The following is a 57,671-nucleotide window of genomic DNA, read 5'->3' on the forward strand; positions in this document are numbered from 1 at the left end:
CGATTCTCCACTTGTCCATTCTTAAAGGCCTTCAGTAACCGTTCTATATTCTTAAAAGATGCTCCAAATATTTCTCTCGAAAATTCCATGATTTTTTCCTGTGAAAGTAAATATGGCAGCTTTACATGTGATGCAGATAATAAATACGGCATGATCCCACCCCTAATTATTCATGATATGGTTAATATACCCACCAGGATATCAATTATGCTTTATAGCTAAATGGTTATATTTATCTGGATTTTATAATATTTTTTCCTTTTTTCTTATAGAAAAAAAGACTATAAATTCGATAAAAGAACATAACCATACAAGTGGGAATGAAATTGGAAATCAACACTATAATCACAAAATTGTTATATGGAACCATCCAGGGCGGTAGTCCCTTATTCCTTTCTCTTTGGACATTCAAAAGCCTTACATTATAAGACTGCCTTTCGAACAGGAACCCAATAGCGTCCTTATTGGCATGACAGGGGATATCCGTGGGAGAATAATGATTGAGGGGACTAACGGATGCATGAGTAAAATAGGTGAAAGTATGTTCGGCATCCCGTTAGAAGGTGAAATGCTTGATCTTATGCAGTAGAATTCGGCAACATAATTGCCGGTAATATTACCGCCTCTTTAGCAGAAGAGAATCCATTGATTTATATTACACCGCCCACCGTCATTGTGGGCAATGGCGAAATGCATGTTACCCATATCATAAAAAGGCGTAGGTACCCTTCTTATCATCTTAATGATCGAAATGTAATTCACGAAACAATAAAACCCCCTTACCGATTTTAGGTAAGGGGGCACTTTCATTCTTCCTTCTTTACTGAAGATTGATTTTGCACTTGTATGATGATATTTTGAAACTCCTCTTTTCCACACACACTGCACCTATACTCCTGGCTTAGAATGGTCCGACAATGAATACAATATTTTTTCTCCATCCCTATCACTACTTTCCTGAACATATACTATCAATATATTCAAAAAGTGAAGAGAGTTTCCTTTTATCTGACAAAAGGCCAATTTGATTATCAATGATATTATTCGGCCTAAATGTAAAAATGCCCAAAATCCTCATCATCTGAGAAATTTGGGCATTTAATGGGTGAATCTATCAAGTTTAGCGAAACTATTTTCAGGCTACATTTTGACCTTCAATACGCGTTTCCTTCACTTTGCCTTTTGTAGGGACGATGTTAAAGACAATATTCAAGAAAATGGCTGTCAAACTTCCGGCTACAATACCGTTTTCAGTTAAGATTTGAAAGCTTTCCGGAATTTGTGCAAATAACTCAGGAACGACCGTCACTCCAAGTCCCATACCTACTGAACAAGCGATGATCAATAAATTTTCTTGAGAAGCAAAGTCCACTTTGCTCAACATCTTAATTCCAGCGGCAATTACCATCCCGAACATTGCAACCATTGCACCGCCAAGCACGGATGAAGGGATAATAGTCGTGAATGCACCGATTTTCGGAACAAAACCTATGAAAATGAGAATGCCGGCTGTTGTGTATATGACATTTCTTGTTTTAATGCCTGACAATTGAATCAAGCCGACATTTTGTGAAAAAGCTGTATAAGGAAACGAATTGAACAAACCGCCAATCATGATGGCAAGTCCTTCAGAACGATATCCGCGAGCTAGATCGTCTTCTGAAATCTCTTTGTCCGTGATTTCACCAAGGGCATAATAAACACCAGTCGATTCCACCAAGCTGACGATCGCCACCAATGTCATTGTAATGATTGCCGTGACGTTAAATGTCGGAGTTCCAAAGTAGAAAAAATGTGGCATATGCAGCCAATTGGCACTGACCACTGAGCTAAAATCCACTTTTCCAAGGAAGAAGGCCGCAAAGGTTCCCACTAACAGCCCCAATAAAATAGAAATGGAGCGTACGAATCCCGTCGAGAATTTATACATGAATATAATGAATAACAAAGTTCCAAAACCAAGAGCTACATTATTCAAGTCTCCGAAATCAGCAGCTCCCTGGCCTCCACCAAGGTTGTTGATGGCAACAGGAATGAGCGTAATGCCAATAATCAAAACGACCGATCCAGTGACAATGGGCGGGAAGAACCTTGCCAGTTTTCCGAAGAACTTACTAATGATAATGACGATCAATCCCGACGCCAAAATAGATCCATAAATGGAGTTGATTCCATATTGCGTACCAATTGCAATCATCGGGCTAACTGCTGTAAATGTGCAGCCTAAGACGACCGGAAGCCCAATTCCAAAGAATTTATTTTTCCACACTTGCAATAAAGTTGCTATCCCACACATCAAAATGTCTATCGAAACTAAATAAGTTAACTGCGCTGCAGTCAATTCCAGCGCCCCACCGACAATCAATGGAATGACGACGGCACCGGCATACATGGCGAGAACATGTTGTAATCCTAAGGATGCAACTTTTAATGGTGATTGATTAGACATTGACGGCTGCTCCTTCCTTTTCATCAGTGAACGTTATCTCACCGAATTTCAACTCAGCAATTCTCGCAAGTGATTCCACTTGGAAGCCTTGTTCCCTAAGATCCTTACCACCACTTTGAAATGCTTTTTCAATCACGATGCCGATTCCGGCCACTTCTGCTCCAACCTGCTTACAGATTTCCACCAAGCCCCTGGCTGCCTGTCCGACCGCAAGGAAGTCATCGATGATCAAGACCTTATCTCCAGCTTCAATATATTTATTGGAAACCGTAATGGTATTGGTTTCTTTTTTTGTAAAGGAATGAACGGAAGCCGTCACTAAATCATTTGTTAAAGTAAGTGATTTACGTTTACGGGCAAAAATGAGCGGAACTCCCAATTCCAAAGCAGCCATCAAGCCAGGACCAATGCCTGATGATTCAATTGTCAGCACTTTCGTGATTTCCTTGTGTTCGAAACGTTTAACGAATTCTTTACCAATTTCTTTCATTAGCATAGGATCCATTTGATGATTTAAGAATGAATCTACCTTTAAAATATCTTCTGATAAAGCTTGACCCTCGGACAAGATTTTTTCCTTTAAAAGTTGCATGAAGGTTCCTCCCAATCTTGGATGTTTATTGACCCATAAACCACACAATTATTTCCCGGCATATAAAAAAGCCCAAGAAATATTGCGGCACTTTTTTGGAGTGAAGCAATACTTCTTGGGCATGAATGAAAAATGAATCAACAAAAGCCTTCATTACGCAACAAGATCTATTACTCACCCATAGTCGAATTATTTACGGTAATTCGGTAGAAACTTGCAGGCCATATCCCTGCTATTATACGAGTGAAACATTATATTATATTAATATCTGAATTATACCAACGCTGGCTCTATTTGAAAAGTAATTTATGATAAAAAGCCGAACTTTAAATTAAAAAAATAAATCATTATTCGTATTATTAGAAAATTGTGAAATCACCAAACCTAAATAACTTGGATTTCCTATCAAAAAAAACACCATTTTCCATTTTACTGGTATATACCATGCGTTTTTGTAGCGACCCTAAAAAAAGAAGAAGGGTTTGAGATTTAACCCAAGTCCTTCTCAGACTGTAGGCAAACTTCGATTAAAATCGAGTTTGTCTACAGTTTTTTATGGTTTGTACAATTCGACCGTTGATTTCCTCTACAGGCACTCGCTTTCCGCGGGCGGTCCGGGAGCCTCCGGGGTCTCCCCTGTACTCGCTTTTCCCGCAGGAGTCTCGCACACCCGCACCAATCAACTTTTTTTAAACTTTTAGATAGAATCCTTTTGCTTAAAGTCTTGATTGTTTTTAAATTTATAAAACTTGAGGGAATGAGGATGCTTTCTATCATGATTCTATTCAGCGAAATCAAATGAAAATGATCACTTTAAATCAACTAGTGCAGCGAACCATTTGGTTCGTGAAATGGAGGCTGCCATTGACTTTTTTTCATTTATGATTTGGTGAAAGATATGTATTCAACATATAAAGAGGGCTATCGTGAGTACAAATCACCAAAACACCTCTGTGCAACATGCTCATCATCTTTATCACGGTGTACAAAAGAATATCAAAAAGTGGTGACACGGCCTATCTGGCAAACATATGCGGAAGAAGCAGATCATCTGCGTCATCATTAAGATGTAAAACCTATATATACGAAACGTAAAGAAAGCGTGTATTCGCAAATGCAAAAGAATGGTATTTAAAAATTGTCAATGCAGGCGATGCTTACTTTCGCTGCTGTTATTTTAAAGAAGATGGCCAATTGGACATGGTAAGGTCCAAAAATGGCCTAACCTGGTGGGCTTGCAGAGCCCCCAATCTCTTAATTTCAGGCGGAAATTTAAAGGGAATTTCAAAAGGGGTTTCGGAATTTTTAATTCCGAACCCCTTTTGTCTACAAACTGAGAAGGGCTTGAGATTTAATCCAAGTCCTTCTTCTTTGCTTCATTTGATTTTATAAACTTCTTTATATTTATCTTCAAGATACTTTATTAAATACTGAACATTCAGGCCTTCCCCTGTCGTTTCTTTCAAAACCTCCAGAGGCTTTTTTGTTTTTCCGTATTTATGTATTTTTTCATTAAGCCATTTCCTGATTGGTTCAATATCACCCGCTTCCAACAGTTCATCAAAATCAGGCAAATCTTTAAGCATCGATTGCTTGATTTGAGCTGCATACATATATCCCAATGCATAAGAAGGGAAATAACCAAAGCTGCCATCTGCCCAGTGTACATCTTGCAACACGCCCATTGCATCATTTTCAGGCACAATTCCCAGATAATCCTTGTATTTTTCATTCCAGACTTCCGGTAAATCCTTCACTTCAAGTTCCCCATTAAAGAGGGCCTTTTCCAGTTCATACCGAATCATAATATGTAGAGGATACGTCAGTTCATCTGCGTCAATACGGATGAACGATGGTTTTGATTCGTTAATGCCCCGGTAAAATTCATCCAGCGTCACATCTTGGAATTGTTCGGGAGCATATTCCTTTAATAAGGAAAATTTATTTTTCCAAAAGCTATGGTTCCGTCCAATGAAGTTTTCAAAAAACAAAGATTGTGATTCATGGATCCCCATTGATGTCCCGCTATCGAGAAGTGTTCCGGTTAACTCTTCAGCGATATTCTGCTCATAAATGGCATGTCCACATTCATGAATGGTACCAAAGATTGCCCCCCTAAAATCATTTTCATCGTATCGGGTCGTCACCCGGACATCGCCCCTATTTATTCTAATTTCAAAAGGGTGAACTGTTTCATCAAGCCTGCCAGCCTTGAAATCGTATCCTAGCTGTTTTAAAATTTCCAAGTTGAATTGATGCTGTTTTTCTTTTGGAAATTCTTTATATAGGAACGAAGTTTCCGGTCTATGTTCGCTTTTTGCAATCTGTTTTACCAAGGGAACGATCCTCGACCGAAGCTCACTGAATACGCCATCAAGTATATCTACAGTCATTCCTGGTTCATATATGTCTAAAAGGGTATTATATTTCGTCCCTTCATATCCCCAGTACTCTACGAACCTGCGGGTATATGCTACAATTTGCTCCAGATAAGGTTGAAATAAAGAAAAATCAGCTTTTTCCCTTGCCTCTTCCCATGCACTTTCGGAACGCGATTGTAAAATGACGAATTCCTTATATTCGTTCACAGGAATTTTCTTATTCCTTTCAAACTCTTTTTTACACTCTTGTACCATCTTATTCGTCGATTCACCAAGAATGGCTTTATCCATCGAAAGTTCTGCAATGAAGGATTCCATTTCCTTACTTGTGCTCATATTAAACACTTCGGAGGAAAGCATACCGATAACTTCGGAACGCTGCTCAACTCCCTTTTTAGGTGCACCTGTACGCAAATCCCAAAAAATTAACGCGAGAGCTTCATTATAAGCAGAGATTTTCTTTACATATTCTTTAAACTCTTTTTCTATCAGATCTATACCCTTTTTTTTCATATTCACTGCTCCTTCCAACTACACTTTACCATATTATACAAAAGTCTTTCATATCAGAACCACTCCGATTAATAAATTAAAATAAAAAAGAGCCAAGGGGTTCCCTTGGCTCTTTTTTTTGGGGGTATATTTAAATCGTTACAGGAAGAATGGTTACAATCTTCTCTTTCACATGTTCCGAAAGATTCTTTTCAATCAAAATCTGGACGGTTCCCGAATCATTGCTCGTCCTGATCAAACGCCCTATTCCCTGGCGCAATCGAAGGAGCATGTATGGAAGATCCACCTCTTCGAATGCATCGGTAACCGAGTTACGTTTGGCTTCGAAAACCGGATCGCGAGGCGGGAAAGGAAGCGAGTGTATCACTACATTTTGTAATGAAGGTCCTGGAACATCAAGTCCCTCCCATAAATGATAGGAGAAAAGGACAGATTGCTCATCCTCTTGGAACTTCTTAACAAGCTCGCTGATTTCCGCTTCCCCTTCAAAATAAAATGGATAGGATGATACTGGGCAGTTTTCCTTGAACCATTGCAATTCTTCTTTTGAGTGGAATAACACTAGTGTTCGACCTTCATTTTCCTCAATTGTATTCATTGTATATTGAAGTTTTGCCAATTGGTCTCCATTTTCGAAGACCGGCATGTTCATTTTCATGACTTCATCGTAATCAAATGGTGATTCAACGGAAAAGCTGTCATACTTTTCTATCCCTAAACTATCTGCAATATATTGGAAGGATTTATTATCCGATAATGTTGCCGATGAAAAAATGTAAGGGATTTTTTTCGAGAATACCTGTTCAGACAAGATATCCTGCACTAGCCTTGGCATGATCACCAATGTTTTGGTCATTTCATTTTCTTCAAACCAGGAAACGGCCTGTTCATCCTTCACAAATAGAGAAAGGGAGTAGCCCAGCTGCTCTAAATACTCTTCCGTCACTTTTAAATCATAATCATTGATCGTGTACATTTCCGCTTCAAAAACTAGGTTCTCCTCTAACTCTTCAACCTTTTTATGAAGCTTTTGGGCAAAGCTTGTTATTTCTTTTGACATTGGGATTTCATAACGATTAGACCCGCTGACATGTATCGCTTTTTCATCCAACAAATCAAAAAACTCTTCATTGATATCAATTAAGTCCTCGATGATGTATAAGGTTTCTTCACGAACCTGATTGGCTGTTAGCAATTCCAGAACCGAAGCGAGGGTTTGTTCCCCAACTTTATAAGTTAAAGCCTTTTGAGCAGCAAATTCCAAAAGATGGCCTTCATCAAAGACAACACAGCTATGTTCAGGCAGTAATGGTAACTGTCCTTCACGCTTACGCTTTTCCTTAGTCCATACATGCTCCATGAAGAAGTCATGTGAACAAATGATCAAATCACTTGATTTTCGATAGTGGTCCCGTGATAGGGTTTGCCCACAACGATGGCGTTTATCACAAGTAAAACAGTTTTGAAGCTGATCCCAGCCAACTTTAGACCAGTCTTCATCATTTAAATATGGATACTGTTTACGGTCCCCATATGGTGTATAGGCGTTCATGGATGAGTTATCATGAACAAACTTGGGAAGTTCATCATAGAGCTGATCTATCCCCTCTGAATCCTCATGATTCACAGCATAATCCAATTTCTTAAGACATACATATTGATCGTGATATTTGGCAAGCCGGACATCCACTTCAATACCTAAAGCATTCTTGATTTTTTGGATGTCGCCTTCCTCTTTGACAAGCTGTTCAATCAACGTTTCATCTGCACATGAAATAATTGCCGGTTTATTCGTATATCTCGCATAACAAATCGCATACAGTAAATAGACCAAAGTCTTACCAGTCCCTACCCCTGCTTCAGCAAAACTTATATTTTTTTCTTTAAAGGCTTTTTCTAACTGAAAAGCCATGAAGATTTGTTCGTCACGCAGCTCAAATCCTTTTTCGGGAAGAATATCGTAAAAAACATCACCGATCCATTCTGAAAGCTTATCGTAAAAAGAATCTTCCTTTGTTACCGAAAAAGGCAGTGTTTTAAGCATCATGGTCTCCCCTTTTATCTATCATCATTATATAAAATCCGAATCATTATTATCTTAGGCAAAAGTATATTATCCTTTATTTCACATTAGTAGTCAAGATATTTACCTATTATCAGAATGAAAGGCAATATGTATGTATGCTGTCTGGTTGCCCGATTCGTAAAATAAAAGACAGGCTCCAAGAGAGCCTGTCTGTAAATAATATAGGGTTGAATTAAGCTTTGTTTACGTTTGATGCTTGTGGTCCACGTTGACCTTGTTCTACATCAAATGTAACGTCTTGGCCTTCTTCAAGTGTTTTGAAACCTTCGCCTTGGATAGCTGAGAAATGTACGAATACATCGTCTCCACCTTCACGTTCGATGAATCCAAAACCTTTTTCTGCGTTAAACCATTTTACTTTACCTTGTTCCATTTTTGTTGCCTCCTAGTGTGTTCTCCACACATTATATTACTATCCTTGCTCAAAAGAATATTAAGGTATTCCTTAAATCTGAACAAAAATAATTCATTATTAGAATAACAGAAAAGGAAATGATAAGCAAGACTGGAACCTATTATGAATAAATCGTCCTGACTAGCAAAATCCTCCATTATATTCTACCTACTCATTCACCTTGAGGCTGCCTTGGCGGCCTTTTCCCCCAATATTGATAAAGGTCAGCACGGATGAAACCATTGAACAATTTCCTTTTTTTCGTTGCAGGCTTACCATAATGCTGTTCGAAGTCAGGATTGGAGGTAATCATGTATACCGACCATGTATCAAGCTTCTTAAAGGCTTGGCCCATTTCCCTATACATCTGCTCTACCGCTTTTTTCTCACCAAGACGTTCTCCATAAGGCGGGTTCCCGACAATGACACCATACTCTTTCTTGGTTGAGATATCCCTTACCTGCATTTGTTTGAATTCAATCAAATCACCAAGACCGGCTTCAAAACTATTCGCTTTAGCTATATCGACCATTCGATGGTCAATATCACAACCGGTTATGTCCAAGTATTGATCATAGTCGGCTAAATCTTCAGCCTCAATCCGCGCTTCATCCCATACCTTGCTGTCCATCCATGACCAGGTTTCAGAAACGAATTCCCTGTTAAACCCCGGTGCTATATTTTGTCCAATTAAGGCCGCCTCGATGGGAATCGTTCCAGATCCACAAAATGGATCTATGAAAGGTTTATCAGGCTTCCAATTGGTCAGCATGATTAACGCAGCCGCCAATGTTTCTTTAAGGGGCGCCTCTCCCTGCCCTGTCCGATAACCACGCTTATGCAAACCCGCACCTGAAGTGTCTATGGTAAGTGTCACTGCATCTTTTAAAATAGACACTTCAATTTTAAACAAAGGACCTGTCTCTGCAAACCAAGATACTTGCTTATATTTACTTTTCAATCTATCAACAATCGCCTTTTTTACAATAGCCTGACAATCAGGGACACTGTATAGCTTTGACTTAACGGATTTTCCACTAACGGGGAACTCGACATCGGCTGATAAGAAATCCTCCCAATTCAAGGCCTTTGTTTTTTCAAACAACTCATCAAATGAATATGCTTTGAATTCAGCGACTTTAATTTTCACCCTATCGGCACTGCGCAGCCATAAATTAGAGCGGGCAATGGCGGATTGATCCCCTTTATAGGTGATCTTCCCATTTTCGACTTGACAATCGTAACCAAGATCCCGCACCTCCTTGGCAACAATTGATTCCAATCCCATTGCTGATGTTGCAATTATATCGAATTGTTTCATTAATCCTGCACCTTCTTTCCATTAATCCAATCAATGGCACTTTTTCCCGAATTTCTTTCATTTATGTATTTAGAATCAGGCATTGATTTTTTACATGTAAACCTTATGGCCCACCGCGTTTTTATATTTCAGTTAGCCGATCATATAGCGTATTAATCACCGTGATGTAAAGCTATACTCAATTATCCATGTACCTTAGGATACATGCTGCAATTAAATCATCCGACCAATTATGTATGCTTCCCATCCATTATCCTGAAGTTTGAAGTTCTGTTTTGATACCTTCATTTTAGGGCTAAAAAGGAACCTTTATAAATAGGATACCCAGAATCAAAGAAATGCTTAACATTCCAACACTATTTTTAAAAACGTTACCGACAGACTTCATTTAAGCCATTTTCCTAATCATTCGAACGCAATGAAAAACTTGCCAAGTTTTAAGTTTAACACAGCCATGTTTCAGAAAACGAAAAATAAATGGAAATGCCCAATCTTTTTATAATAATGCATTCTCCATAAACAAAAACTCTCCTTTTAAAAGGAGAGTTGTGCTTTTGGTGTTATATGATAACGTTTTGTAAGCCATGTTTTGTTCCTCAGTACTGCAAGCGACTCGCGTCTCGTACTTCGGCGGTAATCATCTATCTACAGAAGCAAGTGCTTCTGTCCTTCTCCTCGTTCAATTCCAAGGAAGAAAGCGCCCCTACCATTAATTTGGGTTTCTCGCTCGTGGGGTTTACCTCGTTCCACCCTTTACATTTCTGTAAAGGCTCCGTCACTGTGGCACTTTTATAGGTATTCATGCCATATCCAAAAGGACTTAGGCATTTTCCCAGCCGTCAGCAATCAAAGATTGCTGCCCAAGCTTATTTTTTCGCCAGGCACGAACACTACGGACATCGCAGTCCGTGCGAGCATGGACTTTCCTCTACTGCATAAATGCAGCAGCAATTACCCAAACGTTAACATAACATAATTGATTATACTCCATTATTCACGAAAACACAATACCAAAATCATTTTCACTTTTACAATGCAAAACCTCAGTCAAAAAGCTTGTTACCAAACACGTGCTTTTCCAAGTTGGATAACCGTTTAAGGATGTCAAAGTTAGTGGTTCCCGGAGTGGCACTTGGAGCAGGTTGATTTGGACGTTTTGTACTCTCTTCGGCTTGTTTTTTCAATTTAAGATTTTCTTGTTTTAGATCTTCAATTTCCTGATGGAACACTTCATAATCTTTAATGATCAGATCCAGGAATTGATCCACATCTTCAGGTTTATAACCGCGCATGGCTGTTTTAAAATCTTTTTCAAGAATATCTTTAGCCGTTAATTTTATCTTATCGGATAGCATAAGACTTCACCTCAATACTTTCGCCAATACAATCGACTTTTTATTATTTTTTCAAATCTGCTTGGGTTTGTCAACGAAACACCATTTTGTAAGCTTACTGTTTCAGAGAACGATATGTATTCCCATTATATCTGTATCTAAATTTCATCATAATATGATTATGCTTTAGAAACAACTTTTAATCCATAATTATTTTCACTCCATCATTCTTCGGACCAGCTGGCTTCTTCCGCAGCCAGTTGCAGATCATCAAAGTTTATCTGAAAGATGGGGTATCGCTGTGTTTCTGCCTTTTTCATCGCCTCGAAATAAGGATATCGGGCTGATCCTTCTTTTTCAGCCTCGAAAATGATGAGCATGGCATCGCTTTTATGGACCATATACCTATTTTTGATTTTCAGCTGTTGTGGCCCTTCATATGGTTTGTTGAAAATGGACTCAACAAAATCGGCACGGGCCAATATGGATCGGTAATATTCTTGATTCGTCTCGTTCCATGACTCTTCCTGTTTCAGGAAAGGAGTAAGCACCCCTAATTTAAGCTGATTATATTCTTCCTGTAATTCGAAAACCACTTCTGCACCCCATAGTTCCGTACCCAACTGACCTGAGATGATCACCCATTCCAGCCCGTCTTCCACCAATGGCAGGAGACGCTGCTTCATCGCTTTCTTTATATATTTTACGGCATCATGGTCATTTTTGAATATCCCGAATTCAAAAGCTTTGTAGCCCGTCATATACAAAACCTTCATCTCTTGGCTAATCTCCTTTAACATGATTATATAAGAAAACAAGGGCTTAATAAGCCCTTATTTTTTAGTATCCGAAATGCCTAGGCGGACAGCATTGGTTTTGCGGCGGCCTTCCACAAATCAAGTGTTGATTATAGCACTCGTTCACCACGGATTGAGTATGCGGGAAATAATGCTTATACGTGTTCACATGTTTATTGACATTTGTAGTATGTGATGGATGAACGACAGGAATCACTGTGTTCGATACATTCGTATTGACAAATTGCTGTGTTGGAGAGACTTGCGCTGGGGCAACTTGAGATGGAGATGTTTGTGTTGGACCATATTGCGCTGGAGACACAGCCGATGGACCATATTGCGCTGGAGACACAGCCGATGGACTATAGGCTCCCATTACGTTAGAGTTTTTACCGGTTGACGCTCCCATTACGTTGTTGGGGTGTTTACCGGTTGATGCTCCCATTACTCCAGGTGCGTTCCCGTATGCTCCCATTACATTGTTGGATGCTCCCATTACATGGGGTTTATTTCCTCCACAATTACGAAAATACATTTATAATACGTCCCCTTTCATCATGATAAGTTTAGTCTTACCATTACAGACTATGAAAAAAAGGGGATACGTGTACTGATGAAATGACCTATTTATACAGAATAAGTATAAAACGATGGATGGCTGTCAATAAGTACACTATCATTATTATATCTGGCTAACCGTCAAATGAAATGAGGAATTTTCTATAAAAAGGAATAGAGACTGTCTTTTAATGAAGTAAACAAAACTATCGTTAAACAAAGAACTACAAAAAATAGAAATAAAGTCGTTTTATACATTTCTCCGCTCCGCTTTCACCTTAATTTTATATGATGTAAAGGCATGAAATGAACGCTTCGGAATTTCACCCTCAACTCTTTCCATTTTACACACAATAGTTGAAGGCTACAATAAATGTATACATATTTTTTATTTTCGGCCTTTTGCACTAAAAGAAGTTTCTCGCTCCCTAATCTTATACAGAAATATCCTTTGATTCCTCTTTCTTTTCGAGCCGCCGGATCCTCTTTTCCAATTCCAACTGTTTTTTCCCCAGGGCGGTCCCTTCCCTAACCATCTCTTGATGCGCGATTATTGAACATTTTAGAGCAAGACCGACGTCCTTAAATTGATGTTCGTATAATTTCGCACATTCAATCTGTGCCTGTACCCTAATTTGCACATTCCCTTTTAAGGCGACTTCCTTCCAAATTTCCAAAGCTTCATCGAATTGTTTTTGCTTCTTTTTCTGGAAGGCTAATGCATGGCCAGCTATAATCCGATCTTCCTCATTACCCGCTTCCAATATTTTTTGATATGTCTCAACTGACTCCTCTTTTTTCCCCAAATAAGCAAGCCATCGTGCAATTTCCATGGACTCTTCCGTATATCCGTCGATTTGGAGGATTTTTCGGGACAAATGAATATACAAAGTGATCAATGATAAGATATCCAATTCATTATGCTTCATGATTCCAAACAGTATTTCCGGATTCTTCCTCTCAACAAAATCAAAATAAATCATCGGTGCCAAATATCCAGGAATATCATCCTCCCTATGTACACCTAGAATATCTGTTTCGACAGCTGATAATTTCACTCGTTCCAATTTGTTTCTCCATAGGCGTCTTGAAGCATGATACAAATCGAAATGTCCGAATTCCGGTAGTTTTGGCACATGTTCCTTTATCAAGGTATGTCTCGTTTTTAACTGTGGCCAATCAAAGGACTTACCATTATAAGTGACAAGTGTTTCGTAATTGATGTTTTCCAAAAAGCTTTGATAAAGCGGTATTTCACTTCCAGGCTGCGGAAGGATATGTTGCTTCACGACTACTTCTTCACCTTCTAAATAGGCATACCCTAGTAAAAAAATGGTATTACCGGCTCCGCCTCCTAGTCCTGTCGTTTCCGTATCGAAGAAAAACAGATCTTCACTTTTAACGCCCCTGGCGGAAAGTGGATGCTCCAATGAAGTTTGATTCCACTCTTTTACGACCTTTTTCAGCTCGGAAAATTCATATAACCCGTGTTTGTGATTTATAGGGTAGCGGACTTCCCTAATGAAACAATAGTCACCGTCGAAATGAAAGGAAACGGTATCGTTCTCAAGCCACTTTTCAAAGTAAGGAATTTCTTCATTCACTTTCTGGTCATTTTCTTCTACAGGAGAAGGTTGTTTCCCTAGGTTCATATGCGTTTTCATACGGTTCAATTTATTTTTTAAAGACATGAAATTACACCTCTTTTCACCTATCAATGCAATCTATTAATGTTTTTGCTTACAAAATTGACCTAATAATTGTTTGGCATCACTCTTGGCTGTTTTCGTTGCGGATTCCGTACCGATACAGGAAGGGCAGCCGCTCTCACAAGTGCAATTTTCAATCATTGATATTGTTTCCAGCAAAATGACTTCAGAGTTTTCATATACTTTATCACTTAACCCTATGCCACCCGGATAACTATCATAGATAAAAATGGTCGGTTTTTCATTATGCGCTGCTTTAACCTGCGGATAAACATGAATATCATGCGGATCGCACATAACATATAGCGGAATCATGTAATTAAGAGCATGCGACGCACCTATCATTCCTTGTTCTATTCGATTTTCGTCCCACTTAAATATATCAGGATCCATGGAAAGCATGGCCGAACTCGTATGCAGTTCCATCTCAGGGAGGCTGATTGGACCTGAACCAATATTTTCATGAGTTTCGAATTTGATTTTTTTGAAGATCGTAGCCATCGCCCGGATTGCGACATCACCAAAAGCAGCTGCTGTGGAAGCGAAAGTTCGCTGTTTATCGACTTCCAATACAGACAATTGAACAGCAAGGTTAGCATCCGTATAATAGTCCACATTGACTTCACGTACATAAGCCTTTTTTTCATCCCAATCAAGTTCTTCCACCTGAAATTGAATACCCTGGTGCAAATAAATGGCTTCATCGTGAAGAAGGGTCATTGCACTGAAAGTATCCATTTCCCCTATGACCCGATTAACCGGTGCATTCGTTTGGTCGATGATGACGACATTTTCCTGTGCCGCTGAGCGCAGGCTGATATTGCTTGCGGGAAAAGCATCATTCATCCAATGCCATTTGTCCCCATTTAGGTGTAAGACCCTTTCTTCCGTAAGGAATTCAAGAACGTCGATAATCTCTGTTTTCCCAAAAGTATCGCCTTTTTTAAATGGCAGCTCATATGCTGCGCATTTTACATGATCAACCAAGATCAAAAGATTATCCGGATTGATTCTTGCAGTTTCTGGATTTCTGGTAAAGAAATAATCGGGATGTTGTACGATATATTGATCAAGGGCACTGGAACTGCCGACCATGATGATCAATGCTTCACCATGCCTTCTTCCTGCTCGCCCAGCCTGTTGCCAGGCACTCGATATGGATCCAGGGTAACCTGTCATTATGCAAACCTGAAGCTGACCGATATCGACACCCAACTCAAGTGCATTTGTGGAAACCACCCCATAAATGGAACCATCCCTGAGGCCTTGTTCAATTTCCCTACGCTGTGTTGGCAGATATCCGCCTCGATAGCCCCTGATCGATTTTGGCCCCAATTGCTTTGACACAAGTTCCTGTAAATATGTCAATAGAATTTCCACTCGAACCCTGCTTCGCGCAAAAACGATGGTTTGTATTTTATTTTTCAAAAATTCATTTGCCAGCTTCCTGACTTCCAATACCGCACTCCTTCGTATGTTGAGCGGTTTATTGACTATTGGGGGATTATAAAATACAAAATGCTTTTTCCCACTTGGGGCTCCGTTATTATCGATCAGGACCATTTGTTTTTCCGTAAGCTCTTCTGCTAACTCTTTTGGGTTATTGATCGTAGCGGAAGTACAGATGAAAACAGGGTCGCTTCCATAAAACTTGCAGATCCTTTTTAACCTTCTAATGACGTTGGCTGTATGACTTCCGAAAACGCCGCGGTAAATATGAAGTTCATCAATGACCACATACTTCAAGTTTTCAAACAAAGAGACCCATTTCGTGTGATGGGGCAGGATTCCCGAATGGAGCATATCAGGATTGGTGATCACGATATGCCCGGCCTGGCGAATTTTTTGCCTGATGTTTGAAGGTGTGTCCCCGTCGTATGTATAACTATTTATATTAGCATCCATTTCATCAATCATTTCATTCAATTCGCTTTTTTGATCATAGCTTAGCGCTTTTGTCGGAAATATATAAAGCGCCCTGGTTTTTTCATTTTCCAGTATTTTTTGTAGGACCGGCAAATTATAGCATAATGTTTTACCAGAAGCTGTTGGTGTGACCGCCACAAGGCTATTGCCACTGACAGCAGTGTCGAATGCAGTTGCCTGATGGGTGTACAACCCATTTATCCCCCGTATTTCAAGAGCATGCTTGATCTTATCATTCATTGCAGCGGGAAAAGGGACATGTTTTGCCTCTTTCGCTTCAATTACTTGCCAATGTACGATGTTATCTTTAAAATCCTCATTAGTTTTTAAATCCTTAATAACTTCTTGTAAATTTTTTCGCAGTTTCATATAACCACCTCATACTCCTATTCTACCGAATGAACGTTCTATGCAAAAGGGAAACTATTTCCTATTCACAAAAAAAAGCTGGAAACGGCAACATCCCGTCTCCAGCTCGGTCTTTTTTATCATTTAATTCTTTTCGGCAAAGCGAATGATTTCTTCGAGTAGTCTGCTTGGAGCTTCCAGCATCCCCATATGGCCGCTTCCCTTAAGTATAACTTCATGGATATGGCTCCCTTTTGCAGAAAAGGTTTTTTCAACGGGAATTAGCTTATCCTCTTCACCTGCAACCAATAAGACAGGCAGCTTTGTGTCTTTGAGTACATGATTTCTGTCTATTCTGTTCCTCATGGCATGTAAAGACCCTATCGCACCGCTTTCACTTGTTTTATATCCGATTTCCTTAGTTTGTTCAATATTGGAATCTTCGGGATTAGAGAAAAGCTTTGGTATAAGTCCGTCAATGAAAGCGGGAATTCCTTCACTTTTGATTTTCTCGACAGATTTTAAGCGCCCAGCCTTTCCTGTTTCATCGTCCGGCAAAGCTGTAGAATGTACCAATGAAAAACCAGACAATTTCCCAGGAAACCTTTCTGCGAACGCCAAGGTGATATATCCCCCAAGCGAATGACCAAACATATATACCTTTGCGATTTCCAGTTCGTCCAGTAACGACGCAATATCAGCAGCCATATCATCAATCGAGAAAGATTCCCCTATTTCCTCACTTGCACCATGCCCCCGTAAATCAACGGCAATAACCCGGTAATCATCCTTTAATTCAGCAATGATGTCACTCCAATATTCATGACTTCCGCAAAATCCATGAATAAACAACAATGTTTTATTTCCTTTCCCGGTATCTATGTAGGAAAGCTTGCCATTATTTTTCATATAAAACCCTCATTTCCTTTTCTAATCATTCAGTAACGTTATTCCCTATAGTCCTTTATCTGAAACCCAACAGCGCATTCACATTTCTTAATTCCTCACATAGCCTATAGGCAAAGGAATTTTTTAGAAAGGAGCACCGTGATGACCTCTTCTGAAAAAAATAATAATCGGAGAATAGAACCCTTTACCCACTTCATTAACAAAATGGATCGGCTGTTTTCCGAAAGGCCTCCTAAAGGCATGCTGCAATCTCTTGACGATTTCTTCGGTTCGGCGAAAGAACGCAGCTTTCCGGTTGATGTTCACGAAACGCATTCAGAATATACACTTACCGCCACTTTGCCTGGAATTGCACGCAGCCAAATATCAATTGATGTACTGGCCCATGCTGTAACCATAACTGCAAAGCAAGTAGATAGAAGACATAAAAATCAAGGAATGTTTCAAAAAGAAGTTTCAGCAGGTACTCTTTCAAGAACCATTTCTTTTCCAAAACCCATTGATGAAGCAAAAGTCACCGCTCGACATCGCGATGGCATCCTCACGCTTCAGCTACCCAAAATCAGGGGGAATCGGATTGAAATCCATTAGACATGAATAAAAGCAGACTTAAAAAAGTGGCTGGGTCACTTGTAAGTCTGCTTTTCCTTTATTCACCATCTAAGCTTTGAAGAAGCCCCCTACTCCTTTGACCATTGAAGATACTTGAGAAACTGTATTCATCATTTGTCCAGCTGTATTCATCATCTTCGTTATATCCATCGAGCCATCTTGTGTTTTGAATTGATTCATGACCGATTTGAAACCCGATGGCTGGGGTTTTTGCATGAACTGCTGCTTAGGATATGGATTATGAGCCTGCTGCTGACCTTGCGGAGGTCTTTTAGCTGGCTGTAGCGGATTGGCGAACGGGCTAAAAGCTTGCGGCTGCTGATTGGACTGGATTGGCTGCATTTGTGCCATTGGCTGCATTACACTGCTGCCCGGATAAGCACCCACAGGCATCGCCTGCTGCTGGACAGATTGGAATGGATGATAGGCCGCTTGCTGATAAGGATCATGATATGGTGTCATATAGCCCCCTGTATCCTGGAGATGATATGGATACATAAATGGTTGTTCATGATTATTGGGCGGAGGATACGGCATTGGCTGCTGGTACCCTCCCCAATATTCCGTCATTGATTGAGGAAACTGTCCTTGATTTGGGGAGATATGGTTAAAACCGGATCTCATCATGTCAATGAGCCCTCCTCTTTTTTCATTACATGGTTCTGATAATATATGAAAAAAAGGGGAATAAAGTGTAGGTATTTTTATGATAAAATCCGATTGATTTCCGTTCTTACATTATTAAGGATGAATTCCACCGATTGAACATGGCTTTTAAATCGCTTATAACTTGTTTTTGGAAAAAATGCCTGTACGGCCACATCAGAAAGGTTATGGGCGGTTTGTTCGATTTGCTCGGGGAAAAGATGCCTAAATTCAGTTTCTTTCATCCACTCCTTCATTCCGGTTTCCCATTCGATGCATGCGGTCCTTACCTGGTCTGCAAACGGCTTGACTTCCGAAAAAAAATCCTTTTCCTTTCCTTCCTTCCGTACACCATCATAGATATCATCCACTTGGTCCGTATATTTTATTAATTGTTCTGTTAATAGCTGCAGTTTTTCTTTTTGCACAATATATTCCTCCGCACAATTGTTTCCCTTATTATAATCCAGTTCATTATAAAATGATATTCCTCTGGCTTATACGTGCAATTCAGTGAGAACATTGTGCTTTATTATTGTTTTTTTCGGGACAATGGAAAAGGAATGGTTTACACCTTCAGCATTCACCCAATAATCCTCGGCTTTCTCAATGGCTTCCTGGGCTTCGTTAACTAATGTATATTGCTCCGCCCATAGTTTGCACCGCACTGTATTTACAGTTTCCCCATATGAAATTTCCAAACGATCCAGGCTGGTACTGATCTCAGCTATCATCCTTAATATCTCCTCTGTTGCGACACTTTTATTGACCATGCTGATCCCTCCCATTCTTTACCTGTACTATTCTTTTTTTTATCAGAAAGCCCTTCATGACTGACAAAACTAGAAGGGAATCGGCAAAGAAAGTGCAATTCGCTTAATTTATTATGCCCTTCGACAACAATGGCAGAATGAAGAATGAAGTTTTAAACAAGAATACAGACAGGAGGTGATTTTATGCAGTCGAATGAAAGCAGACAGCAAAAAAACGAAAAACGACAAAACCCGCCCACTAAAAAGGCAGGAACGGGAAATCCGAAGCTTAGCGGAGAAAACCGCCCCTCTACGTAAGACATAAATACTGACTGATAAAACAGGGAAGGCTTACATGACGCCTTCCCTGTTTGCTATTATAATATCCAATTTTTAATCATTGCTGCCGTATGTAGCTGCTTTTGTTTAAGGTCATACCAATCGGTCAAATGCGGGTCTTCTTCCCATTTGGGTTCAATGAACCATTTTTTTTTAACCTTTTTTTTCATATCCCATTGCTCTGTCATTCCTGCTTGATGATGAATCAATGGATATACTCCCCTCAGCATCGGGGTTTCATGGTACCTAGGATTTTTTCGATATTGTTCATAATCATATCTGGCACCCGTTGGTTCTGTCCTGCAGGAAAATTCATAGAATAGCGGAAACAAATCTTCAGAAAATAAAAGGCCGGCCAACCTTTTCCCCAATTCAATCCTTTTATCGATATTTCTAAAATGCGAAACGGACGATCCATATAGTTCTCCATTGCAAGCAGGAAATAAAACCGTGCTAAAATGCATCCAGTCCTGCAGGAAAAATAAGAGAGAATGAAATACGAAAGATTGTTTTTTAATAACCGGTTCTTCTATGATGTTTTGTTCATTTATGATGAGCGCAGTGACTAATTTTTCCCGATTTCCATGTTTCCAAAAGGAATACCATTCGTTCGTCATGAATTTGGTAATAAAAAAATAATGACATAAGTGAAACAAAGGACGTCCATACTTCGTCGAATAATGATAGAGAAGTAATTGCGGATAAGCATCTTGGAATATTCTCCAGTTGGCTTCTTCATACGTCAGGAATAAAAGATGCCTGTATTTCTGGCCAAGCAAATGGGAAAACCAAATCCCTTCAAGATCACACATATTCCAGCCTGCATTTCTAGAAACCATCCCCGCTAAAAAAGACCATTGTATTTCGGGATGCATTTTGAAAAATCGTTCATATGCCTTTGTCCTTGATATATTATCCCTATTTCCTTTAGCGGTTTGGGCTTTTATGGAATGTAGCAATTGCTTTTCCGTCATTAATATTCGCATCTATGTGTCCGCCTTTCTATAGAGATGAATTGTGACATATAGTTGTACATAAATCCTATCGTTCTAAGAAACAATTCTTTTTATTCACATTTTGGATTCTTTTTTTGCTAATATAGATAAGTGAAAAAAAGGAGGGGTAAAAGTGGCATTTCATTATCCCAACGGACGAAGATTTGTACCGCAGGCTATGGAAGAAAAGAAAAGCCCACTTAAAAAAATCAGTTACAGCAACCGGGGAAAAACATTGGAAGACGATTTGAACGAAACCAATCAGTATTATTTAGCACACGGCATTGCCGTCATCCATAAAAAACCGACACCCATTCAAATTGTCGATGTCCACTATCCGAAAAGAAGTGCTGCAGTCATTAAAGAAGCTTATTTCAAACAAGCATCGACCACCGATTACAATGGTGTTTATAAAGGAAAGTACATTGATTTTGAGGCAAAGGAGACGAAAAACAGCAGTTCTTTCCCTCTGAAGAATTTTCATGACCATCAAATTGAACATATGAAACAAATCGTTCAGCATGACGGAATTGCATTTGTGATCATTCGGTTTTCAGCAATGGATGATATATATGTAATGAGTTCTGAACAACTGAGTTTTTATTGGAAGAGAATGAAAGAAGGCGGGCGCAAATCTATAACTCTTCAAGAGGTTGAAAGCAGTTCACGAAAGATTACTCTTGGCTTTCAACCGAGAATTGACTATATTAAAGTAGTAGATTCGCTCATCGCAGAAAATTTTTAGTTTTTTTAGAAAGGCAGGTTAGCTGTAATGGCTGAAAAATATAATACTAGAGAAGAACGCCGAAAGCAGGGGCAGACTCAAAAAAAGGGACAGAAAACAGGTCCTAAAAAGCCAACAAATATGCTTAAGCGAATTTTCCTTATACTTGTTACAATCGGAATAATAGGCCTTGTTGCCGGAGGAGCTGCAATGGCTTACTTTATCAGCGACGCTCCAAAACTTGACGAAAAGCTTTTGAAAGATCCGGTAACATCCAAGATTCTCGATGAAAATGGTAAATTGTTAGCTGAAATCGGTAAGGAAAACCGGGATTATGTAAATTATGAAGACATACCCGACCTTGTCGAAGAAGCTTTCCTGGCAACGGAAGATTCCCGCTTTTATGAACACCACGGGGTCGATTTCTTACGTCTGGGCAGTGCCGTCATAGCCAACGTCAAAAACGGATTCGGCTCAGAGGGTGCAAGTACATTGACCCAGCAGGTTATCAAGCGTTCTTATTTAACACCTGATAAAACCATTAAAAGGAAAGTCCAGGAAATGTGGCTATCCATACAGCTTGAAAGAAAATATACAAAAGAAGAAATTTTCGAAATGTATGTGAATAAGATTTTCTTTGCAAACCGTGCCAACGGGATCTTAACTGCATCGCAAACTTATTATGGAAAAGATCTTAGCGAATTGAAATTGAACGAAGCGGCCATGCTTGTAGGATTACCGCAAAGCCCAAGCAGGTATGACCCGTATAAATACCCTGAACGTGCGAAAGAACGCCGTGATATTGTCCTGCACTTAATGAATAAACATGGTTATATCACCGAAACGGAAATGAAAAATGCACAAAGCATCGATATTACAGAAGGACTTCAAGAAATCGATAAGAGCCAAATCGATACGACCGCATACGATGCATTCATCGATTTGGTAATTGAGGAAGTCGGGGATATGGGTGACTATAACGTCTTTACCGATGGTTTGGAAATCCAAACGACCATTGATAAAGATGCCCAGGAATATGTCTATAACATGTTGAACAGTGATGAAATCATCAATTATCCAAGTAAAGATCTCCAAGCCGGAGTCACATTACTCGATACAGAAACTGGTGAAATCAAAGCAGTTGGCGGCGGCAGGAACACGACGGTTAAACGCGGCTGGAATTACGCAACGGATGCCAAGCGATCACCTGGTTCGACCATCAAGCCGATTCTGGATTATGGTCCTGCCGTAGAATATTTAAATTGGTCCACCTACCATCAAATCAAGGATGAGGAATATTCTTACAGTGATGGAACATCGCTTAAAAATGCTTCCGGACGACATTATGGTACTGTAACGACTCGTGAAGCACTGGCACGGTCATTAAATATTCCTGCCTTAAAAACGCTTCAAGCAGTCGGCTTGGACCGGGCACGTGATTTCGCCACTGAACTTGGCATTCCTTTTGACAAGGAAATTACCGAATCTGCAGCATTGGGCGGCGGTAAGGATGTTTCAACACTTGAACTTGCCGGTGCATACAGTTCATTCGGAAACAACGGTATATATAATGAACCGCATAGTGTGAAAAAGATTGTTTTACGTGATAAAACAACCATCAAAAACAAGACGGAATCAAAACCGGTCATGAAAGATTCCACAGCTTTCATCGTGACGGATATGTTGAAAAGCGTCATGAAAGAACCTTATGGAACAGGAAGGTTAGCCAATATACCAAGTCTCCCTGTAGCCGGTAAAACGGGTTCAACCAATTTCACACCTGAACAGCGTGCAGCGAACAACATCCCATCTTCCGGTGTAAAAGATAGCTGGATGGCAGGTTATACAACCAATTATACTGTCGCGGTTTGGGCTGGTTATGATAATGCATCTGGTGAGAAAATGGAATATCTGGGTGAATCATCTCAAAGGATCCCTAAATCCATCTTTAAGAACTTAATGGAACATATGGCTCAATCAAAAGAAACGAAAGACTTTGATCAACCTGACAGTGTTGTGAAGGTTGGAGTCATCAAAGGTTCGAATCCAGCTGTTAAAGCCAATGAATACACACCAAGCAGTAAAATCACTTATGAATATTATGTTAAAGGTCACGAACCGACACAAGTGACGACAGAATATGAAAAAATCGACTCACCTGGCATTAACGCTTCTTACAATCAGGAAAGCAATGAAATCAATCTTTCATGGTCATATCCTAAAGGAAATGGGAATACCCAATTCGAGGTTAAGATGTCCGTTGATGGCGGAGCAGAGAGCGTATTAAAAAAATCGAAGGATACTAGTTTAACGATCCCTAATCCAACCCCTGGTAGTAAATATACTTTCTCAGTGGTAGCTTTAGTGGATAACCAACAAAGTGATCCTGCGAGTACATCAGTCAAAATACCTGCTGAAGCGGAAGCTCCTGAGGATACTGAGGACGAGGAGATTAAAGATCCGGCCGAAGGTGAAGATCCTGAACAAGAAACGCCTGCTGAGGGCGAAGAAGATAAGCAAGGCGAAGACAAAAATAACAATGGCGAAAACGGCAATAATGGAAATGACGAAAATAACGGCAATAACGGTAATAATGGTAATAATGGTAATAACGGTAATGGCAACAACGATAATAATGGTAATGGCAACAACACTGATGATGGAAATGGAAATGGCAATAATGGTGGTGATGAGGACGTCGAAGGCGGGGATGATGCCACTGACCCTGGAACGGTAGAAGAGGAAAAACCAGTCGAGACCCCTGACCCTAACCCTAACCCGGACCCAGATCCAAACAAAGATACGGAATAAATATATATAAGGATTGACTTAAAAAACGTCTAAGCTAAAAGCTTAGACGTTTTTTTGGATGTTCTTATTTTTGATCATGAACTTCACATATTGCTTTTCAAATTCTCGGAACAACTCACTAAGCTGTCTATATGAATGAAAAAAAGCGGGTCTAGCAAGGATGAAAGAAAGCCTTTCAGCAAGGTTCACCGGAATATTGGTAAAGGATTCTATTTTTGCCCGTAAATCACTCAAAACCACTGGCTTTCCATGCATCCAGAAGATTGCGGTTAAAAATAAACCGATCCCCTGCTTCATGAGTAACAAAGTCTGCCCCACTTTTCGCTCGGAAAATAGCAAACTGCATTCTGAATCAATTCCCTTCCATTTTTCCAGCAGTTCCTTTATATGCAATGCCCCCATAGACCAAGGAGCATAAGCCTCTACATTATTATAATAAAGTAACTCATACGGAAAAGCCTCGAATGGGATCGTTCCACTCCAACCTGCAAAACGCTCTTTTTCCAAGATGGTTTCCTTTTCAGGGAAAAACAAAGGGTGGTCCAATACTTCAGGGACTTTTAATGATATGGACTGCGTCAATTGGCTTCTTTCCTTTTCATTCTTTTTTTTCCTTCACGGCATAATTCAAGAAGCGGGCAGGTTTCACATCTTGGTGACTGGGCCTTGCAATGATAGCGTCCAAAGAATATCAGGCGGTGATGCGTAACGGACCATTCATCCTTTGGTATCTTAGCCATCAACGTTTTCTCAACATCAAGGACACTATCCTTCCAACGGCATAATCCCAGACGCTTGGAAACACGCTCTACATGGGTATCCACAGCAATCGCAGGCACATCAAAAGCAACGGAAACGACTACATTCGCCGTCTTTCTGCCAACGCCAGGCAATTTAACAAGCTCATCACGATCTCTGGGAACTTCCTTACCGTATTCTTCGATCAGCATGCGCGACAACTTTTGTATATTCTTAGCCTTGTTACGAAACAAACCGATTGAGCGAATATCATTTTCCAGCTCTTCTATCGGAACGCTTATGTAATCCTCAGGCGTTTTATATTTTTGAAATAAATCCTTCGTTACTTTATTGACTAATACATCCGTACACTGAGCTGACAGGGCAACAGCAATCACCAATTCAAATGGATTGGAGTGATTCAGCTCACAATGGGCATCCGGAAACATTTCACCCATCGTATCCAGACAATATCGAATTTGAGCTTTATTCAACATATTGGTTCTCCTTCAATTTACATTACTGCTCAAGCCAGTTATAGAAAGGCACATCTTTCAATGGTCGTGCATTTTCCGTCTTTCGGTCCCTCTTTTGGTGAACTCTAAATTTTTGTCCTTGCTCCCTTGCCTGTTCCAAGGTTTTAATTCCATTCTTTTTCCACTCGAATAAAATTCGATCAATATATCGGAAATTCAATTTTCCGGAAATGACAGACTCCCTCAAAGCTGACTTAATGATTTCGGGTTGATGGTCATCCTCCATCCACATTGCCAATGTCTCACATTCATAAGGAGATAAAGGGCGGCCGAACTCCTGTTCAAAAATCGTATAAAGACTCTCCCCCGCTTTTTGGATTTCAGCAGACTCTGTCTGTTTCAAAGTTTTCAAGAAACAGTCCATCATTTTTTCATAAAGTGGAGACAACGAGTATTTTTCCTGTCCGATTTCTTGGCTATCCTCAACCATCATTTCAATAAATCCCCTTTGGACCAAACGCTGGATCAAGAATAGACATTCCGTTTCCTGCAATGTCATTCGGTCAGAAAGTTGGGATGGTGCAGGGAAATGGTTACCTTTATCTATGAAGCTTTGCAATTGTAATAAAAGGACCATTTCTTGTTCATTTAGTCCCATTGTACTATAGTTAGTCAGCAAAAAGGATGGAATCGTTATCGTTCCTTCCTTAAACCACGCATATAAATGTTCTTTATTCATGTTTTTGGACACCTCTGGTTAAGTATAACATGAATACGGCTCCCCGAATAAGTTTATAATTTTAACAAAAAACGGTTATCTGCCAAATATGGCAAGATAACCGCTTCATTACGGAATCAAGGATATAATCGATTTAATAGGCGTGGGAACGGGATGGTTTCACGGACATGCTCGACTCCACTGATCCATGCAACGGTACGTTCCAATCCCAAACCGAAGCCTGAATGCGGTACAGAGCCATATTTTCTTAATTCCATATACCATTTGTAAGCATCCTCGCTCAAGCCATGCTCATTGATTCTCTGCTCTAGCAATTCCTGATCATGAATCCGCTCTGAACCGCCAATTATTTCTCCATATCCTTCTGGAGCGATCAAATCGGCACAAAGAACGACTTCTTCCCTGTCAGGGTCTGGCTGCATATAAAAAGGTTTGATTTTAGTTGGGTAATGAGTTATGAAAACGGGCTTATCATAACTTTCCGCAATCGCAGTTTCGTGCGGAGCCCCAAAATCATCACCCCATTGGATATCATTAAATCCTTGTTCATGAAGGAACTTAATGGCCTCATCATATGTAATACGCGGGAAAGGAGCTTGAATTTGTTCAAGCTTCGCTATGTCACGGCCCAGTGTATTCAACTCAAGCTGACAGTTTTTCAATACGGATTGGACGATCGAAGAAACGAATTGCTCCTGAACCTCCAGGTTTTCTTTAAATTCGATAAAAGCCATTTCTGGTTCAATCATCCAGAACTCGATTAAATGTCGTCTTGTTTTGGATTTTTCTGCCCTGAAGGTAGGTCCAAATGAAAATACCTTCCCAAGTGCCATGGCAGCCGCTTCCATATAGAGCTGACCACTTTGTGAAAGGTATGCATCCTCATCAAAGTACTTGGTCGCGAACAATTCACTCGTTCCCTCTGGTGCGCTTCCAGTTAAAATTGGGGGATCCACTTTAACGAAACCTTCTTCATTAAAGAATTCATATGTAGCACGGATTATTTCATTACGGATCTTCATGACTGCATGCTGCCGTTTTGAACGCAGCCATAAATGGCGGTTATCCATTAAGAATTCAGGACCATGCGCTTTAGGTGTAATGGGATAATCCAATGATTCATGAATGATTTCAATATCTTTCACCTGTAACTCAAAACCGAACGGCGAGCGTTCATCCTTTTGAATGACACCTGTTACATACAAGGATGACTCTTGCGAAACCGATTTCGCACGAGCGAATATTTCTTCACCCACATCAGCTTTCACGACCACACCTTGAATGAAACCAGAGCCATCACGGATTTGAAGGAAAGCAATTTTCCCACTGGAACGTTTGCTGGCAAGCCAGCCTCCAATGGTTACTTCTTGTTCGACGAATTTGCTAGCATCTTTTATTGTAATTTTCACGGAATTTACCTCCAAAAATAGCTTAACTTACTAAGGAATTTACTCTACTTATTATACCCATAGCCCTGCTTACAAGCAAATAAATCAATTGAAGTAGAACTTCCATGCCTTTTCTATCACTCTTATTATGTTTGGAGCATACCCGCCAGATTATATGGTAGATTATTTTTCACTATCGCCCAAAGCTCATTACAGTAAAGTCATCTTGGTATATGTATCATTCAACATTTCCATTTTCAACAAGGGATTGAATCCTATCAACCAATGGTAATCATTTTCGCCTTCAACAAAGTTTCAAATGATGCATATAATTGAAAAGCACTTTTAGGATTTCTTATTTGGCAGGAAAGCAGCTCTTCAAGTCTTTTGATCCGATACCGTAAACCACTCATTGAAATGTTCAATTCTTTCATACTGCATTCAAGATTTCCACCACATTGCAGGAATACATAAAGCGTTTTCAATAATTCCTTCATTTTTGGGTCATCTTTCATTAATAAAGGAGCCAGCATTTTCTCTGCCTTTTTTAGTACCGCTGGAGTACTCCCCGTATGCATTAAAATGGATAGCAGATCTACTTCTTCAAATTTGATAATATCCCGAGTTCCTTCATTCATATTCAATGCGGTTAAAGCTTCTTGAAAAACCTCGTGAGCCCGTTCCAATTCATCACTTATTGTGCTAAGACCCATTTTAAAGTTATATCCGCTAAAAACAGTATATAAGTGATTGATGCATTCCTTGGTGCGAAGCTGATATTCAGTTCCCGGACTCAGCGGTATAAGCAATACGATATTACCATCCCTTAAGGCTGTTAAGACAACTTGATTCCGCTTTTTAAAGAAACTATAAATCTCTTCGATGATTTTCTGCTGAATGAAATAGTCATTCGCTGTCCCCCGATCGGAGGAAAAACCATAGCCAAGCAACGCAATGGTGAAAGGATGATCCAATGAAGCGTCTAAATACATGCTTTTTTTAATTATTTCTTCTCTGGAAGCAAACTCTCCATTTAATATTTGTTCAAGAAATAAACCTTTTACCCTTTCAAGGGCTTCAAAACTGCTTTTCTCATTTAAGAGGAATAAGGAACCGGTCATGGAAACCCTTTCAAGAATCATTCGATTGATTTCCAGGTTCGTTTTTCCTTCAACCGGATCCGATTGCGCAAAAACACAATAGCCGTAAGTTTTATTTTGTAACGTTATGGGAGTATAAAGCAGCTCCATCCCATCTTTTACGATTCTTCCGGTCTCCAATGTGGCAGGACCATTTTCCCTCATCAGTTTGAGCTGATTCCTGACTTCCCTTACCTTCCCTATGTGAAACCCAGCATGATAAACCTGATTGCTATTGAAATTCTCCATCAACAAAGGAATTTTCGTTTTCTGATAAACCATCCTCACTATCGATTGAAGGCTTCTTCCGTTAATTAACTCCTCTGTCAGCAAATTATGAATATCCATCACTTTTGATAAACTATTGCGTTCCTCCAGCAGCTTTTCATATGTTACGGCAAGCTCTTGTACAATCGGTTTGGTTTTATAATCTTTCAACTCATCTTGAATCTCCAGGCCCCATAAATGTATCGATTTACCTTCGTATCTACACTCTGATTGCCCTGCTCCCTTACAGGCACTTTCTTTAAAAATCACTTCGTGACCGCAGACCGTCGAATAAAATCCACTTGCATAACCCGTCAATGTATAACAGACTGGCTTTTCCGCAATGCCTATCTGGGTGATATGTTCCTCTGCCTCATAGGAATTCACCCAAACCCCTTCCACCTTTACAGAGTGTACATCCGTTTGATTATCCATTGATAATTCCAGGTTCGTAGTATTAACTTTTGTATAACCCTGCAGCATATGTAAGATTGGACCTTGCCTCAGTATTTCCTTTACCGTTGACAAATCCCTTTTTAGCATCATTGACTCCGATATTCCAGCCATAACGTATTAAAAAAGACTTCATTCTTTCAAATCCAATATTCTCGATCAAGTCTTTTCTTAGGGTACCGAAAATTGAAGAGGAAGTCAGGATCATCATCTCATCATTTAAATGAATTTCCCCTTCATCATTCTTAAGATTCAAAAGATTCGTCATGATTCCCCACGGCTTTCCTTTTACATAATATTATACTTTTTCCACACCTTACCTATCAAGATAAAAATGTAAACGCATTCATATCATGCAGTGGTGGAAAAGCCGGTGGGAGTCCGATACAAACCATTCTTTTTCACGTTTTTCTACTCAGATTAATTCGTTCGGAGCCGGATCAAATCAGCATCAATGCCTTCATCTTCATTTATCCACTTATCGTTTGTCCAGCCATGAAGGTCATAATCGTCCATTGCCAAGTCCACAAAAGCTTTGAATTTATCTGATTGTCCATTTGAATCTGCCATTTTCATGGTTTCCAGCCTAATATTTTCATGGTTACCCGCATAATTGATTTCATATAATTCATTCCTGCCACCAAATTCAGTTCCGATGGAATCCCATATAAGTTTCATCAGTTTTACCCTTTCCACTGCCGAAACCCCGCCAGAACCCTTATAATATTTTTCGAGATACGGACGGACCTCAGGGTTTAAAAAATCCTTGGAGCTTGATGGGAGTTGAATGAGATTACCTGCTACAACCTGTTCAAATATCTGTTTTACCTTTGGCCATACCATAGGTGCAAACACCCTATATGCAGTTGCGTATGTGCTATTGGGCAGAACAGTGCCATACGGCCCTACCATCGGATCTGTAGCCATCGCTGTCGAGATTGCCCAAAACATATTCCTGTAAGCAAGCACTTCCCCGATGTTGGCTTGTACTCCCCTAAATTGATTCGTTCCTGCCATCTCCGTAGCCTTCATCAGAAGCCCAGCCATAAAGTCCAATTTCACCGCATAGCGTGTACAGCCATGAAATGTATATCGGTTCATCCACCCAGTCTTGGATCTAAATCCATTGGCAATTTCCACATTATTATAGGCGAATACATTCTCCCATGGGATGAATACATGATCAAGGACGATGACTGCTTCATTCTCGTCGAACCGACTAGAAAGCGGGTAATCGAAAGGAGTGCCTGTCCTCGCAGCCGTTTCTTCAAAAGACTGTCTGCTGATCATTTTTAATCCCGGCGCATTCATCGGCACAAAGAAAATCAATGCATGGCTTCTATCCCCTTCCCCAAGATCGACAGGAGAATAATTCGCGACAAAATTATAATTCGTAAGTGCTGCTGAAGTTCCAACCATTTTAGCTCCACTTACGATTATTCCATCATCCCGCTCTTCCACCGTACGTACAAATACCTCTTTATTTTCATGTAGCGGTTTATTCCTGTCCATTGCCGGATTTATAATTGTGTGGTTACAGAAGGGAACGTCCTTTGTGGTTTTTTCATACCATCTTTTCGCATTATCTTCAAATCCCTTATAAAAATCGCTATACGGTCCCAATGACCCTGTAAAAGCAGCTTTGTAATCAGGGGTACGACCCATGAAACCATAGCTCAATTTTGACCATTCTGCTATGGCATCCCTTGCTTCAAGCAGCTCTTTTGCGTTCTTTGAAGCCTTGAAGAACTTATGGGTAGTATGGCCTTCATCTGTCTTAGCCGTTAAAATCCGAGCACTAACCGGATCATGGAGAGCATCATATAGTTGGGCAATTGACCTTGCAGAATTGCGATATGCTGGGTGTGTCGTAACATCATCTACCTTATCGCCGTTCAAGAATACCGTTCTTCCGTCTCGTAAACTTTCTAAATACTCTTTGCCATTCATCATCGGAACATCCCCCATTCACAATCTTTCAATTTAGATTTCTAGCTTTATACTAACTAAATGTTCAAGGCATTTTTCTGTTGAAACCCCTCTTTTTTCTAACATTTTTTGTCTGATTTTACTGAATAATCTAAATATGTTGAACTTAAACAAAAAATCATATACGATATCATATATGATTATTAATAAAATCAAGGGGTGAGTGTCCATGGCAAAAGCAAGAGTGAAACTCAAAAAGTCAGATTATTCGGAAGAAATGGAAATACTGTCGAACCGCTATATATTAATGAACGGTGATAAGTATGAGGTATCACAAATCAATTTGGATAACCCTATTTCAGGAACGGTATATGGAACATTATTAAACTATAAAGGATCATTGGAAGCATTGAAGGGAAAGATCGACCATCCTCCTTATAATGAACCTCCTAAAGGGCCGATCCTATATATTAAACCTAGAAACACGTTTTCTTCTTTTTCAAATCCAGTTCCCCTTCCAAACGGCATACCTGAATTGGAAATCGGGGCCGCACTGGGAATTGTAATCGGTAAAACTGCCACAAGAGTCAAAAAAGAACATGCATTGGATTATATAGAAGGTTTTACGATCGCCAATGATATTAGCGTTCCACATGAAAGTGTTTTCCGTCCTGCTATCCGCCATAAAGCCCGTGATGGATTTTGCCCGATCGGTCCATGGGTCGTATCCAAGGAATCGATATCCAGCCCCGATTCTTTAGGAATCCGTGTATATATAAATGGAGAGCTAAAGCAAGAAAATTCAACTTCAAATCTAATTCGCTCCATATCCCGCCTTATTGAGGATGTAACAGACTTCATGACTTTGAGTACGGGTGACGTCCTTCTAGTTGGAGTTCCAGAGAATGCACCGCTGGCAAAAGCCAATGATCATGTCAGAATAGAAATAGACGAAATCGGGCATTTGGAAAATACTATCATTTCCGAGGAAAAACTATCACTGGAGGGGATTTTATGAAGAGAGCACGTGTAGCCTATGCAGGTGCCGTACATCCAGCAAGTGAATATTATGGCCAGCTCAAATTGGCGGATGGACGGATTGTCAATGAGCAGGATGTTGTCTGGCTTCCCCCGGTGGAACCACGAACTGTCTTCGCGCTTGGCCTGAATTATGCAGACCATGCGAAGGAGCTTGCTTTTAAAGCCCCGGAAGAACCCCTTGCGTTCTTAAAAGGTCCCAATACCTTTATCGGCCACCGTGGGCAGACAAGGCGGCCTGCTGATGCAGCTTATATGCATTATGAATGTGAACTTGCAGTCGTCATAGGTAAAAAGGCGAAAAACATAAAAAAGGAAGAAGCCTATAAGTATGTAAGTGGATATACGATTGCAAATGATTATGCAATACGTGATTATCTGGAGAATTACTACCGACCAAACTTAAAGGTCAAAAATCGCGATACCTGCACCCCCATTGGACCTTGGCTAGTCGATGCCGAAGATATTCCAGATCCTTCGAACCTTGCCATCAAAACTTACGTCAACGGAAAATTGACTCAGCAAGGCAACACGAAAGACATGATTTTCGGCATTGCTGATTTAATTGAATATTTCAGCAGCTTCATGACATTGAGTCCAGGCGATATCATTTTGACAGGCACACCTGAAGGATTGGCGGATACCGCTGTAGGCGATGAAATCATCACTGAAATTGAAGGAATCGGGAAACTCGTCAGCACAATAGTAGGTGACGATGCATTTACTGAAGGCGGGGATCGGCCGCATCTAAAAATCCATAATTAACGGAAGGGACTAATCACATGCCTCATATAATTATTGAATATACGGATAATATCAAAGATGAAATCCAGATTGATGGCTTATTAAAGAAGGTGAATGATGTCCTGATATCTTACCCTTCCATCTTTCCAATTGGCGGCATTCGATCCCGGGCCATTGAATTGAAGCATTATCGTGTTGCCGATGGTACAGAGGATGATGCCTTTGTTCATGCCATCCTAAAAATTGGCGCTGGACGCCAGGACGGTGATAAAACCAAAGTATGTGACCATCTATTCGAAACGATGGAATCTCATTTGGCATCCCTCTTTTCAAAAAGATATCTTGCACTCTCCATGGAACTTACGGAATTCAGTAATTTTGGCACATATAAAAAGAATAATATCCATGATCGATATCATAAATGAACAAGATTTCATATTTAAAGGCCTCCCCCTTCATTGGGGAGGCCTTTAAATCATTATGTTTTGCCACTGCTGCCGCGCTCAGTTGATTTCTGCAAGGTTTTCAGTACGGTTCAAGAACTCCTTGACACGATCCACATATTCCTGTTTATCATAGCCGTTATATAAAGCGCTCGCCATACGGACCGGATCTCCAAAAAAGAATCTTTCGTACAGCGTTTGCCTGGATCCAAATGAACTCATGCATACATCCCATGCGAGACGATACAATTTGACCCTGTCATATGCTCCACCATTCGCGGCTTGAAGATATTTATCCAAATCCGGTCGAAGCTCCGAATTGAAATCGGCTTCATTTGGAATCGCCATTAAGCCGCTAGCTCCAAGAAGCTGCATTATTTCACTGAATCTAGGGTAAATCTTCGGATAATAATTACGGGCAATGTTTAATGGTGTAAAATCAGGTGTCATCATTCCCCATTTATCCAATTTCGCGTTTGCCTCCGAAGCTGTTATGAAAGCCTTTAGCGTTTCAAGCGCCATGATGACTTCCGATATTTTCTCCTGAACATGCTGGTATTGCCCGATATTGATGGTTTCCGCCATAAGTTGCAAAATCCCCAGAATGAACTCAGTTTTGGCGATATTCTTCGATACCACCTGATGGGTCATATGAACAACTGCATTGCTTTCATTATATGCCTGGTTGCAAATGCCGACATCCCCATATGCAAATACCCGATTCCAAGGAACGACTACATCATCAAAAACGATAATCGTATCCATCTCCTCAAATCGTGAACCAAGTGGATGGTCAAAATGTGATTTGCCATAGTCGAATGATTCACGACAGATGAATTTCAACCCCGGTGTATTATTTGGAATGGAGAATGCGAATGCATAAGGGTTTTCTTCTTCTGATTGTTTTAGCAATGTCGAAGGGAAAACCATGATTTCATCCGTTATTCCTCCTTGTGTAGCTAATAATCTGGCTCCCTTTATAATAAGCCCTTCTGAATTCTTGCCAGCAATTCTTGCAGCGATGTAAGGGTCCGGAAGCTTTGCGGCACTAACTCCCCTATTAACCTGTGGTTGAATCAAGGTATGTGTCAACGACAAATCCTTTTCCCGGCAGAGCTCATAATAATCCTTCATATTTTTTGAAAATGCCGAATCCTGAGTGCCGAACATATCCGCTGCAGTACCGTACGCCATCATCCCACTGTTGATATAGTCAGGGGAACGTCCCATCATTCCATTATTATGCCTTGCCCATTCTTGAAACATCTTCCTCCTTTTTTCAAGGTCTTCCTTTGTCCGCGGCTGCATGAATGAGGTCCCTACTCTTTCGTTTGAAGTTGGTGAAATATAAGTCATGATGTCATTTTTCGCGGAATCATGCTGCAAATCATATAATTCAGCCTGTGTTTTCATGACCCCTTTAAAAGCTGGGTGTTGACTGATCTTATCTTTTACTTGCTCTCCATTGATCCATACATTCGCCTTTGCTTTGTCTACCCTATCGATATATTCTTTACCTGTTTTAGCCGGCATGCTTGCATCCCCCTTTAAAATCGATATAAATGAAGCGCTTACAATTAAAATTCCAAATATTGAATTAATTTATATAACAAAATATACCATGTGTTATGATATATATAAAATACTTTAAAAATTCAAAATGTATATGTAAATCATATGTATGAGGTGTATAAAATGGACATCCGGCAGTTAAAATATTTTGTGACAATCGTTCAGGAAGAACAAGTAACCAAAGCTGCAAAAAAATTACATATGGCTCAACCGCCTCTTAGCCAGCAACTTAAATTGATGGAAATGGAAATTGGTGAAAAACTTTTCGATCGGAATGGAAAGAAACTTAAACTCACTGAGACTGGTCAGGTTTTATATAAAAAAGCTGAAGCTCTATTGAATCAGTTTGAAGAAACACTTCTGGAAGTGAAGGAAGTCAGTAAAGGGGTAAAGGGCACTCTTTCCATAGGGTCTGTAAAAACCTGCTTTTCTTACATTCCGCAAAGGATGAGAACCTTTAGAGTAAAATACCCTGATATACGATTCAAGTTAATGGAAGGTGATACGTTCCGTTTAACGGAAGGCTTAATAAACAGGGAAATCGAGTTGGCCATCGTACGACTCCCAATTAATGGTAATCAGTTTTCGTCGGTTAACCTTCCACCGGAAGATTTTGTACTTGTCACCCCACATGATTGGGATATCCCAGACTTCATCGAATTTAAACAAATCAAGGAAGTTCCCCTCTTGTTGCTGCATAGGGTAAGCGGTCAAGGTACATATGAGCTTATAGTGGATGAGTGCTTCAGACATGGATTTGAACCTACGATTGTATGTGAATGTCCTGATGCTGCAATGATATTATCTTTAGTGAAGGAAGGAATAGGAGCTACCATCATGCCACGTACCACATCCAATTCGTTTTCAACCCAGGGTATAAATATAGTCGAATTGATAGATTGTGAAGTACAATCCGAAGCCGCGCTTATTTGGCTCGAAGAACGCTATCTTTCCAAAGGCGCCGTCAAATTTCTAGAAACTTTTTCCGAATGAATGGCCAGTTATCCTTAAATCTTCATTTCATTTGCACCTTTTCTAATAATCTATGGTGTTGGTTGGAATTTCTATTCCATTGAAAAGAAAAAAAGCAACCTAGATGGCTGCTTTTAAAAATCGATTCACAAGTTCGATGAGCTGCACTTTATTTATATGCATATCATTCAATGTCGCAAAACACCCTTAACATCATGACCCGTATTGGACTTTACGAGGATTTCATTATAATTGTCTTTTGTAACCGTTTCCAAATCTGTCCTGCGGTTACTGAACAGGGAACCTAAATAGCATGCGAGGAACCCAAGAGGAATGGAAACGATTCCTGGTGAATTCAAAGGGAAAATCGGGTCACCTGTCATTATGGTGGCTCCGGGAACCGGGTTCCAGACATTTGGACTTAAGGCCACGAGCAAAAGTGTACCAAAAAGACCTGTCATCATACCGACCATTGCACCGGTTTTATTGAATTTTTTCCAATAGATGGTGAGAAGGATGACCGGCAAATTCGAACTGGCTGCCAATGTAAAAGCAATCGATGCCAGAAACGCTACATTGAATTCCTGCAGACCTAATGATAAAACGATTGCAAGTGCAGTCACACCAATGGACGCCCATCTAGCCATCGTCATTTGCTGTTTTTCCGTTGCTTTTCCATCTTTTAAAATTTCATTGTAAAAATCATGTGAAAATGCCGTAGCACCTGTTAAAACGATTCCCGCAACAACTGCCAGTATCGTTGCAAAGGAAACGGCCGCAATAAAGGCGAATAAGATGTCCCCGCCCACAAGTTGGGCCAATAATGGTGCAGCCATGTTACCCGCTGGATTAGCGGTCATGATATTCGATGTTCCAACCAACTTCGCAGCACCGAATCCGAGAAAAATGACCATGATATGAAAAGCACCCATAATCCACATCACCCAAACAACCGACTTCCTTGCCACTTGTGCATTCGGGACAGTCAGAAAACGTATTAAAATGTGCGGTAGACCTGCCGTTCCCAGAATTAGGCCCAGGGACAAGGAAGCTGCATCCCACCCACTGGCATATTTAATACCTGCCTTCAGGTAAGCTGCTCCCATGGGTGTCGCTGTTTTCATTTCCGTGAAAATTCCGATGAAACTAAAATTCAACTTCCACATGACGATCATAAATAATATAAACACGCCGCCAATCAGCAGGATTGCTTTAATGATCTGCACCCAGCTCGTCGCCGTCATCCCCCCAAATAGTACAAATACCAACATTACAAGACCTACGATAATGACAGAGGTATTATACGGGATGTCTAAAAGCAATTTAAATAAAGCACCTGCCGCAACAAGTTGACCCAGCATGTACATGACTGATATCACCAAGGTATTAAAAGCGGTCACTCCCCGGACCTGTTTATATTTAAACCTTGTAGTCACCATATCAGCCAATGTGTATTTCCCTAAGTTCCTTAAAGGTTCAGCCACCAGGAATAATACAACAAGGAATGAAACAAGTGCTCCGTACATCAGGAAAAATCCATCATACCCCGTTAAGGAAAATGCTCCAATCAACCCTAAAAATGTGGAAGCCGACATAAAATCCCCGGCCAATGCAAGTCCATTTTGCCTAGCTGTCAAACCGCCCCCAGCCGTATAAAAAGAGCCTGCCGTTTTAGTTTTTTTGGAAGCGAAATACGTAATGAAAAGGGTGCCTATCGACATTAGTGCAAAAAGAATAATAACTGTCCAATTCATGATTCAAAGCCCTTCTTTCTCGATGATTTCTTTTATTTGTTCATCGATTCTTTCGGATTTCCTTACATATACGCTGCAAACCCATACAGACATAACCGTGATGGAGACACCGTACACCCACGCCCATGTTATGTCTCCAATGAAAGGGTGATCCAGGATATCAGTGTAAAAAACTAAGAAGGGCAAAAGCAGGGAATATCCCATAAAGAATATCGTAAAAGGGATGACGAATTTCTTTTTATCGGAAAGCATATTCTGAAACTCTTTGGAAGCAACAATCCTTTCATAATCCACTAGATTAGTTTGTTCCGATTCTTGAAGGTTTTTTTCCAACCGAACCATCTCTTCACACCTCTTCTGATATTTATTTTTCAAAGGACGGTACTATAACTAGTATTGAGCCTTTCCATTGCCAAATCTTTTCCAAAAACCCAAACAACTCATCTGCACAAGAAGGGCTAAGCCCATCCCTAAGCTTTCCGAACGCATTTTGTCTAACCGGTGAAACATACAGATAGGGCAGCAGTTAGTTCCCCTGCTGCCCTGTCCCAGACTATATCTTATAGAAGGCTTGCACTTTCGCAATAGACTTAGCTTGCGCCCTATCAATGACAATGTGCGGTCAATGTATGTTTTTGCCGAAACACTCGATCATTCATCCTGAATCCCGCTTTTTTCAGATGATGAATTCAGGCTTGCTTTTTGCCAGAATCGGTTCTTTAAGAGGAACTTCTTCACCTGATATTATATCAAGGACAGCAGAAGCCTCATCAAACCATGAATCCGGGGCTTTTGCTCCCCAAAATGTCTGGCGTCTTGGATCATTCAAATCCCAATGAATCGGTTCGATATCAGGGTCAGATGTTAAGTAATCCCCATTGTATAATTCGATTCTGTGACCGTCCGGGTCTCTTAAATATAGGAAGAATGCATTGGATAGGCCATGCCTTCCTGGTCCGCGTTCGATGGACTGTGCATATCCAAGTGATGCCAGTACATCACAGGCATGGATAATTGCAAGGGGGTCAGGCAGAAAGAAGCCTACATGATGAAGTCTTGGACCGATTCCGTTCATGAATGCCTGGTCATGGACGGTTTGCTTTCTATGTAGCCACGTAGCCCATAATTGGCCCGACTCATCCACTGTATCTTCCGAGCAGGCAAAACCTAATTCTTTCACATAAAAATCATAGGCTTTTTGGACATTTGTTACATTACAATTCACATGATCGATCCTTTGGACCCTTGACCCCCTATGCATATCGAATCTTTGCAGCAATCTCTCTGCTTTATCCATTTTGCTGAAAAACTCGATTGGCAATCCTGAAATATCCTGAACTCGGAGCGACTTGCCTAGTGCATGCTGTGTTCCTTCCTTCATCCACTTCATTTTCATTCCCTTGGACAGGAAGAAAGATTCCAATTCTTCAAGGTCTTCCTCTTTTTCAACCTTGTATCCTATCGCTTCAACGCTTGGCTTTTCTGCCTTTTGCAAGATAAGCGAGTGATGATGCGCTTCCTCTAAACCACGTAAATATATGTGATCATTCGTTCTTTCCGTTTCAATAAAACCTAAAGCATCCACATAAAAGGCTCTTGATTTATCTAAATCCGTTACATTAAGTATCGTTCTCGCAACACGAATAATAGAAAAATTCATTGTATTCTCCCCTTCTTTATGACACCCGATTATTTTTCAGCAGAAGAAACGGCATTTCGTTTTATGTCCCCAAATTTGGGAATGTGATGTTCTCCAATTGCTACGTGGATAACTTGTGTTTCCGTATAGAATTCAAAGCTATAATGGCCACCTTCACGTCCTACCCCACTATATTTCGATCCTCCAAACGGTATCCGCAAATCCCTTACGTTTTGGGAATTCACCCATACCATCCCACTATCGACAGCTTGAGCAAACCTATGTCCCCGTTTCATATCATTTGTCCATACATATGCAGCAAGCCCATACTTTACATCATTAGCCATTCTCAGTACTTCCTCTTCGGTCTTGAAAGGAATGACTGCCATGACTGGTCCAAAAATCTCTTCTTGTGCTACCGTCATATCATTTGTACAGTTCAAGAGAAGCGTCGGGGCAATATAATTCCCTTCGTTGAACGCACTTGGTATCGCACCGCTTACAATTTCAGCCCCTTCATCTTTTGCTATATCCAGATAACGGGAGACATTATTAAAGTGGTCACGATGGATCAGCGGTCCGATTTCCGTTTCTGGATCCATTGGGTTTCCAATTTTGATACTATGAACACGTTCCTTCAATTCTGCAACGAACTGGTCTATTATCGATTCATGGACAAATAATCTGGAATTGGCTGTGCATCGCTCCCCATTGAATGAATAGATTCCCCAAACCACCGAATCCAGGGCCTTTTCCAGATCGGCATCTTCAAAAATGACGGCTGGTGATTTACCTCCGAGTTCCATGGAAAAACGTTTCATCGTATCCGCACCATTTTTAATGATTTCAGCGCCAGTTGTCGTTTCTCCGGTAAAGGATATCAATTGGACCTCTGGATGGGCAACCAAGGACGCCCCAGCTGTCTCCCCAAAACCGTGAACGATATTGAATACGCCCTTTGGCAGACCGGATTGGTCAATGATTTGTGCTAATTTATTGGCAGTCAATGGAGACCACTCCGCCGGTTTAAGGACACATGTATTACCTGTAGCCAGAGCCGGGGCGATCTTCCAGGTTTCTAACATGAAAGGCGCATTCCAAGGAGTGATTAATCCTGCGACTCCTATCGATTTATGAATCGTATAATTGATGAAAGTGTCATCCACTTGATACGACTCCCCTATCAGCCTGCTTTTCACCATTTCAGAATAAAAACGGAAATTCTCCGCTCCCCTTGCCGCCTGTTTTTTTGTCTGGCTAATCGGCAACCCTGTATCAAGGGATTCCAAAAAGGAAATTTCTTCGGCATTCTCTTCAATTAAATCAGCAATCCTATTAATGTACTTCAATCTTTCTTCCACTTTCATCGTTCTCCATGGACCGTTATCGAATGCAGCTCTTGCGGCGGCTACCGCTTGATCAATATCCTCTTTAAATCCTTCTGCCACATTATTGATTGCTTGATTATTAAAAGGGCCTAGATTTTCAAATGTTTTTCCTGAGATTCCATCAACAAATTGACCATTGATGTAATGCTTGACATCTTGCACCGGAAAAGTTTGCATGAATAAATCCTCCTTTAAAAATTAATTCAGGAAGATGACAATAATCGTTTGGATTTGTGCAATCTTCCCAATCTAGCAATTATGACTGGATTTTTTGGTCAATCAAACCGTATGATTGAAGGGTTTCACGCAGTTCTTTTTCCAACGGTTCCGAAGGCGGTCCCATCGGCGGCCGTAATGCAGGATTGATTTTCCCCATCATCCCCATCGCAGCTTTTAATGGTCCTGGATTGGTTTCTTTAAACAAAACATCATTCAATGGCATTAATTTGTAATGGAGGTCAAGTGCCTTTTCCACATCACCCTCCACCCAATGGTTATAAATTTCAGCCACTTCTTTAGGAGTGATATTAGCTGTAGCACTAATATGTCCTGCTCCTCCAATAGCCAGCATCGGATAGCATAATAATTCGATGCCAGAATATAAGAGAAAATCCCTTCCGCAATTCAATAAGACACGGTTCACATGTTCAAAATCTTTATTAGATTCCTTTACGCCAATTATATTTTCACAATCTTCAGCAAGGCGTGCCAATGTCTTAACTTCCAAATTCGTTGCCGTTCTTCCGGGAATGTTATAAACGATAAGCGGGATATCAACGGAATCGGCCACCGTCTTAAAGTGATTGTAAAGTGCCTGCTGATTCGGCTTATTGTAATAAGGAACGATGACTAAAGCAGCATCAGCCCCCATTTCCTGTGCCCTTTTAGTCAAATGCAATGTTTCTTTCTGATTGGCAGATCCAGTACCTGGTGCAACCGGAACACGTGCTTTTGCTGCTTTGATTGCCGTTTCCATCACTAATTCCCGTTCCTCAATCGTTAGAGAACTCGGCTCGCCGGTAGTCCCGCATACCGAGATTCCATGGGAACCGCTTTCAATATGCCAGTTTACTAGATTTTCAATGGCCTTTACATCCACTTCCATCTTGTCATCAAATGGAGTGATAATTGGAGCTATGGATCCTCTTAAACGACTTTTGATTTCCTCGTACATTTTTTCTACCGCCCTTTCGTTATTTGAATATTCGGAATAATTAAACGAAAAAATCGACCTTGCTTTTATGAATAATCGATCGACTATTATAAAACAAGGCCTGGGTCATCAAAGTGCCTGATCGTGATTAGTTTCCGACCTCTGCTTGAATGTATTGATGGCATTCAGTTTATGCTTTCTCACCAGAGATTCAATTTCTTCAAAAGATTCTTTTTCCTTTAAAAGCTTTATGATGCTTTCATGTTCGCGAATCGATTGGACTGCGCGTTGCGGTACCATGGTGAACATGGACTTTCTGACTCTATTCATTCTTTGTTGAGCCTGTTTAATTTCCTCCTTCAAAAAGGAATTTCCGCACTTTTCATAAATTTCCTCATGGAAACATTCGTTTAACTTACCAAACAGCTCTAATTCAAAGTTATGGAGGGCTTTTTCCATTTCCTTGTTTAAATTAATCAGATTTTCAAAATCATCATCTTTCATCGTTAAAGAACTAAGGGCAGCTGCATATCCTTCAAGCAAAGATAGAACTGAAAGAGTTTCAATGTATTCGCTCTCATTAATGCTTGTAACCACTGCTCCACTATAAGGCTTATATTGAATAAGGCCGTCGGATTCCAGTTGTCTGATCGCTTCCCTGACAGGAATCGGACTTAGACTAAGTTCTTTTGCCGTTTGATCGATAATGATCCGCTGTCCAGAACCATATGTTCCATCCAAAATTAATTTACGAAGGTGCTCATAAGCTATTTGCTTTTTGCTGGGTATTTTGTTTTTCTCTTCCATATTTTCATCATATATGAAATCATATATGATTGCAACCGATTTTTATTAAAAATCATATATGATTTTTTCTTAATGTACTGTTTCTCTGCAGGACTTAATGGGACAAAAACTCAATTGATAAAAAGGGAGATCAGTAATCCACCTTTTCCTGTGCCATAGATATAATTCAACTAAAATAACCTGCAGACACTGATGTAGCCAGGTAGTCTGCAGGTTATTAAAAAATTATGCCATTTTTGATTTAACGAATGAATGTATTCTTTCAACTGCTGCTTCCAGCAGCTCCAGTGAAGTTGCATAAGAGAGTCTGATGTTATCAGGTGCACCGAACCCTGAACCTGGAATAACAGCCACTTGAGCTTCTTCCAGCAACGCAGTCGTAAAATCTTCGACATTGCTGTACCCTGTTAATTCAACTGCACGTTTAACGTTCGGGAATAAATAAAATGCCCCTTGTGGTTTAATGCAGCTTACGCCTGGAATTTCAACCAATTTATCATATATCTTATTCAAACGGCCTTCAAATGCCTGACGCATTTCCTCAACAGGCTCCTGCGTACCTTCATAAGCCGCAATCGCACCATATTGAGCAGTTGTGGTAGGATTTGATGTGCTATGGCTGGCAAGGTTCGCCATTGCTTTAATGATGGACTCATCACCGGCTGCATAACCTATTCTCCAGCCAGTCATCGAATGCGATTTAGAAACACCATTGATGATGATCGTTTGCTTTTTCAATTCAGGTGAAATCTCTGCAATGGATGTATGTTTAGCATTTCCATATACCAATTTTTCGTAAATTTCGTCGGAAACGATCAAGATATCATGAGCCAGGCAAACTTCCCCGATAGCCGCCAATTCTTCCCTGGAGTAAAGCATGCCCGTTGGATTGCTTGGCGAGTTGATGATAACCGCTTTCGTTTTTTCGGTAATTGCTTGTTCTAATTGTTCTTTAGTGATTTTATATTGATTTTCTTCCGTACCGACTACATAAACCGGCTTTCCGTCAGCAAGCTTGATTTGCTCAGGATAGCTCACCCAATATGGTATCGGGACAATGACTTCATCTTCTTCGTCCAGGATAGCTTGAAACAATGTGTAAAGCGAGTGCTTTGCACCTGAGCCAACTACAATTTCAGACGGTTTGTAATCCAAGCCTTGATCACGCTTCAATTTAGCCGCAATTGCTTCTTTTAGCTTCGGCAGACCAGCGGATGGCGTGTATTTAGTTTGACCTTCATTCATGGATAGAAGTGCTGCATCTATGATATGTTGGGGTGTATTATAGTCTGGTTCACCAGCACCCAAACCAATTATATCCAGACCTTGGGCCTTAAGCTCCTTTGCTTTTGCCGTAATGGCCAATGTTGTTGATGGCGTTAATGACTGAACCCGGTTCGCTAATTTCATATTAAATTAATCCTCCATTCTAAATGCTTCGATAATACTTTAGCCATTCCCCAGTTTTAAAATCATAATAGTCATAGTTAAAACGCTCGGATTCATCAAGATACGTTACTTCCCAAAGCGGAACGTTTTTTTCCATGCCTAGCTTAACCGAAATGATTTTTTGGGGATTAAGCTTTTCTTTGACAATGTTTAAAATCTCTTTTTTTGATTTACCATCTTTATAGTTTTCCACTACTATTTCTTTCTTCTTGTCCTCAGGAAGCCAGACTATTTTTTTAGTCCCTTTTTCTCCCTTACCAATGATGACGGAGTATGAATCCTGCCCATTATAAAGGTAGAATTCTTCCATGGTCACAAGGCCGCCCTCTTCCTTCGCCTTTTTAAAAGCCTCATTACCAGCCTCTTTTTTAGGCTGCAACGCTTTAATATATGCCCCGCTGACAAATCCGATAAAACAAAGGACCAGGATGGAAGCAATAATCAACCATTTTTTCAAAGCTGCTTTTCCCTCTTTCTATGTACGATAAATTGTAAATATCGCTTTTTCTTGATCTTCGGAATCCAATGCCAGACCGAACATTAAATCATCTTTTTTCAATGTTCGGTTCAAGGAATCCACAATTTTATACAGATCAGGAGAATGTTGCAACCTGACTGTTGAAATTACTTCGATTTTACTTTCCATGAGACGCCCCTCCATTTTAATAAATTGTCAACAACCACTGGTATGAATAGGATTTGAAGGCTTTACCACCTATCACATTATACCAGTTCAAAGGTTATTTTTCTTTATAAATTCATAAAAATCCATTTTAGATTAATGAAATATCTAAAGATTCTTTAAATCCACTTCTCTATCATTTCAGCCATTTCTGTTATTGAGGCTTGGTGCCAGTTCACTTCGGGAATGGCCTTTTGAAATTCAGGTCCGTATTTGGCAGTGATTATGCGGCGATCAAGTATAACCAAAACCCCTTTATCTTCTGGCGTCCGTATAAGCCTGCCGAATCCTTGCCGGAACCTTAACAGGGCCTCAGGTAAAGAATAAGCAGAGAAAGGATTACGCCCTTGCTTCTCGAGAAGTTGACATTTTGCTGCTGTCACTGGTTCATCCGGTGGCGAAAATGGCAGCCTGACAATGATTAAACAAGATAAATCCTCGCCTGGGATATCGACGCCTTCCCATAGGCTGGTTGTCCCAAACAGGACTGCTTTCTCGAAGTTTTGGAAATTCCTGAGCAGCCTCATCCGGCTTCCGCCAGAAATCCCTTGTGCAAACAGGGTGAACTCATCCAGAACCCCACTGTCTTTGATGGAATTATAGGTCGCCCGCAGCATTTCATGCGAGGTGAATAATACCATCATCCTCCCTTTCGCTGCTTGAGCGGCAGCAATAATATGGTTTGCCGCGGTTTCGGAGAATTCCTCCACCGATAAGCAATTGATATCTGGTAGATCATTTGGAACCAGTACCTTTACGAGTTCCTTATAAGGAAAGGGAGAAGGAAAACTTGCTGTCTGCATCGGTTCATTCTCTAAACCGAGTTGTTCTTTAAAATACGTAAAAGAATCTTTCACAACGAGGGTTGCCGATGTCATGACCACACTTTTTTGGCGTCCGAAATAGGAATCCCATAACCGTTTGCTTCCTGCAATCGGCTGAACCGTCAAAGTCACCCCATGCTGGGGTGCTGCATTCGTATAATCAAGCCAATAAATATTTTCTTCATGCGGCTTGATGAAGAATTCATGCAAGGAGTCCCTGGTATCCTGTAAATGTCCAAGCAGCACCTCGATATCATTCAAATGAAATAATGAATTTTTTCCTAATGGGGACTCATTATTCAATAAAAGGGCCAATCTTTTCTCTAACTCCGTGATGATGTATCCTAATAAATCCACCAATCGCTCAGCGACCAGAATCGCCTTACCCCATCTTCCATCATCTATCTTGAATGAAAGCCGTTTCGGACTCATGGAACGTGAAAGTTTTTCCGCCTGATTGGAAATGTAATAAAAAAGCTGTTCGAATTCATATGAAAAATCACTAAGCTTTTGATCTAATTCATGCGTGGACTTCCCCTCGGCCAGTCCATTATTTATGAGCATCCTGCCCAATTTATATAATAATTGCTTTTGATCTGATGTCCCTAGTCTGTTTAAAACCGTCTTCACCGAAATGTAATTTAGCCTGCTCCCAAGCTGTTTAGATGCTGCCTGTTCCAAATGGTGTGCTTCATCGAGTATCAAATACCCTTTTTTTGGAATCAAGGCATCTTCTGTAAGCAGATCCGTCATTAAAAATGAATGGTTAGTAATGATGATATCCGCCTTGGCGGCTGTTCTTTTTGCCCGTTCAAAAAAATCCAATTCAAGCCAGGGCTGTTTTAATCCGGCGTATGTAAGACCATCACTTTGCAGCCGATTCCAAAATAGCTGACCGCCGCTTGTAAGATTCAATTCATCTTTATCGCCTGTTAAGGTTTCGGTAAGCCAAACCAATATCTGCATTTTCGTTAATGCCGTTTCATAATTATCTTCCTTCTCACGCAATGCCCTTTCAAACTTTGCCAAGCTCAAATAATTACTTCTCCCCTTTAGCAAAACAGCTTGAAAGGTAAAGGGAAGTATTTTTTTAAGCTTGGGAACCTCATTTTGAAGAAGTTGATCCTGTAGCTGAAGCGTGTATGTTGAAACGACGACAGGTTTATGATGTTTTTTTGCAAAATAGACGGCCGGAAGCAGATAGCCTATGGATTTCCCAATACCTGTCCCAGCTTCAATGATTGCATCCTGGCTGGATTCGAAGGAATGGTGAATCATGTTCATCATATCAAGTTGTCCGCTTCTTGCTTCAAAGGCAGGGTATGCACTTTGAAGCATGGCTATTTTTTTCTCATCATCAAGCGGAAATTCCGCCCCCGTGTCTTTTTGATCACCTTCGTCTTCGGCCTTTTTAAATGCAAGGCCCCTATAAGTAATAAGATCAGGTGAATGGACTTCTGCTTTAGCAAGTTTGCTTGCAATGCAAGCATCTATCAATTCGGAAATCTCACTTTGTAAGGAATATGATAATCGATATAACTGTTTAAGTGTCATCACTGGAAGATTCATCAGCTTTTTTTTCAATTCCAATAATAATAAAGCGGTCGCATATGCATCACTATCCGCTTGATGGGGCCTGGAATGATCTAGATTTTCTTCTTTAGCCAGCTGGTGCAGCTTATATCCATCGGATGTTGGTTTTAATATTTTCGCTAACTCCACTGTATCAAGGGTGGAACCATAAAACGACTCAAACCCGCATCGTACTAGTTCTTCCTGTAGAAAAGATAAATCAAATAATACATTATGGGCAACAAAACAAGCCCCTTCTATAAGCCGGGCAATATTTCCTGCAACATCTTCAAAGTCAGGTGCATTTTTTACCGTCTCGTTGCTTATTCCGGTCAACTCTTCAATAAACAAGGAAATTTCCTGTCCAGGGTGGATATATGTGGAGTATTCATCCACAATTTGGTCATTTTCGATGACCACGCCAGCAAATTGAATAATCCTATCCCCTTTTTTCGGAGAATTCCCTGTTGTTTCCAAATCGACCACTACATATCGTTGCATCATGAATTGTACACCTCAAACTTCACTTTCTCCACTTCCTGATGGAATTCTCTTATCTTTTTTATACCATAATAATCGTAATAAAGGAAACAAGCGGTTCATCAACGGACGAAAAGGGCCGGCACCTGTATGCATGATCCATGCATATTGTGCCGGCCCTCCGCTTACATGACAGTAGCTGCAGGTTCGTTTGAAATCAGATCAATGATTTTGTTATTTTCATCCATGATCGCAACTTTTGGTTTATGCTCCCCCAGTTTATCCTCTGAAACCATCACATAAGAAATGATTATCACGATATCATCCGGCTGCACCAGTCTTGCTGCCGCTCCGTTCAAACACACGACACCGCTGCCCCGTTCTCCCGCAATCACATACGTTTCAAGTCGTGCACCATTATTATTATTCACGATGGCGACTTTTTCATTAGGCAGAATACCCACCGCATCAATTATATCTTCATCAATCGTAATGCTGCCTACATAGTTCAAATTAGCCTCAGTAACCCTTGCACGGTGGATTTTTCCATTCATCATCGTTCGAAACATCTCAATACCCCCTGATTTTCATGAATTATTCTACATTTAAAGTGATATTATCAATTAGTCTTGCATGCTTGAACTTTACAGCCATTGCAATGATGATGTTTCCAGCCAGCGATTCAAGCGGTTTAAGTTCCGGGTATTGATAGACTTCAATATAGTCGATCACTCCACTTGTGTGGGCACCAATATGTTCACTTACTAGAGCCGTGACGGTTGCTGCATTTCTTTCACCGGATTCAACCGCCTCTTTGGCCTTCAATAAACTTTGGTACAGCTCTTTAGCCTCCAAGCGCTCCTGAACTGATAGGTTCACATTTCGCGAGCTCTTCGCTAACCCATCTTCTTCACGTACAGTTTCCACTGCAATAAGCTGGATAGGGAAATTGAAGTCTTTGATCAGTCCATCTATCACGGCGACCTGCTGGGCATCCTTCTTACCAAAGTAAGCTCTATCAGGAAGGATGATATTGAAGAATTTCGTTAAGACTGTCGCAACACCATCAAAGTGTCCGGGCCTTTGTCTGCCGCATAAAACATCCGTCCTGCTTTGGACAACAACTTTTACAGATGGTTCTTCACCATACATTTCGTGGACAGTTGGATAGAAGAGATAATCAACTCCGCCATTGGCTGCGACTTTTTCATCCCGTTCCAAATCCCGCGGATATGTTTCAAAATCCTCATTGGGTCCAAATTGCGTCGGATTGACAAAAATACTTAATACCACAATGTCATTTTCTTTGCGCGCCTTTTCCAAAAGGGTTGCATGCCCCTCATGTAAAAATCCCATTGTCGCTACATAGCCAATGCTTTTGTTATTGTTTTTTTCCTCTCTAAGTGCCAATTGCAAAGCAGCTGCTGATGTAAATGTTTTCATCTTTTCCCTCCGTAAAGTTCGGAAAGTTGTTCTTCCTTCATCGTGAATGTATGTTTCTCCGACGGAAAAACTTTAGTTTTCACTTCATTCACGAAGCTTGTAAGCGATTGGCCAATCAGTTCATTTGCATCTCCATAAACTTTTACGAATTTCGCCAGCCGGTCTACCCCGTACTTGATGACATCATGGTAAACGAGGACTTGACCATCCGTTTCAGCTCCTGCCCCAATTCCAATGGTTGGAATGTCAAGGTTCCGTGTGACGAGTTCCCCCACTTGATATGGAACACATTCTAAGACTACTGCCATCGCCCCCGCAGCTTCACACTTTCTCGCATCTTCCAAGAGCTGTGCTGCACTTTCGGCATCTTTTCCTTGTACTTTATATCCGCCCAGAACGCCGACTGATTGAGGAGTCAAGCCAAGATGGGCTACAACCGGGATGCCCGCCTTGGTCAATGCTGATATTTTTTCAACAACATCATCCGCTCCCTCAAGCTTTACGGCATCCGCATGACCTTCCTGCATGATCCGGGCTGCATTCTTGAGTGTTTCATCCATAGATAGGTGATAGCTCATAAATGGCATATCCGTTACGACAAATGTATTTGGTGCCCCGCGTTTTACTGCCTTTGTATGATGGATCATGTCATTCACCGTAACTGGAATCGTTGAATCATATCCCAATACGACCATTCCTAAAGAATCTCCGACTAAAATCATGTCTACACCTGATTGTTCGGCTAACTTTGCTGACGGGTAATCATAAGCCGTCAGCATGACAACCTTCTCTTGATTTTGTTTCATTTTCAAAAAATCTCCGGATAATTTCATTACGTTTCCTCCTTTTGATGGAGGAGATGAAAACATCAGCGAAAACTGGTGTCTATACATTCATCCGCAAAAAAAGGACTGACTAAAAAAGTATCTGTTTCGCTACGAAAAATGGCTGAAAAAGCCACAATTCGATCAATAAACAGACTCATCTTTTAGTCAATCCCTTTGTTTCATCAGAAGTTTCATCCCTCCGTCCCCGTCCAGTTCTCTGGATCAAGGCAGATTTTCAAATAATTTGGTATTTATGGGGGTGCAGTTCACATGATACTGCCCACTTGCATTATATCAAGCCAAATTGAAAATTTCTATTTAATTTTCACGAATTTGACAAAAATCTACTGAATTTCAATATCTGCAGAATATATCGAATGTACGGTTCCTTTGCCGTCTTCAAGAAGTAAAACGCCTGAATCCGTTATGCCCAACGCTTTTCCGACAATCGTGTCATTAACGGTACTCGCTTTGATTACCTGTCCAAGACTGATCGCATAACTCTCCCATAAATCCTTTATTGGCATGAAGCCCTGATCTAAATAGAGTTCGTACAAATTTTCCAGACGAAACAATGCTCGTTGAATGACCTTGGACCTTGAAACCGTCACTCCACTTTCTATGAGAAGGGAAGACGCCTTTTCCTGCAGATCTTCAGGAAAATCCTCCAATTGCTGATTGATATTCATTCCAATTCCGATAATGACAGAATGGATCCTATCTGATTCCGCCTGCATCTCTGTAAGGATGCCCACCACTTTCTTGCGATTCACCAAAATATCATTCGGCCACTTTATTTGCGGCTTCAAATCAGTGGTATCCTCTATAGCCTGAGCAACAGCGACCGCGGCCAATAATGTAAGCTGTGGAGCCTCATGAATAGGGATTTTCGGCCTCAAGATGAGACTCATCCATATGCCGCTGAATTTTGGAGAATGCCAAGATCTCATTAGCCTTCCTTTTCCGGATATCTGCTCCTCGGCAACGACGAGGGTCCCCTCCTGAACGCCTTCATTTGCGAGTTGATGCGCAATTTTTTGCGTGGATTCTACAGTTTCCTGATAGTGGATCAGCTTGCCGATCGTTTTTGTTTCCAAGCCAAGCTGTATTTCGCTCTCGGACACTTTTTCCGGCGCTGATATGATCCGGTAGCCTTTTTTCCTTACGGCCTCAACATTATACCCTTCACTGCGCAGGTCTTCTATATGCTTCCAGACAGCTGTGCGCGAACAGCCAATGTATTCAGCAATTTCCTGACCGGATATAAACGCACCATCCGCTTTTGAGAGGGCTTCCATCAGCATTGTTCTTAACTCAGATTGCATTTCACCAGCCACCTCTTTATTTCTTCTTTATCATTTCTTAATTCTTCATTCAAGACAGCTTTCAATACTTTTCCCAAGTATTCCTTGACCCATGGACCTGGCTTTTCTTGTTTCCAATTCAATAAATCCGTTCCCGTAACGGCAAGATCCGACATTTGTTTAATAATAAGTCCATTATAGCTTTGATGTGCATTCTCCTCCGCATCCGATACATTCCCGCCAGTCATCGCCGCCCTGACTTTTGCAGCTTGTACAGTTACGTCATGCCCTGCCTGAAATACATCGATGGCTGATGGATCTTCTTTCTTCACTAGCTGTATCGTACGTTGAACGTTTCTTATGCTTTTCAATGGCAGCTTCCATTCCCTTAAAGCCTCTTCCATTTCCTGATCTTTTGTGTGAACCATGATTATAGACCATATTTCTGCCGCCTTCAGTTGATGAAGCGGCAGTTTCAGTAATTCCATTAAATGTTCCTTTTTACTGGAGAATAGAGGCAGGTATTGATATAAACCGCTTTCCAGCAAGAGTGAAAAAGCCCTTAACTTATTCGAGCCTGCCAATAGTTTCTCAAATTCAACCAGGATTCTTTCGACAGCAATTTCACTGATGATCTGGGCGTTTTCTTTAAGGGAATCAAAGGTTTCTTGATCCAGTTCAAAATCAAGTTGACTGATGAATCTTAATGCACGCATCATTCTCAATGCATCCTCATGAAACCTTTCATGCGGGTTGCCAACCGTGATGATCCTTTTTTCAGCCAAATCTCGCTTACCATTAAATGGATCGATGATTTTACCGGTCTTATCCATTGCCATTGCATTCATCGTAAAATCTCTTCTTTGCAAATCCTCAGTCAAAGAACGGACAAATTGTACAGCATCGGGTCTGCGAAAGTCCGAATACCCGCTTTCCGTTCTAAACGTCGTAATTTCGTATGTACCCGTATCCGTTATGACGAGCACTGTTCCGTGGTCAATCCCGATATCAGCCGTATTAGGAAAAATCCTTTTGATTTCCTGGGGTGTTGCGGAAGTCGCTATGTCCACATCGTTAATGGGTCTGCCAAGGATATAATCCCTTACAGAGCCGCCAACGAAATAAGCCTCGTATCCTGCTTCTTCAATCAATTCCAGAATGGGTACTGATTTTAAGAATAACCGATCCATCTGCATCCCCTCCCTATTCGATGGATTTACCTTCAAGTGCTTGAATGTAGATGGCTTCATACTCAGCCATAATCGTATCACTGTGAAATTCAGTATTGGCCCTTTCCAGCGCAGCTTCAGAAAAGCGTTTATGTAAAACCGGGTCGCTTAAAAGTCCAATCGCTTTTTCAGCAACCATTTTGACATCTCCCAATTCACAAATATAACCAGTCTCCCCGTCAACGATGACTTCAGGAATTCCCCCGATATTTGTCCCTATACAAGGAACTCCACATGCCATCGCCTCGAGTAGCACAAGTCCGAAACTCTCTTTTTCCGATAACAGGAATATCAAATCACTGATTGAATATAATTCGGCAAGGTTATCCTGCTTACCAAGAAACAAGACCGAATCATCGATTCCAAGATCATTAGCCAATTTCAAAACGGTTGTCACTTCCGGACCGTCCCCTACGAGCAGAAGCTTTGCAGGCATTTTCTTTTGAGTTAGATAAAAAGCTTGGATGACGTCTTTCACTCGTTTGACCGAACGGAAATTCGAAACATGTATGATCACTTTTTCATCTTCACTGATTCCGTATTCATCCTTAAGGTAATGGGAATTGGATTTATGGTAATCTCTTTCATCAATAAAATTATAAACGGTTTTGATTTCCTTATCCGGTGCGATTAATTCGTGCGTCTGCTGAACAAGGGAATTAGATACTCCTGTAACGACATCCGATTGCTCTATCCCGAATTTTATCAAATTGGTCAATGAGGGATCATGGCCTAATACGGTTATGTCCGTACCATGCAGTGTGGTTACGATCTTTACTTCATTACCTGACATCTGCTTTGCAAGGATTGCACATACAGCATGGGGAATTGCATAATGAACGTGGAGAATATCTAATTTCTCCCGTTTTACGACATCCGCTATCTTGCTCGCAAGCGCCAGGTCATATGGTGGATATTGAAAGACAGAATACGAGTTCACTTCAACTTGGTGATAAAAAATATTACAGTACATCTTATTCAAGCGAAAAGGGAGGCTTGAAGAAATGAAATGTATCTCATGTCCTTTTTCTGCAAGCATCTTGCCTAATTCAGTTGCTACGACACCAGAACCCCCAACTGTAGGGTAACAGGTAATTCCAATTTTTAATTTCATAAGATTATTTTTCTCCTAACAAGTCGGCATCGATCAGTAACGGTTTTTTAGTCATGAATCCCTCCGCATAGGCGACACCCACTTCTTTACCGAACATCCGCTCCCGTGCCTCGACAGTCTCGATATAGCCATTAACCAGCGGTGTTTCTACAGATACTTGACTTTCTTCGAATTGGCTGCGATATGCCCTAAGGCTATCCAGTTTTTTCGATATTGTGGAACTGATGTCCACGACGATGTCCGGTTTGTGAAACCCATTGATCATATAATAGTACATATTTTGGACACGATGAGAATCCATTCCTGCTTCTTCCATATACTTTCTTACTCCTGCCGAAAAAACTGCTTCCTCCACTAATTTGGCACAGTTACCATGATCGGGATGGCGATCTTCCAAAAATGGTGCAAATACAAGTGCAGGCTTATATTGGCGAATGACCGTAATGATTTGATTTATGTATTCCGCTTTCATGTATAGGCCCCGGTCGGGTAAATCAAGGGAAATCCTCTTCACCCCAAGGATTTCAGCAGCCTTATGTGCTTCCTCCTGACGCAATGGAACGGTTCCATTGGAAGACATTTCAGCTTTTGTCAAATCACAAATGACAATTTCCCTGCCTTGTTGCGCATATTTGGCGATCGTGCCACCCATACCGATTTCAACATCATCCGCATGTGCGCCAAAAGCCAGAATATCTATGTTAATTTTGTTTATCATTTATCTCACCTTGTTTTTTCCGTAGTTTTAGCCAGTCCATATACCCATGCTTCAAACCTTGTATCAGCACTTCTGCCGTGCCCATATTTGTCGCCAAGGGAATTTCATAAACATCTGATAGGCGTATAAGCGCCGATACATCAGGTTCATGTGGCTGTGATGTCAATGGATCGCGGAAAAATAGGACCATGTCCATTTCTCCACGCGCGATCATCGCACCTATTTCCTGATCCCCTCCAAGAGGTCCTGAATGAAAACGATGGACAGGCAGCGATACTTCTTCCATGATTCTTTTCCCGGTCGTTCCTGTAGCATATAATTCATGCTGCTCAAATACATCTTTATAGGCTGTTACAAATTGAATGATATCTTCTTTTTTCATATCATGGGCAATTAAGGCAATTTTCATCGTAAACCCTCCTGATCCCTATTCAATAATATTTTCCAGGCCGTATACCAGAACATCCAATTTCATGACAGTATCGACAGCAAGTTTGACTCCTGACATGAAGGAAGCTCGATTAAAGGAATCATGCCGAACCGTCAATAACTCTCCATCACTTCCGAAAAGCACCTGTTGATGGGCAACCAATCCAGGTAGCCGGACACTGTGGATATGCATGCCATCTACATTTGCGCCTCTTGCCCCCTGGATGGTTTCTTTTTCATTAGGGTGCCCCTGTTGTTTCGTTTCACGTACTGCTGCAATCATGTCTGCCGTTTTTGAAGCAGTTCCAGAAGGTGCATCCAGTTTTTGATCATGGTGCATTTCTATGATTTCCACATCCGGGAAGTATTTTGCGGCCATTTGGGAAAACTTCATCATCAAAATGGCTCCAATTGCAAAGTTTGGCGCGATGATGCAACCAATGCCCTTTTCTTTTGTTAATGAATCCAGCTTCGTTAAATCTTCCTTAGTAAAACCAGTCGTTCCCACTACAGGGCGGATGCCATGATTAAGTGCCGTTTCGGTATGAAGCATCCCCACTTCCGGTGTGGTCAAATCAATCAATACATCCGCCTTTACGGAAGAAAAGCATTCATTTATATCAGAAAAAACAGGTGCTTCAATACCGTGAAAACCTTCTATTGCGGAGAGGCTTTCCCCGTTATGCTTGCGATCTATGACAGCTGCCAATTCAAACCCTTCTGTCCTATGTACAAGCTTCACCGCTTCATTACCCATTCTGCCACGTGGACCAGCTACAATCACTTTAACTTTACTCATCTTTACCTTCCTCCTCCATTTTTCCTTCTTTTCTTGTCCATCTATCTTTATCACGGGTTGTGAACTTTTTCATGACCAAATCATGCGAATTTTGAAGGTCGATCCCTAAAGAATTGGCAAAACAAATCAACACAAAAAGCATGTCCCCCAATTCCGCTTCAATCGTATTCTCTTCTTCTGTTGCCTTCTTTGGTTTTTCACCATGGTAATGATTGACTTCCCTAGCCAACTCCCCAAGTTCTTCAGACATACGGGCCAGCATGGCCAGAGGGCTGAAATATCCTTCTTTAAATTGTCCTATGTATTGGTCGACTTCCGCTTGCATTTGTTGAATCGTCTTATGGTTTTCCATATAGTCACCCATTCTTGAATTTCGTTTTCAAACATCATACCTTCTCCATGTTAGCTAAAAGTGAAACAGATGACAACAGATACGTTCACGAATCAAAATTGCCCATAGTTGGTTAATTAGTTATAATAAGTAAATTAATGAAATGTAAACCTTTGGAGGTATAGGACATGCTTTTGGGCTTAAAATTGAAAAATATCATCTTCATCCTTTTTGGGGCTGGAATCTTCGCCTTTGGCCTTGTGCATTTTAACATGCAGAACAACTTGGCCGAAGGCGGATTCACCGGTCTCACATTGATTATATATCAACTTATCGGGATAAATCCTTCTTATTCTAATTTGATTTTGAATATTCCCTTATTTTTAATAGGGTGGAAATATTTAGGGCGCACTTCTTTCTTTTATACGATTATCGGAACGGTTGGCCTCTCCGTTTGGCTATGGGTTTTCGAGAGATACGAAATCGAAATCGACCTCGGAAACGATTTGATGCTGGTCGCATTGTTCGCCGGGGTCTCTGTTGGTGTCGGGCTGGGCATCATCTTTCGTTACGGCGGGACAACAGGCGGAGTGGATATCATTGCCCGTTTTGCCCACCGTTACTTAGGAATGGGCATGGGACGTACGATGTTCATCTTTGATGCAGTCGTCATTAGCCTGTCCATCCTTACCTACCTGGATTACCGTGAAGCGATGTATACCCTCGTTGCCGTATTTATAGGTGCCAGAGTAATCGACTTTATGCAAGAAGGAGCCTATGCTGCTAGAGGTGCAATGATCATTAGTGATAAAAACATGGAAATTGCAGAAAAAATCATGAATGATATGGAGCGGGGCGTAACTGTATTAAGGGGATATGGATCCTTTACACGCAATGACCGGGAAGTACTCTATTGTGTTGTCGGGAAAAATGAGTTAGTCCGCTTAAAAAATGCCATAACATCGGTGGACCCTCATGCATTTGTATCAGTAAGTGAAGTTCATGATGTATTGGGTGAGGGCTTTACCCTTGATGAGAACAAGAACCCCATTGAAAGGTAATCCATTGATTAATGTTGCCCTGTCTTACTGCATTTTATTAGCAATGTGCAGCAAAAACTCTTTAAAATGAAAGGCTTTGTTAAGTAGTATTGTTGTTGTTTTTCAGGAATAAGAATGGGAACGTCCGATTTGGACGTTCCCATTCTTATTCCATTAAAGCCCCCTATAATGGAATAACCGTAAAGCTAATGAAGCTTTTTTAAAAGCTGCGTTTCCCTGGCCAAGCTCCTTGCATTTTACTAAGGAATACAATTTGCCCAATATGATATGCGTCGTGCATTGCTAAACTCTTCAGTTCAAGCACTAATGAATTATCTTCTCCTGGGATCTGTCTATACAAATCTTCATGTTCTGATTTTGCTAGTATTTTTCCAAGTTCACGATGAACATAAAAGTATTCTTGTTTTGTTTCCTTCCAATTTTCTAACGTCTCAGTTGGTAATCGAAATGTAGAATCATTATTTTCTGCCTGTGGTTCATTCGCTGTATCACCAAGAAATCGCATCAGAAATCTCTTTTCATAGAAAAGTAAATGACAAACTAATTCCCAAATGGAATTCATTGCCACATCAGCT

General features: G+C 40.7%; 55 protein-coding genes, 1 other RNA gene and 1 riboswitch (2 of these 57 only partly in view). Of the genes, 9 read left to right on the top strand and 47 right to left on the bottom strand.

Annotated features, from left to right (window positions below; translation table 11 throughout):
* Positions 1-152, bottom strand: the beginning of a protein-coding gene (locus ACIROD_RS03600) for a type III polyketide synthase (protein WP_402938028.1). It extends 937 nt beyond the left edge of the window; the window shows 152 of its 1,089 coding nt (coding positions 1-152); its start codon is at positions 150-152; the stop codon falls past the left edge of the window.
* Between the two features lie 448 nt (positions 153-600).
* On the opposite strand from ACIROD_RS03600, the gene ACIROD_RS03605 reads away from it, so the two are divergent.
* Positions 601-792, top strand: coding sequence for a hypothetical protein (locus tag ACIROD_RS03605; RefSeq protein WP_402940092.1), 192 nt, complete (start codon positions 601-603; stop codon positions 790-792).
* A 343-nt stretch (positions 793-1,135) separates the two neighbouring features.
* On the opposite strand, the gene ACIROD_RS03610 is transcribed toward ACIROD_RS03605, so the two are convergent.
* The 13 genes from ACIROD_RS03610 to ACIROD_RS03670 all read right to left on the bottom strand — a co-directional run bounded on the left by ACIROD_RS03610 (position 1,136) and on the right by ACIROD_RS03670 (position 17,317).
* Complete coding sequence (locus ACIROD_RS03610) at positions 1,136-2,449, bottom strand: nucleobase:cation symporter-2 family protein (RefSeq protein WP_101222361.1); 1,314 nt, start codon at positions 2,447-2,449, stop codon at positions 1,136-1,138.
* On the bottom strand, positions 2,442-3,041 hold the full coding sequence (locus ACIROD_RS03615) for a xanthine phosphoribosyltransferase (RefSeq protein WP_260358973.1): 600 nt from the start codon (positions 3,039-3,041) through the stop codon (positions 2,442-2,444). The genes ACIROD_RS03610 and ACIROD_RS03615 overlap by 8 nt, the downstream gene beginning before the upstream one ends.
* A gap of 161 nt (positions 3,042-3,202) precedes the next feature.
* A riboswitch (purine riboswitch) is annotated at positions 3,203-3,304 on the bottom strand.
* 1,113 nt (positions 3,305-4,417) lie between these two features.
* Positions 4,418-5,935, bottom strand: a complete 1,518-nt coding sequence (locus tag ACIROD_RS03620; protein ID WP_402938033.1) for a carboxypeptidase M32 — start codon at positions 5,933-5,935, stop codon at positions 4,418-4,420.
* Positions 5,936-6,065: 130 nt separating this feature from the next.
* Complete coding sequence (locus ACIROD_RS03625) at positions 6,066-7,982, bottom strand: ATP-dependent DNA helicase (protein ID WP_402938036.1); 1,917 nt, start codon at positions 7,980-7,982, stop codon at positions 6,066-6,068.
* Positions 7,983-8,193: 211 nt separating this feature from the next.
* Positions 8,194-8,394 (bottom strand): cold-shock protein, encoded by a 201-nt coding sequence (locus tag ACIROD_RS03630; RefSeq protein WP_034307871.1) that lies wholly within the window; start codon positions 8,392-8,394, stop codon positions 8,194-8,196.
* A 193-nt stretch (positions 8,395-8,587) separates the two neighbouring features.
* Complete coding sequence (locus ACIROD_RS03635; protein WP_402938039.1) at positions 8,588-9,736, bottom strand: THUMP domain-containing class I SAM-dependent RNA methyltransferase; 1,149 nt, start codon at positions 9,734-9,736, stop codon at positions 8,588-8,590.
* A 573-nt stretch (positions 9,737-10,309) separates the two neighbouring features.
* An RNA gene (gene rnpB / locus ACIROD_RS03640) (RNase P RNA component class B) lies at positions 10,310-10,699 on the bottom strand.
* Between the two features lie 80 nt (positions 10,700-10,779).
* Positions 10,780-11,091 carry a cell division regulator GpsB gene (gene gpsB / locus ACIROD_RS03645; protein WP_061463822.1) on the bottom strand — a complete coding sequence of 104 codons (312 nt, stop codon included), beginning with the start codon at positions 11,089-11,091 and terminating at the stop codon, positions 10,780-10,782.
* A gap of 203 nt (positions 11,092-11,294) precedes the next feature.
* On the bottom strand, positions 11,295-11,846 hold the full coding sequence (locus tag ACIROD_RS03650) for an SLOG family protein (RefSeq protein WP_402938042.1): 552 nt from the start codon (positions 11,844-11,846) through the stop codon (positions 11,295-11,297).
* Between the two features lie 64 nt (positions 11,847-11,910).
* Complete coding sequence (locus ACIROD_RS03655) at positions 11,911-12,402, bottom strand: CotD family spore coat protein (RefSeq protein WP_402938045.1); 492 nt, start codon at positions 12,400-12,402, stop codon at positions 11,911-11,913.
* A gap of 457 nt (positions 12,403-12,859) precedes the next feature.
* The gene (locus ACIROD_RS03660) at positions 12,860-14,116 is read right to left on the bottom strand and encodes a ribonuclease H-like domain-containing protein (RefSeq protein ID WP_402938048.1); all 1,257 of its coding nucleotides are present in this window, start codon (positions 14,114-14,116) and stop codon (positions 12,860-12,862) included.
* 36 nt (positions 14,117-14,152) lie between these two features.
* Positions 14,153-16,429 carry a DEAD/DEAH box helicase gene (locus ACIROD_RS03665; RefSeq protein ID WP_402938051.1) on the bottom strand — a complete coding sequence of 759 codons (2,277 nt, stop codon included), beginning with the start codon at positions 16,427-16,429 and terminating at the stop codon, positions 14,153-14,155.
* Between the two features lie 123 nt (positions 16,430-16,552).
* Positions 16,553-17,317 (bottom strand): alpha/beta fold hydrolase, encoded by a 765-nt coding sequence (locus tag ACIROD_RS03670; RefSeq protein WP_402938054.1) that lies wholly within the window; start codon positions 17,315-17,317, stop codon positions 16,553-16,555.
* A 141-nt stretch (positions 17,318-17,458) separates the two neighbouring features.
* Here ACIROD_RS03670 and ACIROD_RS03675 point away from each other — a divergent pair, with 141 nt between their 5' ends.
* Positions 17,459-17,908, top strand: coding sequence for an Hsp20/alpha crystallin family protein (locus ACIROD_RS03675; protein ID WP_101222371.1), 450 nt, complete (start codon positions 17,459-17,461; stop codon positions 17,906-17,908).
* 69 nt (positions 17,909-17,977) lie between these two features.
* On the opposite strand, the gene ACIROD_RS03680 is transcribed toward ACIROD_RS03675, so the two are convergent.
* The 4 genes from ACIROD_RS03680 to ACIROD_RS03695 form a co-directional block, all read right to left on the bottom strand.
* Positions 17,978-18,556 (bottom strand): YppG family protein, encoded by a 579-nt coding sequence (locus ACIROD_RS03680; RefSeq protein ID WP_402938058.1) that lies wholly within the window; start codon positions 18,554-18,556, stop codon positions 17,978-17,980.
* 77 nt (positions 18,557-18,633) lie between these two features.
* Positions 18,634-19,002, bottom strand: a complete 369-nt coding sequence (locus ACIROD_RS03685) for a YppE family protein (protein WP_402938061.1) — start codon at positions 19,000-19,002, stop codon at positions 18,634-18,636.
* Between the two features lie 69 nt (positions 19,003-19,071).
* Positions 19,072-19,347, bottom strand: coding sequence for a hypothetical protein (locus ACIROD_RS03690; protein WP_101222373.1), 276 nt, complete (start codon positions 19,345-19,347; stop codon positions 19,072-19,074).
* Between the two features lie 356 nt (positions 19,348-19,703).
* A complete protein-coding gene (locus ACIROD_RS03695) occupies positions 19,704-20,651 on the bottom strand; it encodes a DUF2515 domain-containing protein (RefSeq protein ID WP_260358978.1) in 948 nt (315 codons plus the stop codon).
* 142 nt (positions 20,652-20,793) lie between these two features.
* Between ACIROD_RS03695 and recU the strand changes: the two genes are divergently transcribed.
* Together recU and ACIROD_RS03705 are read left to right on the top strand one after the other, a co-directional pair.
* Positions 20,794-21,405, top strand: coding sequence for a Holliday junction resolvase RecU (gene recU / locus ACIROD_RS03700; RefSeq protein ID WP_101222375.1), 612 nt, complete (start codon positions 20,794-20,796; stop codon positions 21,403-21,405).
* A gap of 27 nt (positions 21,406-21,432) precedes the next feature.
* Positions 21,433-24,195, top strand: a complete 2,763-nt coding sequence (locus ACIROD_RS03705; protein WP_402938066.1) for a PBP1A family penicillin-binding protein — start codon at positions 21,433-21,435, stop codon at positions 24,193-24,195.
* Between the two features lie 42 nt (positions 24,196-24,237).
* On the opposite strand, the gene ACIROD_RS03710 is transcribed toward ACIROD_RS03705, so the two are convergent.
* The 7 genes from ACIROD_RS03710 to ACIROD_RS03740 all read right to left on the bottom strand — a co-directional run bounded on the left by ACIROD_RS03710 (position 24,238) and on the right by ACIROD_RS03740 (position 31,348).
* Positions 24,238-24,777, bottom strand: coding sequence for a YpoC family protein (locus ACIROD_RS03710; protein ID WP_402938069.1), 540 nt, complete (start codon positions 24,775-24,777; stop codon positions 24,238-24,240).
* The gene (gene nth, locus ACIROD_RS03715; RefSeq protein WP_101222378.1) at positions 24,774-25,430 is read right to left on the bottom strand and encodes an endonuclease III; all 657 of its coding nucleotides are present in this window, start codon (positions 25,428-25,430) and stop codon (positions 24,774-24,776) included. The genes ACIROD_RS03710 and nth overlap by 4 nt, the downstream gene beginning before the upstream one ends.
* A gap of 22 nt (positions 25,431-25,452) precedes the next feature.
* Entirely contained in the window at positions 25,453-26,148 is a 696-nt protein-coding gene (locus ACIROD_RS03720) for a DnaD domain-containing protein (protein WP_101222379.1), read from the bottom strand.
* A gap of 116 nt (positions 26,149-26,264) precedes the next feature.
* Positions 26,265-27,557: an asparagine--tRNA ligase gene (asnS, locus tag ACIROD_RS03725; RefSeq protein ID WP_101222380.1), complete on the bottom strand. Its 1,293-nt coding sequence runs from the start codon at positions 27,555-27,557 to the stop codon at positions 26,265-26,267.
* A gap of 257 nt (positions 27,558-27,814) precedes the next feature.
* Positions 27,815-29,377, bottom strand: a complete 1,563-nt coding sequence (locus ACIROD_RS03730; RefSeq protein WP_402938073.1) for a helix-turn-helix domain-containing protein — start codon at positions 29,375-29,377, stop codon at positions 27,815-27,817.
* A 22-nt stretch (positions 29,378-29,399) separates the two neighbouring features.
* Complete coding sequence (locus ACIROD_RS03735) at positions 29,400-29,663, bottom strand: XylR N-terminal domain-containing protein (protein ID WP_402938076.1); 264 nt, start codon at positions 29,661-29,663, stop codon at positions 29,400-29,402.
* A 152-nt stretch (positions 29,664-29,815) separates the two neighbouring features.
* Entirely contained in the window at positions 29,816-31,348 is a 1,533-nt protein-coding gene (locus tag ACIROD_RS03740) for a 4-hydroxyphenylacetate 3-hydroxylase family protein (RefSeq protein WP_402938079.1), read from the bottom strand.
* 205 nt (positions 31,349-31,553) lie between these two features.
* Here ACIROD_RS03740 and ACIROD_RS03745 point away from each other — a divergent pair, with 205 nt between their 5' ends.
* Genes ACIROD_RS03745 through ACIROD_RS03755 form a run of 3 tightly spaced genes read left to right on the top strand, consistent with a single transcriptional unit; the run spans position 31,554 to position 33,531 of the window.
* Positions 31,554-32,342 carry a fumarylacetoacetate hydrolase family protein gene (locus ACIROD_RS03745; protein WP_402938083.1) on the top strand — a complete coding sequence of 263 codons (789 nt, stop codon included), beginning with the start codon at positions 31,554-31,556 and terminating at the stop codon, positions 32,340-32,342.
* Entirely contained in the window at positions 32,339-33,127 is a 789-nt protein-coding gene (locus ACIROD_RS03750) for a fumarylacetoacetate hydrolase family protein (protein WP_260358982.1), read from the top strand. The genes ACIROD_RS03745 and ACIROD_RS03750 overlap by 4 nt, the downstream gene beginning before the upstream one ends.
* A 17-nt stretch (positions 33,128-33,144) precedes the next feature.
* On the top strand, positions 33,145-33,531 hold the full coding sequence (locus ACIROD_RS03755; RefSeq protein WP_402938088.1) for a 5-carboxymethyl-2-hydroxymuconate Delta-isomerase: 387 nt from the start codon (positions 33,145-33,147) through the stop codon (positions 33,529-33,531).
* 78 nt (positions 33,532-33,609) lie between these two features.
* On the opposite strand, the gene hpaB is transcribed toward ACIROD_RS03755, so the two are convergent.
* The gene (gene hpaB / locus ACIROD_RS03760; protein WP_260358983.1) at positions 33,610-35,082 is read right to left on the bottom strand and encodes a 4-hydroxyphenylacetate 3-monooxygenase, oxygenase component; all 1,473 of its coding nucleotides are present in this window, start codon (positions 35,080-35,082) and stop codon (positions 33,610-33,612) included.
* A gap of 162 nt (positions 35,083-35,244) precedes the next feature.
* On the opposite strand from hpaB, the gene ACIROD_RS03765 reads away from it, so the two are divergent.
* On the top strand, positions 35,245-36,114 hold the full coding sequence (locus tag ACIROD_RS03765; protein WP_402938092.1) for a LysR family transcriptional regulator: 870 nt from the start codon (positions 35,245-35,247) through the stop codon (positions 36,112-36,114).
* A 167-nt stretch (positions 36,115-36,281) separates the two neighbouring features.
* On the opposite strand, the gene ACIROD_RS03770 is transcribed toward ACIROD_RS03765, so the two are convergent.
* The 20 genes from ACIROD_RS03770 to ACIROD_RS03865 form a co-directional block, all read right to left on the bottom strand.
* Complete coding sequence (locus ACIROD_RS03770; RefSeq protein WP_402938095.1) at positions 36,282-37,847, bottom strand: solute symporter family protein; 1,566 nt, start codon at positions 37,845-37,847, stop codon at positions 36,282-36,284.
* Between the two features lie 3 nt (positions 37,848-37,850).
* Positions 37,851-38,189 carry a DUF485 domain-containing protein gene (locus tag ACIROD_RS03775; protein ID WP_101222389.1) on the bottom strand — a complete coding sequence of 113 codons (339 nt, stop codon included), beginning with the start codon at positions 38,187-38,189 and terminating at the stop codon, positions 37,851-37,853.
* A 334-nt stretch (positions 38,190-38,523) separates the two neighbouring features.
* Positions 38,524-39,507: a 3,4-dihydroxyphenylacetate 2,3-dioxygenase gene (gene hpaD / locus ACIROD_RS03780; RefSeq protein ID WP_101222390.1), complete on the bottom strand. Its 984-nt coding sequence runs from the start codon at positions 39,505-39,507 to the stop codon at positions 38,524-38,526.
* Between the two features lie 29 nt (positions 39,508-39,536).
* Complete coding sequence (hpaE, locus tag ACIROD_RS03785) at positions 39,537-41,051, bottom strand: 5-carboxymethyl-2-hydroxymuconate semialdehyde dehydrogenase (RefSeq protein ID WP_402938099.1); 1,515 nt, start codon at positions 41,049-41,051, stop codon at positions 39,537-39,539.
* A 79-nt stretch (positions 41,052-41,130) separates the two neighbouring features.
* Entirely contained in the window at positions 41,131-42,048 is a 918-nt protein-coding gene (gene hpaI / locus ACIROD_RS03790) for a 2,4-dihydroxyhept-2-ene-1,7-dioic acid aldolase (protein WP_101222392.1), read from the bottom strand.
* A gap of 108 nt (positions 42,049-42,156) precedes the next feature.
* Positions 42,157-42,834: a GntR family transcriptional regulator gene (locus tag ACIROD_RS03795; RefSeq protein ID WP_402938104.1), complete on the bottom strand. Its 678-nt coding sequence runs from the start codon at positions 42,832-42,834 to the stop codon at positions 42,157-42,159.
* A 225-nt stretch (positions 42,835-43,059) separates the two neighbouring features.
* Positions 43,060-44,244: a pyridoxal phosphate-dependent aminotransferase gene (locus ACIROD_RS03800; RefSeq protein ID WP_230176941.1), complete on the bottom strand. Its 1,185-nt coding sequence runs from the start codon at positions 44,242-44,244 to the stop codon at positions 43,060-43,062.
* Between the two features lie 19 nt (positions 44,245-44,263).
* Positions 44,264-44,740: a cell wall elongation regulator TseB-like domain-containing protein gene (locus tag ACIROD_RS03805; protein WP_063233239.1), complete on the bottom strand. Its 477-nt coding sequence runs from the start codon at positions 44,738-44,740 to the stop codon at positions 44,264-44,266.
* 18 nt (positions 44,741-44,758) lie between these two features.
* Positions 44,759-44,929, bottom strand: coding sequence for a YpmA family protein (locus tag ACIROD_RS03810; protein WP_064505144.1), 171 nt, complete (start codon positions 44,927-44,929; stop codon positions 44,759-44,761).
* A gap of 155 nt (positions 44,930-45,084) precedes the next feature.
* Positions 45,085-47,865 carry an ATP-dependent DNA helicase DinG gene (dinG, locus tag ACIROD_RS03815; RefSeq protein ID WP_402938109.1) on the bottom strand — a complete coding sequence of 927 codons (2,781 nt, stop codon included), beginning with the start codon at positions 47,863-47,865 and terminating at the stop codon, positions 45,085-45,087.
* A 161-nt stretch (positions 47,866-48,026) separates the two neighbouring features.
* Entirely contained in the window at positions 48,027-48,410 is a 384-nt protein-coding gene (gene panD / locus ACIROD_RS03820) for an aspartate 1-decarboxylase (protein WP_402938112.1), read from the bottom strand.
* Positions 48,411-48,435: 25 nt separating this feature from the next.
* Positions 48,436-49,284: a pantoate--beta-alanine ligase gene (panC, locus tag ACIROD_RS03825; RefSeq protein WP_402938115.1), complete on the bottom strand. Its 849-nt coding sequence runs from the start codon at positions 49,282-49,284 to the stop codon at positions 48,436-48,438.
* Positions 49,281-50,117, bottom strand: coding sequence for a 3-methyl-2-oxobutanoate hydroxymethyltransferase (panB, locus tag ACIROD_RS03830; RefSeq protein ID WP_402938118.1), 837 nt, complete (start codon positions 50,115-50,117; stop codon positions 49,281-49,283). The genes panC and panB overlap by 4 nt, the downstream gene beginning before the upstream one ends.
* A 338-nt stretch (positions 50,118-50,455) precedes the next feature.
* Complete coding sequence (locus tag ACIROD_RS03835) at positions 50,456-51,436, bottom strand: biotin--[acetyl-CoA-carboxylase] ligase (RefSeq protein ID WP_230176946.1); 981 nt, start codon at positions 51,434-51,436, stop codon at positions 50,456-50,458.
* A complete protein-coding gene (locus tag ACIROD_RS03840; RefSeq protein ID WP_402938121.1) occupies positions 51,421-52,605 on the bottom strand; it encodes a CCA tRNA nucleotidyltransferase in 1,185 nt (394 codons plus the stop codon). The genes ACIROD_RS03835 and ACIROD_RS03840 overlap by 16 nt, the downstream gene beginning before the upstream one ends.
* A 13-nt stretch (positions 52,606-52,618) precedes the next feature.
* Entirely contained in the window at positions 52,619-53,758 is a 1,140-nt protein-coding gene (bshA, locus tag ACIROD_RS03845; protein ID WP_402938124.1) for an N-acetyl-alpha-D-glucosaminyl L-malate synthase BshA, read from the bottom strand.
* Between the two features lie 4 nt (positions 53,759-53,762).
* Entirely contained in the window at positions 53,763-54,476 is a 714-nt protein-coding gene (bshB1, locus tag ACIROD_RS03850; protein WP_402938127.1) for a bacillithiol biosynthesis deacetylase BshB1, read from the bottom strand.
* On the bottom strand, positions 54,460-54,885 hold the full coding sequence (locus ACIROD_RS03855; protein ID WP_402938130.1) for a methylglyoxal synthase: 426 nt from the start codon (positions 54,883-54,885) through the stop codon (positions 54,460-54,462). Before ACIROD_RS03855 ends, bshB1 begins: the two co-directional genes overlap by 17 nt.
* Positions 54,886-54,903: 18 nt before the next feature.
* Positions 54,904-55,704, bottom strand: a complete 801-nt coding sequence (gene dapB, locus ACIROD_RS03860) for a 4-hydroxy-tetrahydrodipicolinate reductase (RefSeq protein ID WP_101222404.1) — start codon at positions 55,702-55,704, stop codon at positions 54,904-54,906.
* Entirely contained in the window at positions 55,697-56,056 is a 360-nt protein-coding gene (locus ACIROD_RS03865) for a nucleotide pyrophosphohydrolase (protein WP_101223448.1), read from the bottom strand. Before ACIROD_RS03865 ends, dapB begins: the two co-directional genes overlap by 8 nt.
* A gap of 167 nt (positions 56,057-56,223) precedes the next feature.
* Between ACIROD_RS03865 and ACIROD_RS03870 the strand changes: the two genes are divergently transcribed.
* The gene (locus ACIROD_RS03870; protein ID WP_101222405.1) at positions 56,224-57,096 is read left to right on the top strand and encodes a YitT family protein; all 873 of its coding nucleotides are present in this window, start codon (positions 56,224-56,226) and stop codon (positions 57,094-57,096) included.
* Between the two features lie 199 nt (positions 57,097-57,295).
* Here ACIROD_RS03870 and ACIROD_RS03875 read toward each other — a convergent pair whose 3' ends face one another.
* On the bottom strand, positions 57,296-57,671 hold the 3' portion of the coding sequence (locus ACIROD_RS03875) for a DinB family protein (protein WP_402938135.1). 119 nt of this gene lie beyond the right edge of the window; the window shows 376 of its 495 coding nt (coding positions 120-495); its start codon lies beyond the right edge, outside the window; its stop codon occupies positions 57,296-57,298.

The organism is Peribacillus sp. NPDC101481 (genome assembly GCF_044767165.1).
GTDB lineage: Bacteria > Bacillota > Bacilli > Bacillales > DSM-1321 > Peribacillus.

What these genes read in the sequence shown, in the direction of transcription:
- ACIROD_RS03610 (WP_101222361.1), bottom strand. Translation starts at nt 2,449, where the DNA reads ATGTCTAATCAATCACCATTAAAAGTTGCATCCTTAGGATTACAACAT.
- ACIROD_RS03615 (WP_260358973.1), bottom strand. Translation starts at nt 3,041, where the DNA reads ATGCAACTTTTAAAGGAAAAAATCTTGTCCGAGGGTCAAGCTTTATCA.
- ACIROD_RS03620 (WP_402938033.1), bottom strand. Translation starts at nt 5,935, where the DNA reads ATGAAAAAAAAGGGTATAGATCTGATAGAAAAAGAGTTTAAAGAATAT.
- ACIROD_RS03625 (WP_402938036.1), bottom strand. Translation starts at nt 7,982, where the DNA reads ATGATGCTTAAAACACTGCCTTTTTCGGTAACAAAGGAAGATTCTTTT.
- ACIROD_RS03630 (WP_034307871.1), bottom strand. Translation starts at nt 8,394, where the DNA reads ATGGAACAAGGTAAAGTAAAATGGTTTAACGCAGAAAAAGGTTTTGGA.
- ACIROD_RS03635 (WP_402938039.1), bottom strand. Translation starts at nt 9,736, where the DNA reads ATGAAACAATTCGATATAATTGCAACATCAGCAATGGGATTGGAATCA.
- gpsB (WP_061463822.1), bottom strand. Translation starts at nt 11,091, where the DNA reads ATGCTATCCGATAAGATAAAATTAACGGCTAAAGATATTCTTGAAAAA.
- ACIROD_RS03650 (WP_402938042.1), bottom strand. Translation starts at nt 11,846, where the DNA reads ATGAAGGTTTTGTATATGACGGGCTACAAAGCTTTTGAATTCGGGATA.
- ACIROD_RS03655 (WP_402938045.1), bottom strand. Translation starts at nt 12,402, where the DNA reads ATGTATTTTCGTAATTGTGGAGGAAATAAACCCCATGTAATGGGAGCA.
- ACIROD_RS03660 (WP_402938048.1), bottom strand. Translation starts at nt 14,116, where the DNA reads ATGTCTTTAAAAAATAAATTGAACCGTATGAAAACGCATATGAACCTA.
- ACIROD_RS03665 (WP_402938051.1), bottom strand. Translation starts at nt 16,429, where the DNA reads ATGAAACTGCGAAAAAATTTACAAGAAGTTATTAAGGATTTAAAAACT.
- ACIROD_RS03670 (WP_402938054.1), bottom strand. Translation starts at nt 17,317, where the DNA reads ATGAAAAATAATGGCAAGCTTTCCTACATAGATACCGGGAAAGGAAAT.
- ACIROD_RS03675 (WP_101222371.1), top strand. Translation starts at nt 17,459, where the DNA reads ATGACCTCTTCTGAAAAAAATAATAATCGGAGAATAGAACCCTTTACC.
- ACIROD_RS03680 (WP_402938058.1), bottom strand. Translation starts at nt 18,556, where the DNA reads ATGATGAGATCCGGTTTTAACCATATCTCCCCAAATCAAGGACAGTTT.
- ACIROD_RS03690 (WP_101222373.1), bottom strand. Translation starts at nt 19,347, where the DNA reads ATGGTCAATAAAAGTGTCGCAACAGAGGAGATATTAAGGATGATAGCT.
- ACIROD_RS03695 (WP_260358978.1), bottom strand. Translation starts at nt 20,651, where the DNA reads ATGCGAATATTAATGACGGAAAAGCAATTGCTACATTCCATAAAAGCC.
- ACIROD_RS03705 (WP_402938066.1), top strand. Translation starts at nt 21,433, where the DNA reads ATGGCTGAAAAATATAATACTAGAGAAGAACGCCGAAAGCAGGGGCAG.
- nth (WP_101222378.1), bottom strand. Translation starts at nt 25,430, where the DNA reads ATGTTGAATAAAGCTCAAATTCGATATTGTCTGGATACGATGGGTGAA.
- ACIROD_RS03720 (WP_101222379.1), bottom strand. Translation starts at nt 26,148, where the DNA reads ATGAATAAAGAACATTTATATGCGTGGTTTAAGGAAGGAACGATAACG.
- ACIROD_RS03730 (WP_402938073.1), bottom strand. Translation starts at nt 29,377, where the DNA reads ATGGATAATCAAACGGATGTACACTCTGTAAAGGTGGAAGGGGTTTGG.
- ACIROD_RS03735 (WP_402938076.1), bottom strand. Translation starts at nt 29,663, where the DNA reads ATGACGAATCTTTTGAATCTTAAGAATGATGAAGGGGAAATTCATTTA.
- ACIROD_RS03740 (WP_402938079.1), bottom strand. Translation starts at nt 31,348, where the DNA reads ATGATGAATGGCAAAGAGTATTTAGAAAGTTTACGAGACGGAAGAACG.
- ACIROD_RS03745 (WP_402938083.1), top strand. Translation starts at nt 31,554, where the DNA reads ATGGCAAAAGCAAGAGTGAAACTCAAAAAGTCAGATTATTCGGAAGAA.
- ACIROD_RS03750 (WP_260358982.1), top strand. Translation starts at nt 32,339, where the DNA reads ATGAAGAGAGCACGTGTAGCCTATGCAGGTGCCGTACATCCAGCAAGT.
- ACIROD_RS03755 (WP_402938088.1), top strand. Translation starts at nt 33,145, where the DNA reads ATGCCTCATATAATTATTGAATATACGGATAATATCAAAGATGAAATC.
- hpaB (WP_260358983.1), bottom strand. Translation starts at nt 35,082, where the DNA reads ATGCCGGCTAAAACAGGTAAAGAATATATCGATAGGGTAGACAAAGCA.
- ACIROD_RS03765 (WP_402938092.1), top strand. Translation starts at nt 35,245, where the DNA reads ATGGACATCCGGCAGTTAAAATATTTTGTGACAATCGTTCAGGAAGAA.
- ACIROD_RS03770 (WP_402938095.1), bottom strand. Translation starts at nt 37,847, where the DNA reads ATGAATTGGACAGTTATTATTCTTTTTGCACTAATGTCGATAGGCACC.
- ACIROD_RS03775 (WP_101222389.1), bottom strand. Translation starts at nt 38,189, where the DNA reads ATGGTTCGGTTGGAAAAAAACCTTCAAGAATCGGAACAAACTAATCTA.
- hpaD (WP_101222390.1), bottom strand. Translation starts at nt 39,507, where the DNA reads ATGAATTTTTCTATTATTCGTGTTGCGAGAACGATACTTAATGTAACG.
- hpaE (WP_402938099.1), bottom strand. Translation starts at nt 41,051, where the DNA reads ATGCAAACTTTTCCGGTGCAAGATGTCAAGCATTACATCAATGGTCAA.
- hpaI (WP_101222392.1), bottom strand. Translation starts at nt 42,048, where the DNA reads ATGTACGAGGAAATCAAAAGTCGTTTAAGAGGATCCATAGCTCCAATT.
- ACIROD_RS03795 (WP_402938104.1), bottom strand. Translation starts at nt 42,834, where the DNA reads ATGGAAGAGAAAAACAAAATACCCAGCAAAAAGCAAATAGCTTATGAG.
- ACIROD_RS03800 (WP_230176941.1), bottom strand. Translation starts at nt 44,244, where the DNA reads ATGAAATTAGCGAACCGGGTTCAGTCATTAACGCCATCAACAACATTG.
- ACIROD_RS03810 (WP_064505144.1), bottom strand. Translation starts at nt 44,929, where the DNA reads ATGGAAAGTAAAATCGAAGTAATTTCAACAGTCAGGTTGCAACATTCT.
- dinG (WP_402938109.1), bottom strand. Translation starts at nt 47,865, where the DNA reads ATGATGCAACGATATGTAGTGGTCGATTTGGAAACAACAGGGAATTCT.
- panD (WP_402938112.1), bottom strand. Translation starts at nt 48,410, where the DNA reads ATGTTTCGAACGATGATGAATGGAAAAATCCACCGTGCAAGGGTTACT.
- panC (WP_402938115.1), bottom strand. Translation starts at nt 49,284, where the DNA reads ATGAAAACATTTACATCAGCAGCTGCTTTGCAATTGGCACTTAGAGAG.
- panB (WP_402938118.1), bottom strand. Translation starts at nt 50,117, where the DNA reads ATGAAATTATCCGGAGATTTTTTGAAAATGAAACAAAATCAAGAGAAG.
- ACIROD_RS03835 (WP_230176946.1), bottom strand. Translation starts at nt 51,436, where the DNA reads ATGCAATCTGAGTTAAGAACAATGCTGATGGAAGCCCTCTCAAAAGCG.
- ACIROD_RS03840 (WP_402938121.1), bottom strand. Translation starts at nt 52,605, where the DNA reads ATGGATCGGTTATTCTTAAAATCAGTACCCATTCTGGAATTGATTGAA.
- bshA (WP_402938124.1), bottom strand. Translation starts at nt 53,758, where the DNA reads ATGAAATTAAAAATTGGAATTACCTGTTACCCTACAGTTGGGGGTTCT.
- bshB1 (WP_402938127.1), bottom strand. Translation starts at nt 54,476, where the DNA reads ATGATAAACAAAATTAACATAGATATTCTGGCTTTTGGCGCACATGCG.
- ACIROD_RS03855 (WP_402938130.1), bottom strand. Translation starts at nt 54,885, where the DNA reads ATGAAAATTGCCTTAATTGCCCATGATATGAAAAAAGAAGATATCATT.
- dapB (WP_101222404.1), bottom strand. Translation starts at nt 55,704, where the DNA reads ATGAGTAAAGTTAAAGTGATTGTAGCTGGTCCACGTGGCAGAATGGGT.
- ACIROD_RS03865 (WP_101223448.1), bottom strand. Translation starts at nt 56,056, where the DNA reads ATGGAAAACCATAAGACGATTCAACAAATGCAAGCGGAAGTCGACCAA.
- ACIROD_RS03870 (WP_101222405.1), top strand. Translation starts at nt 56,224, where the DNA reads ATGCTTTTGGGCTTAAAATTGAAAAATATCATCTTCATCCTTTTTGGG.